This window comes from Sphingobacterium kyonggiense (genome assembly GCF_039536825.1).
Classification (GTDB): Bacteria; Bacteroidota; Bacteroidia; order Sphingobacteriales; family Sphingobacteriaceae; genus Sphingobacterium; species Sphingobacterium kyonggiense.
In genome coordinates this window covers 1-57671 of the sequence record NZ_BAAAZI010000009.1, presented here as the reverse complement: position 1 = coordinate 57671, position 57671 = coordinate 1, and the positions used below count along the sequence as shown (strand labels likewise).

Below are 57671 nucleotides of genomic sequence, written 5' to 3'. Positions count from 1 at the left end.
TACATCAAATAAGTAAATAAAAAAGAACGACATGGATTATTTAGATCATTTAGAAGCAGAAGCTATATATATTTTACGAGAGGTTGCTGGACAATTTGAAAAACCGGCACTCTTATTTTCTGGTGGTAAGGATTCAATTACCTTGGTTCATTTGGCCAAAAAGGCATTTAGACCAGGTAAATTCCCATTTCCATTGGTACATATTGATACGGGCCATAATTTTCCGGAAACAATAGAGTTTCGGGATTGGTTAGTTGATCAAATTGGTGAGAAACTCATTATAGGACATGTTCAGGATAGCATTGATGCTGGCAAAGTTGTTGAACAGAAGGGAAAGAATGCAAGTAGAAATGCATTACAGACAGTTACCTTATTGGATACTATTGCGGAGAATGGATTTGATGCTTGTATTGGAGGAGCTAGACGTGACGAGGAAAAGGCAAGGGCTAAAGAGCGAATTTTCTCTGTTCGAGATGATTTTGGACAATGGGACCCTAAAAGACAAAGACCCGAGCTATGGAATATCTTTAATGGAAAGATCCAAAAAGGTGAAAACGTTCGTGTATTTCCAATCTCCAATTGGACAGAATTAGACGTATGGAATTATATCAAAAGAGAGAAAATTGCATTGCCTTCTATCTATTTCAGTCATCAGCGAGATGTTGTATTTAGGAATGGGCAATGGATGGCAGCAGATCCGGTATTACAAATAGATAATGAAGATATTGTAGAAAATAAATCGGTAAGATTCAGGACAGTAGGTGACATGACCTGTACAGCTGCAGTAGATTCTATTGCCGTTGAGTTAGACGATATCATTGCAGAGATCAAAGCTTCAACAGTTAGCGAACGAGGGGCAAGACTAGATGATAAAGTATCTGAGGCTGCAATGGAAGAACGTAAGAAACAGGGCTATTTTTAATTATATTTCATTAAGACTATTATTTCCATGAATATTATAAAATTTATAACAGCAGGCTCCGTAGATGATGGGAAAAGCACCTTAATCGGTAGATTGCTATATGACACTAATTCTATATTAGACGATCAATTAGAAGCTATAAAAAAGGCAAATCGTAAGAATGATGATGGCACGGTGGATTTAGCTATTCTAACTGATGGACTAAAAGCTGAAAGAGAACAGGGTATCACCATCGATGTAGCATATAAGTATTTCCAAACAGAGAAACGTAAATTTATCATAGCCGATGCACCAGGACATATTCAATACACCCGGAACATGGTTACCGGTGCTTCTAATTCGGATCTAATCATCATTCTAATCGACGCCCGTAAAGGTGTTATCGAGCAGACCAAAAGACATTCTTTTTTAGCTAAATTATTGAACTTGAAAAAGGTATTAGTTTGTATCAATAAAATGGATATGATGGATTATGAACTAGCTGTATATGAGAATATTAAAACCGATTACTTAAACTTAGCTACCAAACTCGGATTGGATGAGGTAGACTTTATTCCAGTATCTGCATTAAAAGGTGATAATATTGTTCATCCATCTAAAAATACGTCTTGGTATACTGGTCCATCATTATTGGAATATTTAGAAAATGTAGAAATAAAAACTAATCAAAATAAAGGTTGGAGATTTCCTGTACAATGGGTTATTAGACCTCAAAGCACTGATTTGCATGACTATAGAGGCTATGCAGGTCAAGTGTTAGGAGAGGGGTTGCGTGTAGGTGAGGAGGTTGTCATTCTTCCTAGTGGACAGCGCTCAAGAGTAGAATCAATCGAATTTGACCAAAATCCTTTAGAATATGCTGAAAATGGTGCTTCCGTGGTGATTCACTTAGCTGATGATGTGGATGTCTCTAGAGGCGATATTATAGTAAGTTTGGATTCACCGGCAGATACAGAAAAAAATTTAGAAGCCAATATCGCTTGGTTTGATAACAAACAACTGGATGTTCAACAAATCTATTTGCTGCAAAAACATAGTAAAGTAAGTAAAATAAAAATTCCTGAGATTTTATTCAAATACGACGTACATACTCAAGAACAATTATTTGATCAAACTTTAGGATTAAATGATATTGGTAAAGTGCAGATTAAATCTGCTGAAGAGATTGTTTATGATTCAGCAGAAGTTTTCTCAGAGAATTCTAGAGCGATTATTATAGATCCTAGAACAAACATTACAGTAGGTGCAGTTATATTTCCATAGGGTAAAATGGATAAGGATATTCCTAATAAGGGGATATCCGTAAATTACTATTTAACATAATATAAATTATAAGTAATATATGTAATAATAGAAATCTAAGGGAATTGACAGGTATATTTGATTACAGCACTAAATTAATCATTCCTTCAATTTACAATACACGATGACATGATTTGACATAAACTGACAGCTTAAATATAAAAAGCGTTTGAAGTTTTCAATACCTTCAAACGCTTTAAATTTTTATTAGATAATTTATTAATCTGTCAAGCTACTGATATCAACCTTAGGTTTTGGTAGATTCATAGCTTTTATAGCAGCTTTACAAGAATCAACCATTTCTTGTGTCATTTCGTAATTATAGTCGCCATAATCGTTGTATTTCATATTGCCAACAAAGAAAAATCCGTATTGATCAAAAAAGTCTGTTAAATCAGTTTTAGAGATTTCACATGCTGTTTTAATAAAATTAAGCTGATGAACAGCAGGATTTCTTTCTTGCTGATTATTCATTGGATTCCAATTAACACGATTTCTACGGGAATTATTGGCTGTTTTCAAGTATTGCTGACGGAATGCTTCAAAAAGATCAGGATAGAAATCTGGATTATTTCCTGCAGATTCAAAGTATAGTTGCAATTGCCAGAATGGAACTAATCGATTAAACACATCTGGATCCTGTAAATACGATATTTTCGCATCTATAATACTTTTTCTTGCTTTATTGAAATTATCCTGGTTCTTGATCCTTGACTCATTATTAAAGGATCGCATGACATATAAAGAAAAAAGGTTATTACTTACTTCACCAAGACCTCCCCAATTAAACATCGGTCTTGTTTGATGAACATGGCCAACCTCATGGCTAAATCCCCAACATGGATCACCCTTAATTACCGATTCAGGCTTTGTAACCATAGCCATTGCATATCCCTTTTTATCACCCATATAAGCCACACCGTCACCATCCCGGAACATGTAATAATTGTAGTTTACACGAGCAAGAACTTTATTATCAGGCACTTTATTGTACTTGATTAAGCCCATTATACGGTGCTGACGATAAACTAGAGAGTCATAATTACTGATGAGCTCCTCCCCTTTTCCTGCAGCATATTTTTGCAAAGATTCTACTGGATACGCAATTTGAATATGCTTTCCCTTTGCATCTAAAATTGGATATACAGCTTTAGAAAGCATATTATCCCAATCTGCATTTTTATGCTTATTGATATCAAAATAGCCGTTTTCTTGGCCAGTAACAAAGTTTACTGTGATTGGTTTTTCTTTGGACGGTTCATTTGAAAAGTAGCTGATGTAAGCAAGGCTACCAAAATCAGTTAAATTAATGATATTTACGCCATTACGAAGCGTAAATTCCTTCTTTTCAATACCCCAACCTTTGGGATCTTTAGTAGGTTCTTCCGGATTTGGCGCTTTACGCATCCAATTTGGAATAAGTAATTTTACTTCTTTACCTTCCTCAATTCCTTCTGCAATGATCACGTGTTTACCAATCGGTAAATAAACACCAGTTACATTTTCATATTTGCTATAACCGTCTCCAATCGCTAATTGATGGCCTAAGGTATTCGGTGAAAGCAATGCATTGTAGGTCGCCAATCGATATTGGTTCTTGTCCGTTCCAGCCAAAATATCAAAAGCTAACTTCTGAATATTAGGATCAGTAATTGCTTCGATCTGTTTTTTCTTAATACCCGGCTTTAGTTTAGTGGCTAATGCATCATCAAATACGGAAAGATTTTGATAGGCTTGTTTAAAGTCTTTTGCCGATTGAGCCCAAAGTGAACTCGTTAAGAGACATGTTGCAGCTAATGTTAATAAGGTTTTGTTCATAAATGGTTTTTGTTGAATTAGCCTAAGATATAAAAATGATTGTGTCTAAAAATCATTTGTTGACTATTCAAGAACGTTTTTAAACAAAACAAGCTAATCAATCGATTGCTTTCATTGTAATAAATTTGATGGAATTCTATTTCGCTTCCCTTTTTACTTTAAGGAGCTCCCCTCACCTACCTAAAAATATTTTTTTCAAAAAATTCTTGTTTCATAAATATATTAATCTACATTTGTAGATACACATAGACAATTGTAAACATGGCCTTATCAAAAACTGAAGAACAACTCATGGAGATCATCTGGCATTTAGATGGAGCATTCATGAAGGATATTATGGAACAATTTTCAGAACCAGTTCCATCAAATTCTACTGTATTGACCTTGTTAAAGCGTATGCAAGATAAAGGATACGTAGGATTTGAGACTTTGGGAAATTCAAGAAAGTATTTTGCATTAGTACCCAAGGAAGAGCATTTTGGAAAACAAGTGAATGGATTAATTAAGGATTTCTTTAATGATTCTCCGTTACAATTCGCTTCATTTTTCACCAAGTCAAGTAATCTATCTGAAGAACAATTGCTTGAACTGAAAAAAATAATAGATGATGAACTTAAAAAGAAACAGTCATGATTTTATTCGTTTTAAAATACCTGATCTGTTCATTATGTCTTTATTTGCCATATGAGCTGTGGTTTAAGGATATTAAATTCCATTCGTGGAAAAGGTTTTACCTTTTAATGGTATTGATACTACCAATAGTAATACCTTTTATTTCTTTGCCAACGTATTCGGAGCAACCAGTAAAACCAATGGAATTTCTCCATCAACAGTCGCTCGTAACTTTTGAGAATATCACGCAGACATCTACTCTAATCGCTGATGAAGGTAATACCAGCACAATAGATTATCAATTAGTTATTTGGTATTTATTCCTTAGTGGTCTAGTAATTTTCGCCCTTAGATTCATAAGGAATCTTTGGAAAATGTACCTATTAATTCGAAGTAATCAAGTTGTACAGGTTGGAAAAGTAAGGGTGGTCTTATTAGACTCAGCTATAAGTCCCTTTAGCTTTTTTAATTATGTTTTTGTCCATAAGGAGGAATATAACAATGGTTTTGATCCATTGATTTGGAAGCATGAAATGGCCCATATCAAGCAATTACATAGTATTGATGTTTTGATACTGGAAGTACAATTCATATTTGCTTATTGGAATCCGGTATTATACTTCGCCAAGAAATCCATTAAATACAACCATGAGTGTTTGGCTGATGATTTTGTTATCCGTCGACCGGAAAATATTCAGACTTATCAATACTTATTAATCGGCTTAAACAGCGAAAAACAAGTTATGGCATTAGGGAGTCATTTAGATTTTAACCAACTAAAAACGAGAATAATCATGATGAACAAAACTGAAAACTGGCAAAGAAAAGCTTTCTTAGCAAGCTTTTCGATCATGCTGATTGCAGGATCAACCTTATTGTTTAGCAACAAGAATGCTGATGAAAATGAATCTATTGCAGAAAGTATGCTTTCAAAGGCGAATACAGCCCTAAATCTTCAAGCTCCTCAGGATACTATTGAAGGGATTGGTGCAAGTAAAGAACAACTAGCTGAGTACGACAAAGCTATAAATAAAATTAAGGAGTATAAAAAGAATCATCCTAATGACCGATTTATTGATATTTCGGGTCTTGATAAACGAAGGATGGGATATATTGCCTATGTTATGAATAAGGAACAAAGGGATGCAAGAACGAATAAAGATCATATGTTTCTAAACCCTTCTACTTTTATATCCAGCAATACGAGACCAAAAAAGAAATCTCCAACTAAGACCATGTTTGAAAATTGGAAAAACCCAAATGTATATGGGGTGTGGATAGATGGAAAGAAATCCAATAACAAGGCTTTGAGTAATTTGGAGAACAGTGATATTGTATATTATACGATCAGTAAGTTATATGGTAAAGCCAAGGAAGGCAGAAAATATATACATCAACTTGATATCTATACCGCAAAAGGCTTTCAAGAGGCTTATAAAAACTATCTTTTTGATGCAAAATAGGATAAGTTAAACCAAAGGACATAATTGATTTTATGTCCTTTGATTTGTTTCTTAAATGTTTTCTACTAACCTGTATTCTTTATTTTAATTTAAAACGGACGAGTATGGGGTTTTTACTTTTCTCAAGGTCAGCATACTTTTTTCTCATCACGTGTTTCTCTTCTTTACTTTTGATTTTAGCGACTGCGATCTCATCTGGGTAAATAAAGGTATATAATAGGCTACCATCTGTATATAAATCTTCTCGATTTAATATATTCAGGAAATCATTGGATTTGTCTGGAACAATGTCAACCAGACTGATAAACTTATTATTTTTCTGATCAAAGGCAACCCATTTTTGAAAATATGAATTTGCCATGTAGAAATAGAGGTAGTTTTTGTCGTTTAATATTCTCCCAAATGCATGTATTTTATGCGGATAATGATCAACAAAATCATAAAGCTTGACATTATTTTCAAACATGCCATATTCGGAGGTGTCAATAGAATTAACCGCAGGGAAAATAAATTCATAAACTTTAGAAACGCCTTTCTCATTAAGAGCCATAATCGTATAAGGAATAGGAAACACCACGAAGCCTAAAGAATCATTTATCTTAATTAATGTTTTGCCCTCATAGTAAGATTGATTGATTTTGTATTTCAAATTATAGTTTACTAAGAGTTTGCCATTCCGTGTCAATGCATGTCTTGGAACAGTATCTGTACTTCTAGCTGGTATATCGTATTCAAATGCTACCTTATTTAGCTCTATAGATTTTTTTTGGTTTTTGTATTTATAGTTTAAATCCTTTTCAATTATATTTCCTTCCTTATCTATTTTCACCTTATAGTCTGATGCCAAACCGACGAAATGATTTCCCTCTTTAATCAATTCATAGAATAACATTTGGTTTTTAATTTTTATACCATCGATTTTTTCAATTACTTTGATCAATTTACCTTGTTGGTTATATAAGTAAAAAACACCTTCATTATTATCAAGTAAGGCAATTCGATCATAAATGAAAATTAATTCTCCTGGTTTTTCCAAAACTCTTTCTCCACCCGTTTCTAGTTCTATATAGGTTAATTCTGATAAGGATTCCGAGACATTACCACCATACATTTGTTCAGGTATAATTCGAATCTTTTCTTTTGGGATATCCGAAGAATAATGGATTAATTGTGCATTTGCCGAAAAATAAATTAAAAGTATACCTATAAATGGCAACAAAAATCTTGGCTTCATTTTATTCATAAATTTAAATTTGAACAGGTCATATCCCTTACTCCTTACTTCCCAAACCTTCTAGGCATATAGCTTAAACTGACCATATAATATTGTGTTAAGATATTTCTATATCCGGAGGTAAATTCAGTTACACCATCATTAAAGTAGAAGCCTTTATTTTGTCGTAATAAATCATATACTGCTACTTTAACTTCAAGGTTATTACCTTTTAACATTCTGTAGGTAGTATTCGCATTCCATATTATCGCATGGTTATCTTGGAATTTTGAAAAGCTAGATCTATTATCAATATTCGTATTCACTACCCACCTCTTCGTTATAAAGTAAGCTGCTGCCAATCCTGAACTCCATGTTATGGAATTGTAATTGTTTTTATCATCCTCAGCTTTTTTATCATAGCGTTTATAGGCACTTAATTCATTTTTCCAAGCTAACTGAAACTTGTTAAGTCTGGTATAATAAATCTTTAGATCCAATCCATTACGAATGTTAATCATCTCTTGTATATTTCCATCGATGTACTGGAATTTATTGCCTAAATTACCATTCATATTAAGTTCCAAACTCATGGTGTGATCTTTCTTAATAAAAAACGGTTTTTTAAAACTCAAAGAGTAATTGAAAGCATGCATCCCATTAGGTACTTGAGCTGTATAATTTTGTTGTTCATTTTCTGAATAAACAATGCTATCTGTCAAGCCGTCCATGTAATATTTATAATTAGCAAAATAAAAAACATTTGTAGCATATTGTTTTGATTGATAATATGCCCCATTTAAACTAACAGAATGAACTCCGGTAGGTTTTAATTTATTGTCTGTTCCATAATGTCGATATCCAGGATTGATATCATCATAAATAGGTCTTATTCTATTTAAAAATGCATATTCTTCATTATAGTTATATCCTATACTTTGATTAAAACCATAGACACCTAATTTATTATAGCTGTAGGACATTCTTAACGATGGAATAAAACTATTGAATTGTTGTTTCAGGTTTCGATAGTCCAAAGTAGATTGGTTTTCATTTCGGTGGAATCTACCTTTAAGTTCTGAAGTAAGGCTTAAATTATAATAATATCGACCATCCAAATATTTATTTTTTAAGGTCTTATTATAACTCAATGTTGGCTCATATACCAATTCATGATAATTAGAAATATGAGATAAACTGTTATTTACTTGGGGGCTAGAATTGATTAAATCTACTACTTGGTCATTATTATCAGTACTATAATAGGAGATATTATTATTAAAAGTAAAGCTTTTAAGCGACACACTGAAACCTCCATTAAGTCTTCTAGAATGAAAATCGATATCGTAATTTCGGTTACTCAATCGGTTCAGTGCTGCATCAGTGAAATTTGTATACTCTCCACGTTTAACAGATTCGTCTCTGTTATTTTGGAAATTTCCTCCAATTTGAAAAGTATAACTTAATTTTTCAAAAAAAGATGTAGCTTCCTTATTGTCCATAAAAACCTCTTGTTTAGTCGAAATATTTAAGTTAGCATTAAAGCCCAATTGTTGGTTTAGGTTCGAACCAGCATTTTCAATACTATTTTTCGATTGATTATTCTGGTAATCATACAATGTATTACTAGTCGAGTTATTATCACTCTTGCTGTTTTGCAAGTTCATATTAGCTGAATAGTTGAAGGTTCTTTTACCAGACTCCATTCGATTGTTTTGGCGATCATAATTAACGTTTGCTTGCTGAATCTGGTAATTATTATCATTTATTGAGCTGGAGCTCCTGGTATTATGTTCCTTATCTTCTGGATTTAATAGAAAACTAGTTGATTCGTTTGTGTTTAAATTATTATTCCATTTAGAAGAAATATCACCTTTAATCAAATGCTTATTGAATACGGTATTAGTACCCAGAAAATCATACTGATAGCTTCCGCCAGCCACATGTTGCGTTAATATTCCCTGTCTTTGAAAATCTGAGTCAAAATCTGCATTCACACCAATGCCTTTGAAGGTAGTATTCCTTAGTAATTGATCAATATTATATAAGTCCTTATTGACATTATTTCCAGAATATGCAATTGTAAACTGTGTTTTTGATGTGCTTTTATTTATGTTTCCATGACCTTGCAAATGCTTTTTAGTTCCCGCCCCTGCTCCCACACTACCAAACAACATGTTTTCTTTACCCTCCTTCATAACCACATTCATTTCCATTTTTTCATCCAAAGGATCCTTTTTCTTTTCCTCCTCACTCCTTTTATCATAAACCTGAAGCTTCTTAACTGCCTTTTTATCTATATTTTGCAAAGCAATTGCCATGTCAGAACCAAAAAATGGTTTCCCATTTACCAGAATAGTTGGAACCTTACGACCATTGTATGTCACTTCACCATCACCCCAGACTACAATGCCAGGTAACTTATTTAATAGATCTTCCACAACGGCGTTAGAATCCAATTCAAAAGCATCAGCATTAAATTCAATGGTATCTCCGTTCATCCGAACTGGAGGAATCAAATCAATAGCCTCTATTTCATTGGTGACTTGATTCATATTGATTCGTCCAAAATCCTTTTTCTCATTGGCCTGAAGTTGAAATTCGATCTTCACTTTCTCATATCCTTGAAGACTGAATTCTAATATCATTGGTTTCCCAATAGCAGATTCAGTAATCTCGAATTTACCATACCGGTCAGTCAAGGTGACTTTATCAACAGATGTTTTACCTTTCTGGAATAGGGATACTCCTGCAGCATCCAATACTCTGTTATAAGCAGAATCTACTAGGATACCTTGGATTTTGGTTTGTGCATGAAGACTTAAGCTAATTCCCAATAAAAGAATTAGTGTAATAATTGGTTTTAGGTGCATTCCTTACTTTAATTTAAAACGAACTAGAATTGGATTAGGTGATTTGGCGAACTCTTGATAAGATTTCCGAAGTTCATGAGATTCCTCTCGAGACTTATCTTTAGCAGATTGAATCGAATTTGGATAAATACAACTATACAAGTATTCCCCATCAGATATTAAGAAGTTATGATCTAAAAACTCCACATAATCATTGGATTTATCTGGTAAAATTTTATTAAGGTTAATGATCTCATTTGTTTCCAAGTTCATTGCCACCCAACTCGAAGATCCAAGGCTCGAAATATAAAGGATCAAATATTGTTTATATGGAATAGGTCGACCAACCCCGAAGATTTTCGATCTATTTTTGGTCAAGAAATCATATGATTTTCTAGAATCTTTAAAATGGATATACTCTGATGTATCAATAGTATTTTTTAATGGAAATATGAATTGTTTTCGGTTGATAATACCCTTTTCCCCAAGTTCAAATAGTTGATAGGTATTTTCGAAGACAGCATAAGCCTTATTATCAGAAACCTTCACTAAAGATATATATGGAGTATAAGAAGCTTTAATACTATCACGAGTATCGTATTTGATAAGTACACTATCTTGGAACTTCAAGGCATAATCTGCAATAGTATCCATAGCTATAAATAATGGACTAGATTGATAATAACTAGAGCCTACTTTAGTTTTTGGACTTGACCTGTCAAATTTATAACTTTGATCTAACTCAATTAATCCTCCATTCTTATCAAACTGAGCTTTAAGTGATTGACCAATAATATTGAAATGGTTCCCAACCTTTTCTAACCTATAGTTTCTCCAGTCATTTTTACGTTTATACCCATCAATTTCTTTTAATCGTTTGATTAGGTTTCCTTTAAAATCAAAAATAAAAACCCCACCATTTTGATAATCGAAAAAAATTATTCTGTCTTCAATAATTTCTACATAACTAATGCTACTGATAACATCTTTTTTACCACTATTAAGCGGTATATATTCTAAATCTGACAACTGTTCACTGACAGTGCCTCCTCTAAGTTGTTCAGGAATAATTCTAAGTTTTTGGACAGGAATATCGGAAGAGTGAAGAAGCCTTTGTGCAAAAGTATTATTTGAACAAATAGCCAATAAAAAAATCAGGGAAATAATTCTCATTAATAATTAGTTAATTTTGGTTATAAAAGCAAAAAAGCCTTTTTCGAGCGCTCTTTTTAAAGAGACTTTGAACAATGAAAAAAGTTTAATATCTAAAGTTATATTTTAGATATCAAATAAAAACAAACTTATCAATCACTCAATAAGCAAAGGTATTATTTCTTTGAAATTAACTGTTAATATAGCCTAAAATAGTATCAAATTGATCGGACAACTTCTGTAAATGAGTCCTATCACCTCTCCCAACTTCCAAAGTCATCCACTCCCCTTTGTACTTAATATCCTGAATTGATTTCATCACCTTAGCCCAGTCAATATCACCTTTGGTCAATTCTACGCCAAAGCCTTTTGAGAGCCCTTCGTTGTTCATTATCTGTCGGCTAAACTCTTTGATATGAAACTTCAATATCTTTGATCCTAGCGTTTCAATCCAATGCTCAGGCCAGCCATAACGCATGACATTACCAATATCAAAATACCAACCTACGGCTGGATGATTTATCTCCTCTAAATACATCTTGGCTTCTACAGGACTGATTAAGAAATTATTCCACACATTCTCTATTCCTAATTTAACCCCTGTATTTTCTATACGAGGAAGGATTTGGCGAATCGTTGCTATGGAATTCTTCCAGGCAGTTTCATAAGATACTTTTTCATTAACAATACCCGGAACTACTAAAACTGTATTTCCACCAAGCATCTTTGTCTCTTGAACAGTATTTACTACTGATTCAACAATAAATTCACGAACCTTAGGATCCGGATCAGAAAGTGGTCTATTCCAATGGTCTTTATTAACCAAACTAGGCAATTCTATACATGTTTTATCTCTAGCATCGATTAATTCCTTAATTGGAACCTCTAAAGGAGCATTAAACTCAATTCCATGAAATCCTAAGTCTTTCACTAATTTGAATTTATCGAGTATTGATAGGTCTTCTTGAATCATCCAATAGCCAAGACCTTTTTTGATCTTTAAATTAGCGAATGAGTTTGTCTGATAACTGGATAATAAGGGTGCAGCAAGACCTGCTCCTGCAAGCAAAGAGATGTTCTTTAGAAAGTCTTTTCTTAACATGTGTGTTTTTTAATCGGGTTGTCGGTTTAGGAATTACAAGTAATGTGGACCATTTCCAAGAATTCTGTTGGGAAAATACAACATTTTATTTATTAAAGTACCTTTAATGCAATATTTCTACTCAATTTCATGAATTATTATACCTAAAATCGGTCCGCATAAGCAAAAATACTAGGTGTACCCCCGGTATGAATAAATAAGAAATCTCGACTGTTAGTAAACTTGCCCAACTTAATATCATTGATAAAGCCAGTAAAGGCCTTTCCCGAATAAACAGGGTCTAAAAGCATCCCTTCAATCTGAGCAACATGCTTAATACAAGCTTTTGTTTCTTCATTTAATAAGCCGTAGCCTTCACCAACATAATCATTATTTAAATGAATTTTTGATTCATCGATATGCTCTTGATCATTTAAAAGACCGGCTATCTCCTTAATAATTGTTTTTGTATCCTCTAGAATTGGTTCCCTTTCCAATTGTACATTATATGCTTGGATCTGAATATCCTTTTCTAAATAGGCCACTCCTGCCAACAATCCACCATGAGTACCACCAGAACCTGAAGCTACAGCAATATGACTAAAGTCTAAATCCATTGATTGAGCCTGTTCTTCAATTTCAAGAACTGCACGAGCATATCCCAATCCACCCGTAGTATTGGAACCACCAACTGGAATAAAATAAGGCTTCTCCCCTTTTTCTCGATAATCCTGTACTAACTTTTCAATAAAAGCAGAAACCCGAAGATCATTAGGAATTTCATGAATTTTAGCATCTACCAACTCATCTAAAATGATATTCCCGTTGTTCCTATATAATTCAGAAGAATTAGCCACACTGTTTTTTAGCACCAAATCTACCTCAAAACCGGACATCTTAGCTGCATAAGCGGTTAATCGAGCATGGTTGGATTGTCTTGCTCCTACCGTTATAATCCGGTTAACTCCTTCTCTTCTTGCTTCCGCCAAAAGGTATTCCAATTTCCTCAATTTGTTCCCTCCCATACCTATGCTGGACAAATCATCACGCTTTACATAAATCCGATGACCCAATTCCGCACTTAACCTTGGTAAAAACAATATTTCAGATGGATTTTTTAGTAATATGAGACGATCTACTCCTTTTTCCAAGAGTTTTTCGTCGAAGGTTGATATTGATTTCATATTCGAAATTACGCATTTAAATCGATTGATTAAAAAACCAAAAAATTGGGTTTTTAATCATATTTTTTGTAATATTGTGAGGTTATTAATAAACAATTCTTAATAAATGTCCCTAAACCTTAAAAATTTTATCAATTCAGTAGAACACAGGAATGCTTGTGAACCAGAATTTTTACAAGCTGTTACCGAAGTAGTTGAAGATCTCATACCGTATATTAATGAGCATAGGCAAGATCTTATTGACTTAAAGATTTTAGAGCGCATGGTCGAGCCTGAGCGTGTCATTTCTTTTCGTGTAGCATGGTTAGATGACAACAACCAAATTCAGGTCAACCGTGGATATCGCGTGCAAATGAATTCAGCAATAGGACCTTATAAAGGAGGTCTCCGCTTCGCTCCTGATGTTAATCTGAGTATTTTGAAATTTTTGGCATTTGAACAAGTATTTAAAAATAGCTTAACCGGATTACCTATTGGTGGTGGTAAAGGTGGTTCTGATTTTGATCCTAAAGGTAAATCAGACAATGAAATCATGCGTTTCTGCCAAAGCTTTATGACCGAGCTACAAAGACATATTGGTGCAGAAACAGATGTTCCTGCGGGAGATATTGGCGTAGGTACGCGTGAAGTGGGTTACTTATTTGGGCAATACAAACGTCTTCAAAACAACTTTACTGGTGTTTTAACTGGCAAAGGAATACATTGGGGTGGTTCATACATACGTCCTGAAGCTACAGGCTATGGATTATTATATTTTGTACAATGTGTACTTGACTATAACAGCGAAAGCATTGAAGGAAAAACCATTTCCATTTCGGGTGCAGGAAATGTAGCATATTATGCTGCTGAGAAGGCTATTCAATTGGGTGCTAAAGTAATTACCCTTTCCAATAGCCAAGGAACCATTTACGATCCTGAAGGATTTACATTAGAAAGATTACAACACTTGGGTAGCTTAGGTCGCGATTTAAAAGACTATACCTCTAAATATGCCTCTTCTAGTTTTCATGCTAAACAGAATCCTTGGCAATTTCCTTGTGATATCGCATTACCATGTGCTACACAGAATGAGATTAATGCTGAAGATGCTAAGAAACTGGTTGAGCAAGGTTGTAAGATTGTCGCTGAAGGCGCAAATATGCCTTCCACTGCTGAAGCTATCAAAATCTACTTACAGGCAAAGATTAATTTTGGACCTGGAAAAGCAGCAAATGCAGGTGGTGTTGCGGTATCCGGATTAGAAATGTCACAAAATGCAATTGGACAACAATGGTCACCTGAAAAAGTAGATCACCGTTTAAAATTGATTATGGAAAATATCCATAAAACTTGTGTTCGCTTCGGAAAAGAACCAAATGGCTATATAAACTACTTAAAAGGTGCAAATATCGGCGGTTTTATCAAAGTTGCTGAAGCAATGAAAGCCCAAGGAGTCGTATAATAGGCTATTATTTCATAATTTTGAAATCCAAGAACAAAGTAAGTGTTCTTGGATTTTTTTTATTTCAATACTTAATCATATGCGCGTACTTGCAGAACTACCACATCCAGATTGTAAAATCAGCATCTTTGGTATGAACCAAAAATTCATTATAAAATTTGAACAAGGAACTTTGGAACAATCCTATAAAATAGCTGAAGTTGATGTTGTCGGTGGAATTAACGGAGTCTTTGAAATGTTAGATGAAGCATTTATAAATCAGGTTTTAGAACTATTTAATCAAATGCGAAAAGCTATAATCGACACCTACAATAAATATCAATAAAAAATAGAGATAAGTTACACAACTTATTGAAAATTAATCGTTAAAAATACAAAACCCCATAAAACAAAATTAAATTTTGTCTTATGGGGTTTTTCTTTGGATGTAGTTATCATTTAAATAAACATAATATTTAGCATAAAAAGCCTAAATTACTGATATGTCATGTTTTAAATTTACCTATAAAATATTATTTGGTTAATAATTCCACCAAATAATCAATACCTTTTGTTGCAGGCTCCTCTATTTTGATCACATTTGGAGGCACCCTATAGTTATCAGCATTTGGGTCAATCAAAATCAATTTGCATAATGGATTAGTTTCATAAAGAAGGTTTGCTGCAGGGTAAACCTGGAGACTTGTCCCTATTACGACAAACACTTCTGCCTCTCTCGATAGTTTAGTTGCAGGAATCATATTAGGTACTGCCTCACCAAACCAAACGACATGTGGCCTTAACTGCGAACCAAATTCACATTTGTCCCCCATATTGATTGTTGAACCTTCGAGCTGGTACACGATTTCAGCATTTTTGGAAGACTGTGATTTCATAATCTCTCCGTGCAAATGCAACACATGAGTACTTCCAGCACGCTCATGTAGATCATCTATGTTTTGCGTAATAATCCGAACATCAAAATTCTTTTCCAATTCAGCTAACTTAATATGTGCCTTATTAGGCTTAGCCTCCATACAAGCTAACCTCCTCTGATTATAAAACTCTTGCACAAGTTCCGGATCTCTCAACCAAGCCTCAGGAGTAGCAACATCTTCTACTCGATATCCTTCCCAAAGCCCATCAGTACCCCTAAAAGTCGGTAATCCACTTTCAACCGAAATACCTGCACCAGTAAATACCACCAATTTTTTCATATAACCATTATTTATTACCTACCTAAAAAACAAAAAAAATCCGCTCCCAAAAATATTGGAACCGGATTATTTATAAAATAGCTGCTTTTTTTATTTAACAAAATAACGATGTTCAATCACCGTTGCTTCTGCTTTTTTACTGTCAAATGTATCTTTAACAGCACAATATCCTGTGACACCTCTATAAATCAATGCGCCACCTAAAGTAACACCTGAAATAGCTGTCATTGGACGTTTTAGTAATGACTTAAGGCCCATTCCAAGAATAAAACCTCCCGCTACTACGGATAAAACACGTTCTGATTTGCTGATATTGTTTCCTTCACAATTCTCATCTAATGTGCTTTTCAACTTATCAAATGCATAATTTACTATTCCGCTCATAATTATCTATATTAATCGTTATCTAATAAACGTTTTGGCTAGAGATTTGTTTCGTGAAAAACATAATTTTTAATACTTAAGTTTTTAATTTTTGTACATTCACGTTTAAACCCATATCTACGTATGCTAGTAAAGAAATACTCTGGCGAATTAGTTCCTTTTGATGAATCCGCCCTTCGTCGCTCCTTAACTCGATCTGGAGCCAGTGACAAAGAAGTTGAAATGGTCTACAATTCCATCAAGGATGCTGTTTATGACGGCATTACTACCCGAGAGCTTTATGAACTTGCATTTGCAGCCCTAAAATCAAAGAAAAACTCCTATGCAGCAAGATATAGCCTTAAAAAGGCGCTTCGTGAACTAGGACCGGAAGGCTTTTATTTCGAAAAGTGGGTAGCTAGAATGTTCCAAGAAGATGGTTTTGAGGCAATAACAGGGCAAACGGTGCAAGGTCATGCAGTATCCCATGAAATAGATGTCGTTGCTTTAAAGGATGATACATTCTTAGCTATGGAATGTAAATTCCGAAATGATGCAGATGCTAAAATATCGGTCACCACCCCTATGTACTTTAAATCACGATTCGAAGACATTAGCGGAATTGACTACAGCTTCTTCAATCAGAAAAAACAATTTACAGCTGGCTGGCTAGTAACCAATGCTTACCTCACCAGCGATTCTATTGACTTTGGTCGTTATTACAAGATGAATCTACTATCCTGGGATTACCCTCGTGGAAGCTCTATTAAAGCTAGAGTAGATAACAATGGTGAATATCCTGTCACCTGTTTAACAACTCTCACACAGCAAGATAAAGCAATGTTATTAAAGAATCAATGTATATTAGTGAAAGACCTGATTCGTGATCCTAAAGTATTAGATCGCATTCAAGTTGCAGGAAATAAAAAAGACAGCATTCTGCAGGAAGCTAATGAATTAATAAATAGTCCTTTAAATCATGAGTAACAAATTTGTAAGAGAAGAAATTAGCTTTTTTAAAGGAGCTCGGAATAGACTCTTAGAACTTAAATATGTATTTGGTGTTTTCTTTCAGTTTATGAAAGGTTTTAGAACACTGCATTTTGTGGGACCATGTGTTACGGTATTTGGTTCAGCGCGGTTTGATGAAAACCACCCTTACTACAAACAGGCACGATCTGTTTCAGCTAAACTAGCCGATATTGGCTTCACCATTATGACTGGTGGTGGACCTGGAATTATGGAGGCTGCCAATAGAGGAGCAAAAGATGTTAATGGTGCTTCCGTAGGTTGTAATATCGTATTACCACACGAGCAGATGCACAACCCCTATATGGATAAATTTGTCAATATTGACTATTTCTTTGTCCGCAAGGAACTCTTACGTAAATATTCGTTCGCATTTGTAATTATGCCTGGAGGATTCGGAACATTGGATGAATTCTTTGAAACCTTAACTTTAATTCAAACAAAGAAAATATCTCAATTCCCGATTGTTATTATGGGTTTGGAATACCATAAAAGCATTAAGGAACATGTAGAATTGATGATTGAAGCCAAAACCATTAGTCCTGAAGACCAAGATCTGTTGCTATTTACAGATGATATCCAAGAGGCAGTAGATCACATCTATAAATATGCTGACACGAATAAAGTTATTAAATTGAAAGAGCCTAAGCCAAGTTGGATTCTAGGTGAACCAAAATTGAGAAGAGAGAAGAAAGCTATTTAATTTGGCTTATTTAAACTATACAAAAGGGCAATTATTCATTATAATTGCCCTTCTCAATACCTTCATATCGTGTAACTATAATTCTGTCGCCGGATATACCTCAGCATATTTATTCAAATCACTCAGATCAACTTGATCTTCAAATAATCCAAATACACTAGAACCTGATCCACTCATGGATGCATAGACTGCTCCTAACTCATATAACTTTGACTTGATATCCCGAATTAATGGGTATTTTTCAAAGAGACTAAATTCAAAATCATTTCTAATCGTATATTTCCATTCCTGTATAGGTAGCTTAACGGCATCCCTCAAGTCTATTTCAGGTTTTTGAGGTATGACAGCACGATAAGCTTCTGCAGTTGATATATGGATATCTGGTTTCACCAGGACGATATGATATGCCGAGAGATCCAATTCAATATCCTTTAACTGTGTTCCTATACCTTCTGCATACTGCGCCTTATTTTCAACAAAGAAAGAACAATCAGCTCCTAACTGAGCAGCATATTCCTTTAGCTTTTCAGTAGATATGTTTAACTCAAACATATCATTCAAAAGACCCAAAACCGCAGTTGCATCGGAAGAACCACCACCTAATCCTGCCCCTATCGGAATATTCTTAAGCAAGTCGATATGAACCAAGGGTATTTCATAATCCGTTTTTAACAGATTATAGGCTCGCAAGCATAAATTATCAGCATCTGCAACAAGAGAAGAATTCCAGATGGAAAGCCCCATTTCTTCTGCCTTTCTTACTTCTATCACATCATAAAGCTTTACCGGATAAAATATCGTTTCCAGATCATGATATCCATCCTCACGCTTCCGTGTGATGTGTAGGCCAATGTTAATCTTAGCATTTGCGAATTTCAGCATATACAAATATGCTATTTTTTCAGCAGTATTACTTTAGATTAGTACTTACAACTTCACTGTTCAAGACTTTATATATCATGAACACAGCATGATATACTTAATTAGTATTTATTATATTTGGAATGGAAGTTAAAACCTATGTTTATAAAAACCATTCTTAGCACCTGTATCTTGTCCTTATGTTGCGGTTTAATCTATGCACAACACATTCCTCGAGTTGGCTCTCCATTTGTTCAACAGTACAATAAATCGGCTTACCATGCAGGCAATCAAAATTGGGGTTTATCTATTGGCCCTGAAGGTTTTGTATATGCCGCCAATACAGAAGGTTTATTGTCTTTTGATGGACAAGAATGGCGTTTATACCCCATGCCTAGACACAGCAGCTTAAGAAGTGTATTGGTTCATACAGATGGGAAAATTTACGTAGGTGGCGCAGGCGAATTTGGATTCTGGACACGATCTAAATTCGGTAAGATGAATTATAGTAGTATATCTGATTCCTTAAAGAACAAAGAGCTTCTACGTAATGATGACATCTGGCGGATTATTATTGATCAGGATGCCATCTATTTCCACGCTTTTTCCAAAAGCTATCGTTATCAAAATGGCAAAATAGAAACCATCACTGCCCAAGGCGAGCCTTTCCTATTCGGTCATCAAGTAAGAAATAACATTTATTTTGAACAGATTCCCTCCGGATTACATCAACTGAACGGAAAACAACTAAAGCGAATACCTGATGCCTCTAAACTCCAGCAGGCTAATATCCTGAGTATGCTCCCTTTTGGGAAAGATCAAACCTTAATCGCTACAGCAAATAATGGCTTATTCCTAATGAATCCTTCAGGAGAAATCTCCTCTTGGTCAGTTCAAGCAGATGATGAGCTGAAGCGTTTTCAAATCAATAATGCTGTCAAGCTATTTTCTGACCAATATGCCTTTGGCACTATTCAAAATGGTATATACATACTTAATAGTCAAGGGGAAACTATTCAACACATCAACAAGAACAATGGCCTACAAAACAACACGGTTCTTAGTATGGCTGTGGATAAACAAGCCAATCTATGGGCAGGCTTAGACAATGGTATTGATCGAATAGACATCAACAGTCCTCTCTATTATTTTTCGGATCTTACAGTTAATATAGGTACCGTATATTCCTCCATAATCTATAATAATCGGATCTATTTAGGAACGAATCAAGGACTCTTTTATAGCGACTGGAAAGGAGTTTCCAATTATCAATCTTTAAAATTTAGTATTATTCCAGGTTCCCAAGGACAGGTTTGGCAACTCGCCAATATAGCCGGAAAGCTAATTATTGGTCATAACTCTGGAACTTTTGAGTTGACAAACAATAGCTTAAAACGAATTTCAAATGTTACCGGCGCCTGGAGATTCCTTCAAATAATCAATACGAATTACTGGCTACAAGGTAATTATACCGGATTAGGCTTAATGCAAGCTAGAGAAGAAATCGCTTTCTTAAAGCAATTTAAAAACAGAAAAGAACCCATTCGCGAGATCCTGCAAGATGGTCCAAACAACTTCTGGCTCACAAACCAACAGCATGTATATAATCTTAATTTAGGCGCCAGCTATGAAGAAGTCAAAGATTGGAAAGATTTTTCCAATGGTTTGCCAAAGGATGCAAGAGTTCATGGAGTTTATAATCTTGCCAACAATACTGTTTTTGCCACGGATTCTGGCTTTTACCGCTTTGATAATGTTTCCAATGAATTCAAGGCCTATGATGAATTGAACAGCAAGTTAGGGAGTTTCTCCAATGCCAATAAGGTAATCCCAATTCAGGATAAAGAATATTGGTTAATTAAGAAATCGCATATTGCCAAAATAGAATTCCCTAATGATGGTAACCTTCGTATTGATTCCAGTTCTTGGAACAGTCTAAAAGGAATGATGATGAACAATTATGAGCATATCCTGAACGTCAATAAGGATCTCTCCTTAATTGGACTCGACAATGGTTTTGCCTTGTATTTCAATCAATATCCTGCAAGCAAACAAATTCCAAAACCTATCATCACCAATTTATGGAATATCACCTCTGATCCATCAGCGATAGTGGATGAAATGAAAATTCCAAATTCGCAGAATAACATCCGAATTGCATATGCTTCGCCTTGGTATTCCTCTGCTCCCGTTCAATACCAATATTTACTAGAGGGCTATACCGATGAATGGTCGACTTGGGATCAAGTTGCCTACCGTGATTTTACGAATTTGCCATTCGGCAAATACACCTTCAAGGTACGAACAATGACTGCAAATGGTATTCAATCGGAAATCAGCTCATTTTCCTTTCGTATACAAGCACCTTGGTACTTCTCCTGGCCAATGATTATATTATATATCCTATTGGCTCTAGCATTCATATATCTATTTAGAAAGAATTACGAACGGCGCTTATTAGAGCACCAACGAAAAATTAAAGACAAAGTTTTGGCAGAGCATGAAGAACGCATGGCTCGCGAAGCTGAAGAGAATGAACGAAAATTAATGGCTTTAAAAAACCAACAACTGGAGCAGGAATTAGAAATTAAGAACCGTGAACTTGCCAATGCGGCCATGAACATTGTCTACAAAAATGAGATGTTAAACAACCTACACCATGAGTTGACAAACCTGAATGATTCAAATGGTAACAAGCTAAGCAATGAGCAATTACGTAAAGTAAATAAACTAATAGATGAGGCACATTCAGATGATCGAGATTGGGACCTTTTTGAAAAAAGCTTCAATGAAGCACATGAGAATTTCTTCAAAAAGCTTAAAACAGATTATCCAGAATTGGTTCCAAATGATCTTAAACTATGCGCCTATTTACGTTTGAATATGTCGAGCAAGGAAATAGCTTCACTATTAAATATCAGTACTCGTGGCGTGGAAATCCGTAGATACCGATTAAGAAAGAAACTGGCCTTACCAACGAGCAAGAATTTAACGGAATTTCTATTGGAACTATAGAGTAGCATTAGCAAGCGAATTGCCTACCAGCGACCACCTGCTCCACCTCCACCAGAACTACCACCACCGAAGCTTCCTCCTCCAGAGGAAGAACCTCCACCTCCAGAAGAACTACCACCACCAGAGCTACTGCTGGAAGAACGGGTTTTCCTGGCTATACTAAAATAACCCTTATGTAGGTAATAGGAACAATGGGAGCATTTATCAAATCGCTCACCTTTTCCTTCACTGGAATAAGTTGGATGGTTAATGGTTTTCGTATCATTCACTTTTAAGGTATTAAAATCACATTGAGGACATACTGAAAAGGAACGACTCACTTCCCAAGGCACTAATTCAAACTTCCCGGTTTTATTATTTTTCCAGACCTCATATTTACGCGACCCTACGCGCTCCTCCGTTTTGTTTCCAGCCTCCAGTACACTCTTTACTATAGCAGCATCTTTTAGCCTATTCATACGAACCCAATCCCCAGAAGAATCCGGCGGACTGAAACGCTTGGAATTTTTAAACATGCGGGTGCCAATTATACCAAGGTCTATCCAAGCAATCGGAGATAGTAGAATCGGCACCATCATCCGACCTAATAACTTTCGCAATAGCTTTTGTTTATCCTCCTCATCACGTGTTTCTTTCATTATCCGCTCTCGGATAAGCGTAATCTTAATAGCAATCACCACGGATCCAAAAGCAAATATGAAGTACGGAAGATTCTTCGATTGATAAACATCTTCAATATTATTAAATATAAAAGCAAAGACAAATACAGAAACGAACATCAGCAGCAGCATACAACCCATTCCATAAAGCACCGGTTTAATCATACCTATATGTTGAAATTCATTTAAAATATTGTTTCCAACAAAATGAACATACAGATAAATACAGAGCATGATTGAAAGCACGATCAGTGAATTCGAAAAGCTATCATTCTTTAAGGAAAAAAAGGATTTCTTTGCTGGCGCAAAAGATTCTAGTTCCTTGGCGGCATCATCAGAAGTTAAAACCCGCTCAATAACCTTTGCCAAGGCCAATACACCCTCGTTATATTCCCCGTCTTGGAAATAAGGTACTAAATAGTTCTCACCAACACGCTTAAGCTGAGCATCCGTCAGTAAAGACTCTAATCCATATCCTGTAATAAATCGATATTCTCGCCTATCTTTGGCTATGAACAATAGCAAACCAGAATTCGATTCCTTTTTCCCTATTCCCCAATGATTAAATAAGTCATAAGCAAATGTGAAATCATCATCTCCATCGTAATCATTAACCACTACTAGGGCAAATTCAGCCCCTGAATGCTGCTCTATGTTTTGACATATGGTATTTAATTCTTGGACCGTATATGAATCTAAAATACCATCCGGGTTAGACACAAAATTATCTTGGCCTTGATCTTTTGGATTTGGTACACGATCCACAGCATAAGCATTGCTGATCTGTTCGATTTCTTGTCCCTTAACAACAGCTGTCCCATAAAACAACATAAGGACAATCAGGAAGAGTTGAGTTCTCCAGGCCGGCAAGATATTTTGAATCATATACAAATTTTGTTCAGTGTGAAATGATATATCATTTTTACAAGAAATATCATCCGAATATAATCATTTAGGAAATACACTTACATGGACTTGACAAAATATGTCGAGAATGGTCTATATTTTGAGAATAATAAATTTATGGGAAAATTACTAAAGATTTTATTGACCTTGGCTATCATCATTGGTATCACTTGGTTTGTATGGGATCGTATTAAACCTGGAACAACAGTAGACACCAGACATCAGGTATTAATTGAGCGTATTGAAGCTATGGGCAAGTTAGAGCTTGTTAAATACCGTTTATCGGATGTCGTAGAACACAAAAACATAACAGCATACTTACCAGAAGCTAGTGTCCTCTTAATCATTAAGGCGGATGCGGTTGGTTGTATAGACTTGACCAAATTAGATAGTACAGATGTCAAAGTGTCAGGAGATTCTGTTTCCATTACACTTCCAAAACCAGAAATCTGTTATGTGAAAATAGATCATAAGGATTCTAAGGTTTATGATACAAAAATGGCCTTTTTTAGGGAGGCAACTTTGGTAGATGAAGCTTACAAAGCTGCTGAAGAAGAAATACATAGACAGGTGAAGAATTCAGATATTCTACAACAGACGCAGAATAATGCCATTCATGTCTTTAAACCACTAATTGAAGCGTTAGGATTCAGCAAAGTAAGCTTATCTTTCAAGTAAGTACAGATCGAAATGAAAGAAACGCAAAATGTATATAAGGTATACGATAAGATTGCCTCTTGGTTTGATAAAAACCGAGGGCAAGACCTTATGGAAAAAGCGTATTTAGACTTTATTATACAATCCATCCCAAAACAAAGTCATGTATTAGATTTAGGTTGCGGCACTGGAAAACCTATCCTTTCCTACCTCCTGCAGCATAATATGCAAGTAACTGCTGTTGATGCCAGTAAAGCAATTCTGGATATAGCGAAAGCAAACTTTCCTGATACCGAATTTATCTTGGAGGATATGCGAAAGTTAGACCTAGATCGAAAATATGATGCCTTAATCGCTTGGCATAGCTTCTTTCACTTAAGTCAAGATGATCAGAAAGAGATGTTTCCAATTTTCAAAAAACATCTTAAACCTAGAGGTTTCCTTTTGTTTACCGCAGGACCAGATGCTGGTGAAGCCTGGGGTACACTAGATGGAGAACATGTTTACCATGCTTCCCTATCTCCTCAAAAATACCAATCCTTATTGGAAGAACATGGTTTTCAAATCATCCGACAAAAGATGGAAGATCCCGATTGCGGAAATGCATGTATTTGGTTAGCCCAACTTCAATAAACTTATTCTGTCCGGAATTTAATCTTCTTCATATTTGGCAAGAAATAAGCAATAATGCCGATCAGTGGCAAATAGGAACAGACATTATAGATGTTGGTCAATGAAGTCTGATCTGCCCACCAACCTAACATAGCAGCTCCTATCCCACCCATTCCAAAGGCAAAGCCATAAAACAAGCCAGAAACCATTCCTATTTTCTTAGGTAATAATTCCTGTGCATACACTAAAATCGATGGAAAAGCGGATGCCATTATAAATCCAATAATGGACACCAATATAGCCGTCCAAAATAAATTGGCAAATGGAAGCAATAAGGTAAAAGGAGCACAACCTAATACCGAAAGCCATATAATATACTTTCTTCCCAAAACATCACCTAGCGCACCACCAATTAATGTCCCTAAGGCAATTGCGATAAGGAAATAAAACAAGTAAACTTGTGCACCAACTTCTGTGATACCAAATTTCTGCATCATATAAAATTGCAAATAACTAGTTATGCTGGCGATATAGATGTATTTAGAAAATATCAATAACAATAGAATCCCTATGGCTAAGGCTACTCTTGATGAAGAAAGATCTGGTATGCGGATTGCCTTTTTAGCCTGTCCCCTTTGGGCATGTAGCACCTTTTTGTACCAGGTTGCTATATAGCCTAAGATTAATTGTGCAATAACCACAACCGCCAAAAACCAGATAATATACTTTTGCCCATTTGGCAATACGACCCAAGCTAATAATAAAGGCGCTAATGCTGCTCCTGTATTTCCACCAATTTGGAAGATTGACTGCGCTAAACTGCGCTTTCCACCGGAAGATAGGTAAGCTACCCGAGAAGACTCAGGATGGAATATGGAAGAACCAATCCCAACCATAGTGACCGAGAATAGTACGGAAGCATAATTGTTAGCATAGGCTAATGCAATCACTCCAAAAAAGCTAAACATCATCCCTATAATCTGCGAATATGGCTGAGGATGCTTATCTGTATAAGCACCTACCACGGGTTGCAATAAGGAAGATGCCAATTGAAAGCATAGGGTAATAACACCAATCTGCGCATAATTCAAATGAAAATTCTCTTTCAGGATCGGATAAGAAGCTGGAATAATGGCTTGAATTAAATCGTTGGAAAGGTGGGCTAAGCAAATGGCTAAAAGAATTGGGTAAGCCGTTTTTGTGGAGTCGTATGCGAATGTTGCCTTCTGCATGAGGAAAATAACTATGAAAAATAATACCTTTTAGCTCCTCAAACCTATTTGGTTTGAAAAGCATTCAAAGCTATAAATTATTTGAAGCAAAGCCTATATAAAAATCATTTTAGACTTTGTGAAGACAAATAGGTTCTAAAAGGAATATTTCATGCTAAAGAAGCATATGTATTAAACAGGATACAAGCAACTATTTGCGTTGATATGGATTCGATATTCGAACGCAATTCCTATGGATTTCACTCGGATCTCTTTCGGATCTCGTTCGCTTCTAACCGAACGAGATCCGAAGGAGTTCCGAACAAGTTCCGAAGGAGATCCGAAGGAGTCTTGAATAAAACCCCTGTGAGAGACGTTGTGACTACAAACAAAAGACAACAGAATTTGGAAAGGAAAAAGGAAAATGTGGTAAGGAAAAAGAAGAAAGGGAAAAGTAGAATGGAACGAAGATTCCTTTTTACTTTTCCCTTTCTAATTATTTATATGAAGTCTTACTTGTTTAATTCCAATGCAGGTTTGATATCCTCTAGGATAGCCATATATTCTTCGCCTGAACTTTGAGGGTTTGGGAAAACTTTTCCTGTTACCATCACTTTTACTGAGCCATCTTCCTGAGGAACTTCGAGAACCTTGGAGATGTGGACATGGGATCTTACAGGTATTTCTGCGATAAGTTTTGCTGTAGGCATTCCATTTTGACTCGATAGAAAATTACCGGTCTTCCCTCCCTCTTTTTGCTGGGTATATTCGTAATAATACGTTGGTGCTTTTGTAAAAAAGATATTATTGGCGATGTCAGCATATTTAGGATCATCCGACACGTCTCCTTTTTGTTTGGAGCTGCATGCAACGAATACAAATACACTAAGCAATAATAGGGATAGTTGTGTGATTAGGTTCTTTTTCATGATTAAAAAATAAGGTAGTTTAAATAAATCTTGGTGTTGAATACAAATAGAACGTATATATCTCAAAATCGTTTTGTGATTTTAAGGGATGGTTATAGCAATTATATATTTGCGATAGTCGAAAAAACCATCTCTTGATGGATTTGTTCTATTATTATCGGGGAACCGAATTAATCAAGATAATTGTGTACTATTAAATATAAATTTTTATATTTATAGAAATACCGCTAAGAATAGTACGTTAAGAAATTAAGTTTTCCAGTAATGGAGGAACTGAATCGTTGACACCGAATTATATAGAATGACGGCCTATTTAGAACAAATTTTTGCGTTTGTATTGTCCAAGTGGTATTATAGCAGCGCCTTCTTTTTTGTCTTTTTTAGTATTTTGTATTTGCTTGGCACTTATACAAGCGAATGGATTATACGGCATTATAAGCGTAAATGGAATCTTCAGCAAATTGTGCATGCGCACAAACCTGGTCAAACAAGAAAGGAGATTCAGAATTCATTTGTTTCCATATTTGTTTTCAGCCTTCAGGCTATTCCCTTTCAACTTTTATATGCTCATGGTTTCTTTAAAGTAGGATTTTATAATCCTTGGGCTTGTCTATGGGAAATTCCAATCTTGTTTTTGTGGAATGAACTGCATTTCTATACCATGCATTGGATTTTACATCGACGCTGGTTTTTCAAAAACGTGCATAAAACACACCACTGGTCCAAAGAGCCGAGCAGTTATTCTATTTATAGCTTCCATTGGATAGAAGCTTTTATGCTTGGCACAGTCATCTTCTTCCCCGTATTATTTCATGAGTTTCAGCTAATAAGCTTGCTGAGTTTACCTGTAATGAGTATTATCATTAACCTGTTGGGCCATTGCAATCATGAATTCCCAAGTGACAAGCCCAGCACTTCATTTTCAAAATTCACTTTTAGACATAGTATGCATCACCAAGCTAGCCGAGGAAATTTCGGCTTTATGCTTCCCATATTTGATAAAATTTTTCAGACACAAGTAAATACGAATCAGAAAAAATGAACAAGAAAAAACCTGTTTATATAACCGCTATCGGGGTTCATTTACCCAACAAAGCCATTTCAAATAATGAAATGGAAGATTATTTAGGATTAATTGGAGGAAAACCTTCGCGTTCGAAAGATCGGATGTTGCAACAGAATGGAATCCATACGCGTTATTACGCCATGGATAAAGCTCAACAGGCAACCGATTCTGTAGCTGGAATGGCAGCGAAAGCCATTGAAAACTGCTTGGATAAAGCAAAAGTAGGCAAATCCGCTATTCAATTGCTAACCGCTGGGACAACACAAGCAGACCTTCCAGTTCCCGGATTTGCAAGCATGTTACAGGCAGAGGCTGCATTGCCAGTTTGTGGTATCTCCTCTCATCAGAGTGTTTGTGCTGCCGGTATTATGGCATTAAAAAGTGCCTTTCTCCAAATTCAATCTGGAGAATACCAGCGTGCCTTATCTTGCGCATCAGATATGCCTAGTCGCATGTTTAAGGCTTCAAGATTTGAAACTCAACCAAAAATTCAAGAAAAGGGCTTGCCTCTAGATACCGATTTCCTGCGATGGATGCTTTCTGATGGGGCTGGAAGTATGTTACTAGCTGACCAGAAAAACAACAAAGGTTTAAGTTTAGAAATTGAGTGGATTGATGTAAAATCTTATGCCAATAGCTTTGGCGTTTGTATGTATGCCGGAACCAACAAACAAAAGGATGGTACTACAGGCCAATATTGGCTAGATTACCCTAATTTTTCAACAGCTGATGCTGATTCAGCCATTAATTTGAAACAAGACATCAAATTGGTCAATCAAACTGTCAACCTGGGTGTACAGCATTTTTTCGAATTAATTGATCGTGGTAAAATTGATCCTAAAACTATGGACTGGCTGTTATGCCATTATTCTTCTGAATATTTCAAACAACCTATCATTGATCTACTTCAAAAAGGTGGTTTACACATTGAGGATGACAAGTGGTTCAGCAATTTGCACAGTAAGGGCAATACAGGCTCTGCATCGATCTATATTATGCTGGAAGAAATCTTCTATAGTGGAAAATTAAAGGCCGGACAAGAGCTTATATGCATGGTTCCTGAGAGCGGTCGATTTATCACGACTTTTATGAAATTGAAGGTTATAGCACCAAGTTGCGAAACCAAGGAAATTCTTATTTCCAAAGAGGATGAAATCTTAGCTCCGGAGATTCATATTGCCAATAAACCAATACAGGAGAAATTGGTTCGTGAATTGACACAAACCTGGGTAGATTTTGAATTATCCTTACGAAATACCCCTATCATTGACCGCATATACAATGGAACGATTACTTTGGAGGATTACAGGTTATTATTGTTGAACCTACGACAGCAAGTAATTGATGGATCCCAATGGATTGCAAGGGCAGCATCCAACGTGAGTATGGAATATTTCGATATCCGCTCCTCCTTCATTTCCCATTCAAGGGATGAACATAGAGATTACCAAATCTTGGAAAAGAATTACATCAATTGTGGTGGAACACGTGAGGAATTATACACAGGTGAAAAGAATCTGGGTTCTGATGCTCTAAGCAGCTATATGTTTCATAAAGCCAGCCAGCCTAACCCATTTGATTTATTGGGTGGTATGTTTATTATAGAAGGATTAGGAAATCGATTAGCTGGGAAATGGGGTCGTGCGATACAACAGCAATTAGCATTAAAGGATGATCAAGTTTCGTTCTTTATTTATCATGAGACAAGCGATAGTAATGACAATCATTTTGAGCGTTTTGAAAAGGCCTTGGATTCCGAATTGCTAACAGAGGAAATCGCCAAAAGAATAAGTAAGACTGCTAAGGTGGTAGCAAAACTCTACCAAATGCAATTGGCAGAAATTGGTAATTATTAGTTTAAGTATATGTTACACAACAGCGAATATTTCGAAACAAAAGAGAACAACCCACGGGACCCCAATCATTGGCATGCCTTGTTTCTGGACAATTCTGTTCCGTTTCATAAGGACGCTAAAGCAGCGTTCCTATTTGATTCCGGAAGAAAAAGTAAACAATTCTTATTGCCCTTCCTTCGAGTATTTGGAAGATTAACCATTATTTTCTTTCAGATCTTCAAAGCCATTGCTCCTAACCTCATCAATGCACCCAAGACATTGCATCGGTTTTTATATTGGGGAATGAAATATTGGGTTTCACCAGAAGCGAATTTCCTAATATTGCGACATTTCTATTTAGGTTCCGAAGTGCTGCGGTTCATAAAAGACAATGTGGATGGTGCAGAAAACATTCCGATGAACCCACTTAAACCATTAAGTATTAAAGCGGTTAAGGATAATCTATTTCTTGAACACGATTTAAATCTGTATAATTTTATTATCAATTTAAATAAAGCCATCCAAGAGCGTGGATTAAAAATTCATCCGGTCAGTAATCCTGTTTTTACGGCTATTGGTCCACAGCCAATTCCATTTGAGGAATTTCCAAACCGTTGGACGAATTTCCTGGATTTGGCTTCAGCCATAGAAATCTTCACACCGGTTTATCAATTTTTCTTAACGGACAATGACTTTTGGCGAGCATCCAATTCCTTACAGCTGGATGAGGTTATCGGCGTATATGCCGCCACCATCATGAGCTGTCCAGAGAAATTAGTGGCACTGAATAATAAGCACCCAATGATTCCTCTCCCGACATATGGAGCTGGATTTAGATTGGTACTCCATGGTTTATCAACCGAAGTATTGCATCATTTGATCAGTACCGAGAAATTTAAATCAGAAGCAGCATAATAAGAAAGCCCCTGTTTACAACAAGGGCTTTCCTATGTTTCCTACTTATGTTTTTTTATTCTTTAGTAACTCCTGAAAGATAGCTAGTAACCTGCGGTATGGTTGCATCCTTAAGCAGTACATTTTTATGCTTATCGAGCAAATAGATTGTTGGAGTTGCTAAAATTTGATACAGCCCCATATTTACCACCACTTGTTCTTGATCAAGCCCATTTACCCAATTCTTAGGGATGTTGCTTTTATAATCTTCCCAGATATCACGGTCCCCATCGGGGTAAATAGCCAAGATTTCAAGTTTACCACTTTCAATCATTTTATTATACGCATCATCTGATTTCAAATAAACAAAGGCATCTTCACAAGAACTACAACCGGGTTCATAAAACATGAGGAACAAATAGTCAGCTTGTTCCGCATATAAACTAGAGATTTGACCATCCTGTTTAAGGAATTTAAAATCTGCAGCCCGAGTACCTACCTTATTTTTCTGCGTAAGCTTTAGCCTAGAATCATATTTTATTTTTTGATTTTCATCCAAATGATCAGATTTCAAGAGATTGACCAAGAACACTTCATAATACGCATCATTCCTCATCGGTGAGTTCGGATCACTTAAATAGCGATCGAATATGCTCTGAAGCAAATTGAATGTTTTAGGCTCAGCCTTAGCTTGATTTAACAAGTCTTCTATCCCATCATTTAATTTTTCAGGTTTTACCTTATCAAAGATATTGATATAATTGACAACAGCTTGTTCTGTATAATCATTATTTAGACTCACACTAGTGTCCTGGAAGTTATAATTGTCCCAATAATGCTCAAATACGTATTCAGATTTTGCTTCGGGGGTAGTGTATTGTGCAGGAGCTGTTGGGGCTTGATAAGTAGAAGGCGCCTCGGTTGTCCCGCTAGTTTGATCTGCTTTTTTCTGTTGTTGACAAGAAACCAACAAAATAGAAGCAGCAAGAAAACTCAAATATTTCATGTTTATCATATTTCAAGTTAAAATAAGGAAAATAAGGTGAAAGGTAAAAGTTGAAAAGAGATTTGTAGGATTTTGAGGCAACTATTAAAAATAAAAATAGGCAGTAAGAAAACCTCACTGCCTAAAACTTTAATTTGGAAGGTAGTAAAATTATTTTATTAGTATATCTGCAATAGTTATTACAGCTCTACTTAATCTAGGATCGTTGTAGAACATGTTAGGCACACCACCTTTATGACTTGTTTTTAATTGCTTAGGATTTACGTTAAATTCATTAACCAATACATTGTAGATTGCTTCAGCACGAGCTTTACTTAAACGCTCATTAATTGCAGGTGTTCCAGTTCCCTCATCAGCATAACCCGTGATGGAATAAACAAATTCAGAATTAGTTTCTTTGATCAATTTAGCGAAGAAACCTAAGTTTACACGAGCCTCGTTACTAACGGTGCTTTTGTTGATAGGGAAAGTCACTAATATAGGAGCTGCTAAGAGATTCTTTTTAACATTGATATTGGTGATTGTAGAATCTTTTGCTTCTGCTAAAAGCTTACGTAGAGCATCGTTATCCGCCTCTAATTTCTGTAAACGACTGATCAGGTTCTGAAATTCAGCTTGATCATAAGTTTCTGTAATGGTAGTTGTAGTAGGTCTATTCCAATCGCGTTTATTGAATTTATATACCAAACCTAAACTAGTAGATAATTGACCTTCGTTTCTACGTCCACCAATTTCGCCATCAAAACGGTCATTAACCATTGCACCACGAATATCTAAGGTTAAGTCCAACGACTTTGCCAAACGGAAAGTATTAAATAAACCGATATTAGCACTAACTTCACGTTCGATTGGCTCTTCAGTAGTCACCATCCATCCTAAACCAGCATATGGGCTGATATTATAAAAACGATCAGCTTTATATCCAGCAATAATGTTTGTTAAATTAAACAATACATCAGCTCTTACATGCCAATAACTAAACTCTTGACGCGTTAATTCATACCCTTCCCAAGGAATCTTATCATAAGGGCCCGTCGAGTGGCTTCCATTCTGGGTTAATCCCACAATTTTAAATCCATCCACCCCAGCACGAACACCAATACCTGGAGTAAACCATTTACCAACATAACCTTGGAAATAAGGTGATATACGATCACCGAATTCAGCTTGCTTGTTATGATCTCCGAAAAACATTTGACCTCCAGCACTTGCACCGAAGAACCAATTGTCAAAAAAACGATTTGTCTTAACTGAATATTTATCGGTATCTTCTGTAACAACAGAATCACGCTTTACAGTTAGGGTTTGACCATAACTCGCTGCACTTATGCCTAATCCTAAGGCAATGGCTAATAATTTTTTGTTCATTTCTTAATACAATAAGAAGGATAATAAATTAATTCTATTTCTATCATACCTAATGTTCCCTCATTTATTTGAACAAACTGGCATGAATAACTTTTTTAATTCGAAGAAGTAAAAGTTAGTGTGAATGATCCTTTTAAATCCATACAAATCGAGACAAATATAAATTGGAATTTATTAATTCAAAAAAACCAACAACAGGTCGTTGACGAATAAATATTTCTTAATTATTTATACAAAAACACAATTTTATTTATAAAAATTGGTTGTTGAATAATTTTTAATATTCAAATAAATATATTTTTAATTATTATGATTATTTGAGGTAAATCAAAGTGTGATTTAGGTCACATTCTGTCAATTGGGTTAATTTATATTTGTAAGCATACAACTACATCGCTAATAATCAAGCATTCTATGGGTTTTTGAGTGAAAACAGTATGTTTTATAGAGAAACTATTTGTTAAAAAATATTCCTCAAGACAAGATTGAAAGGATCTATGATTTTATTAAAATCGGGTTCTAAAAATTATTGTGTTCAATTGTTTCGGATAAATCAACAGACGATAAATTCTTAGGAATATTTATCATTTGATACCAAAACTGATGGATTAATAATTCCCGATGATCTTCAATAAAAACAAAAAGGTCGGAAGGTAAATGTTAAATCTAGCTTCCGACCTTATTGAACTTTGATAAGTTTGAGTTTTGAATTAAAATAGTTAGTGTGAATAATTTCTTTTAGTTCATTTTCAAATTCTATTCAAATATAGTATCGAATAAAAGATTAATGAAATTATTAGGTTAAACCTTACACACTCCTAAATTAACTATACAAACACCAATAATTTACTAAAACGTTTAATTTAATAATATAACTAAACAATTATATCTGATTACCCTATATTTTTAATATATATTTACTTTTATTCTTATTATGAACATTTATTACACTAATTACCGACTATTGATTAATTATATTTGTAAATATATGACTACATAAATCACTGGTTAAAGTCATTCTCTTAGGGAAGATGACCAACAAACAGCCACTATAGAGTTTAAACAGCACATTGTTAAGCTAAAAGGGATTTATTAGTCAAATAGGCCACATTTGAATGATTAAATATTTTACCTTATAAAAATTCTAGCATAAAAAAAGAGGACATAAAGTCCTCTTATATATAATTTATTAGTTTAGTTACTAAACGACCATATTGATAATTTTACCTTTTACAAAGATGATCTTTTTGATATCCTTACCATCTAAAAAGCGTTGAATTTCTGCATTATCTTTCAAAATCGCCTCTACAGCTGGTTGTTCTAAGTCTAAAGCTAAAGGAAGATTCATCTTCATTTTACCATTGATAGATACTGGATAAGCAAATTCACTTTCCACCAAATATTCAGGATTGAACTTAGGATATGCAGCAAAGGATATAGTTCCAGGTGCATTACCTAATTTCGCCCATAACTCTTCGGTAATATGCGGAGCATAAGGCTCAAGACAGATAATTAAATCTTGTAAGATCTTACGTTTATTACATTTAAGGTCTGTCAACTCATTCACACAGATCATAAATGCAGATACGGAAGTGTTGAAAGAGAAACGTTCAACATCATCCTCTACCTTTTTTATGATTTTATGTAATGCCTTATATTCTGCTTTGGTTGGTTCTTCATCCGATACATTGAAGTTTCCTTCAGCATCATGGAATAAACGCCAGACTTTACGTAAGAATTTGTATACCCCCTCGATACCGTTAGTGTTCCAAGGTTTCGCTTGTTCCAAAGGACCTAAGAACATTTCATATAAACGCAATGTATCCGCACCATATTGACTGATAATATCATCTGGATTGACAACATTGAATTTGGATTTTGACATTTTCTCCACTTCTGTACCGCAGATATATTTATCATTCTCCAAAACAAACTCTGCATTATTGAAATCAGGACGGAATGCCTTAAACTTCTCTAAATCCAATATATCATTATGTACAATATTTACATCAACATGCAATGGAATGCAGTTGTATTGGTTTTTTAAGCCTAATGATACGAATTTATTAGTACCTCTGCCCTCTTCATCCAATACACGATAAACAAAGTTAGAACGACCTTGGATCATCCCCTGGTTGATCAACTTTTTGAATGGTTCTTCCTCATTGTGGTACCCCATATCTTTTAGGAACTTGTTCCAAAAGCGGGAATACAATAAGTGTCCTGTGGCATGTTCAGAACCACCAATATATAAATCTACTGCTTTCCAATAATCGACAGCTTCTGGAGAGGCAAATTGATTTTTGTTCTGCGGATCCATATAACGGAACCAATACCATGAAGATCCTGCCCAACCCGGCATGGTGCTTAATTCGTACTCGTATTCATCTTGGTATTTCCAGTCTTCGGCACGACCTAATGGCGGCTCTCCGGATTCTGTAGGCAAGTATTTGTCTACTTCTGGCAATAACAATGGTAATTCTTCTTCTTTAATTAAATATGGTAAACCATTTTTAAAATAAACTGGAACAGGTTCTCCCCAATAACGCTGACGACCAAATATAGCATCACGCATACGGAAGTTCACCTTAGCTTTCCCTAACCTAAGTGACTCTAGACGTTCAACTAAAGCTGGAACAGCTTCCTGATAAGTTAAGCCATTGATAAAGTCAGAATTAATGTATTTCCCATCCTTGTTAGGGTCTGCCGCTTCAGTAATATCTTGAGAATCTGAAATTGGAATAATCGGAAGGTTAAAATGTTTAGCAAACACATAATCACGCTGATCACCTGAAGGTACAGCCATAACTGCCCCAGTTCCATATCCTGCTAATACATAATCAGCAATCCATATCTGTACATCTTCTCCAGTTATTGGATGCTTAGCATAAGATCCTGTAAATGCTCCAGATACTGTTTTTGTATCGGCCATACGGTCTAACTCAGACTTTTTCGATGTTTTATCGATATAAGATTCAATATTAGCGCGTTGTTCTTCGGTAGTTAAAGCAGCAACAAGCTCATGTTCTGGTGCTAATACAATAAAGCTAACGCCAAAAATAGTATCTACACGAGTCGTGAAAACTTCAATATTAGTATCCAATTGTGGCACTGGGAATTTCACACTGGCTCCAACTGACTTGCCAATCCAATTGCGTTGCATTTCAACCAATGGTTCTGGCCAGTCGATGGTATCTAATCCACGCAATAAACGGTCAGCATAGGCTGTGATACGCATGGACCACTGCATCATTTTCTTTTGTTCTACTGGAAATCCACCACGCTCCGACACACCATTGATTACTTCATCATTGGCTAATACCGTACCTAAAGCCGGGCACCAGTTTACTGTACTCTCGCGTAAATAAGCAAGGCGATATTTCAACAATTCAACTTGTTGCTCCTCTTCGCTTAATTGATTCCACTGCTCTGCGGTTAACTCAAGAACGTCTTCATCAGCTTCAGCATGAATACCAGCTGAACCTGTTGAACTTAAGTGATCAATCAAAGTCTGAATAGGCTCTGCTTTATCTGTGTCTTTGTTATACCAAGCATCAAATAATTTCATGAAAATCCATTGTGTCCAATGGTAATAATCGGCATTGGAAGTACGAATTTCACGAGACCAATCGTACGAGAAACCAATGTTATCCATTTGCTCTCTGTAACGGTTAATGTTTGTTTCCGTAGTTATAGCTGGGTGCTGCCCAGTTTGAATAGCATATTGCTCAGCTGGAAGACCAAAAGAATCGTATCCCATAGGATGCAATACATTGAAACCTTTCAGACGTTTGTAACGAGAAAAGATATCGGAAGCAATATAACCAAGTGGGTGCCCAACATGTAAGCCCGCACCTGATGGATAAGGGAACATATCCAGCACATAGTATTTGGGTTTGTCTGTACTAGTTTCTGTTTTGAAGGTCTGATTTTCAGCCCAAAACTTCTGCCACTTTTGCTCAATCGTAAGATGATTATACTCCATGATTATCTATAAAAAGGATTTTGAAAGAATTGCGAAAATAGCTATTTTGAGGCAATTTCAGCATAAAAGTTTTTTATTCTATACAATAATTTCTGATATTCGTTGTTAGATTTTTAGGGAAAGTAAAGAACTACTAGTTATTCATGTGGATTTAATTAGGGAGGATTCAATCGAATTACTTACTTTCGCACATAATATTAAGGAAATTATATGTCAGTGATCGAACAGGGTTCGCCAAGAAAAAAAACTAAATCGGTATACGTTTCTACAGTAATCAGTATTGCACTGGTACTATTAATGACAGGTCTATTAGGACTTATCCTAGTCCATGCTAAGAACCTCTCCCGTTTTGTAAAAGAAAATATCGTTCTCAATGTCATCGTAAATGACAATGTGAATGAAGGTGATGTACTTAGTTTACAGAAGGATATGGAGAAAGATCCATTTGTTTCCAGGTCTGAATATGTGAGCAAGGAACTAGCTGCTAAAAACCTAAAAGAAGATTTAGGTGAAGATTTCGTGGAATATTTAGGACATAACCCTCTACTTCCTTCTATTGACATCTACTTGAAAGAACAATACGCCAATAGCGATAGCATCAAGATGTTCATCGATAAAATCGGCAAAAACAATAAAGTAAAAGAGGTTGTTTATCAGGAGTCGCTAATCGACATGGTAAATAACAACATCCGTATCATTGGTATTGTCATCTTAGCTTTTGCAGTGATCTTGTTAATCATTGCTGTGGCATTAATCAATAACACCATCCGCTTAGCGATTTATTCACAACGTTTCTTAATTAAGAGTATGCAATTAATCGGTGCTACTAAAGGGTTCATCCGCAGACCATACATCATGTATGGAATAGCACATGGTCTGATTGGATCCTTAATAGCGATTTTGTTATTGGTGTTAACTCTTCAATTTGCACAGAAGCAAGTTCCAGAAATGGTCTTGTTAAGTAATTGGACACAGTTTGCTTTAATCTTCATCATTGTGATTGGATTAGGCATCTTAATTTCTGGATTGAGTACATATTTTGCCGTTACTAAATATTTGCGCGCTAAGTCAGCAAGTTTATACCGTTAATCAATTGTTAATTCGATAAAGATCATGAATCAAACCGTTAAAAAGACTAAAACTGGAAATGAAGCTGCAAAACAAGAGCAGTTTGTGTTTCAAAAAATAAATTATCAGTTGTTTATTCTTAGCATTGTTATAGTTGCTATAGGCTTCCTATTGATGATGGGTACTGAGGATATTTACAGCTTTACTAAAATTACGCTTGCACCACTAGTGGTTGTTGCTGGGTTTGCTGTTGGATTTGTAGCTATTTTATATAAACCGAAAAACAAAGCAAACTAAGCAATGAGTATTTTAGAGGCGATTATCCTAGCGATAGTCGAAGGACTTACGGAGTATTTACCGATTTCCTCAACGGCTCATATGGGCTTTACAGCGGCCCTAATGGGTATGGAAGAGAGTGAGTACCTGAAAATGTTCCAAGTATCCATTCAATTCGGCGCTATTCTATCAATCGTAGTTTTATACTGGCGTAAATTTTTCGATTTCAAGAACTTATTTTTCTATGTTAAATTAGCTATTGCAGTTATTCCTGCATTGGTTTTAGGAAAGTTATTGGATGATAAGATTGAAGCTGTATTAGGCAATCAGATTGCGATCTCTACTGTTTTGGTTTTAGGTGGTGTTGTACTTTTATTCGTTGACAAATGGTTTAAGAATCCAAAGATTACCGATGAGAAGCAAATCCCTATAAAGAAAGCATTTATCATTGGTTTTTGGCAGTGTTTAGCAATGATGCCAGGGACTTCCAGATCTGCAGCTTCCATTATTGGAGGTTTAACACAAGGATTGGATAGAAAGGCAGCAGCTGAGTTCTCCTTCTTCCTAGCTGTTCCAACGATGTTGGCTGTTACAGTATATTCCATATTTGTAAAAACTTGGGGTGAAGGTACTGCCAATGCGCAAAAAGGATATGAAATGATCATGGCGAGCAATGAGAACATCCTTATCTTTATAATTGGTAATGTAGTAGCTTTTATTGTTGCAATGATTGCCGTAAAGAGCTTTATTTCTGTATTGACTAAATACGGATTCAAGTTTTGGGGTTGGTACCGTATTATTATTGGTATTGCCTTATTGGTATTCTTTTGGAATTATTAAAAGCCTCACACAAGATATTTAAAGGGATTGGTTTTACAATCCCTTTTTTGTTTTTATGGAATTTAGAAATTCAAACTGCGGTAAAATTGCTATTATTATGTGCCTAATTACATAAGTCAACCTATCATTACTAATTATTATTCTTATTTTTGCAGAAAATTCAAGTATCCTTGATTTGAAATTCTTTCAATAATAATTAGTTTACAAAATCAAGAATAGTAAGTAGCGGATGGATATTACAACAAAAGAAAGCATAATAAAGGACCTTAACTTTGCTGAGGGAGCAGTACTCTTAATTGACAAACCAGTTACCTGGACAAGTTTTGATGTGGTAGGCAAGCTCAGAAATAGTCTTAAGCCATTAAAGATAAAGGTTGGTCATGCTGGAACATTAGATCCATTAGCAACAGGCTTATTAATCGTCTGTACTGGTAAGATGACGAAAAAGATCGATGGATTTCAAGCTGAAGATAAGGAATACACCGGGACAATTACCCTTGGAGCCACTACCCCTTCTTATGATTTAGAAACTGAAATCGACCAAAAGTTTGATATCTCTTCCATCACAGAGGAACAAATCCAACAGACTGCAATAAACTTTATTGGTGAACAGGATCAATTTCCTCCTGCACACTCGGCCATTAAAATCGACGGTGAACGTGTTTATGAAAAAGCGAGACGTGGTGAAGATGTTGAGTTAAAAGCCAGAAGAATTAATATTACTGATTTTAAGATTGAAAAAATAGAGTTGCCAGTTGTTCATTTTCGAATTTCATGTTCGAAAGGGACCTATATCCGTTCCATTGCGCATGACTTTGGAAAGGCTTTGGGGAATGGTGCTCACTTATCTTCTTTAAGGAGAACCAAAAGTGGTGATTTCCATGTGGATAATGCTTGGGATCTCATGGAATTAATCAACCAAGTTAAACAAAACAAACAGCCTATCCTGCAGTAATTACCTTCTATTAAACAAAAATGAAGATATACAGAAATCTAGATGAATTCAAGCCCTTGGACTATGCCATAGTGACCATTGGTACTTTCGATGGTGTGCATGTTGGTCATCAAAAGATTCTAAATAAATTAGTGGAGTTAGCAAAAGATAACACCGGAGAGACCGTGTTATTGACGTTCTATCCACACCCAAGATTAATTATCAATCCAGACGATGATTCTCTACGATTAATCAACGACATCGAAGAAAAAGTAGAACGATTGGGAATTGCTGGCATTGACCACCTCATCATTACTCCATTTACTAGAGATTTCTCCATTCAAAGTCCTGAAGAATATATTTCAAATGTATTGGTCAATAAAATCGGCTGTAAAAAGATTGTAATTGGTTATGATCACCACTTTGGCAAAGATCGCAAAGGTACTATCAAAGATTTGATTCATAATTCCCAGATCTTTGATTACACGGTTGAAGAAATCCCGGAGCAAGACATCGAAGATGTTGCTGTATCTTCTACAAGAATCCGTGAATCCTTAATTAAAGGTGATATTATCACAGCAAACAAATATTTAGGGTATCCATTTGAATTGACAGGAACTGTGATTCGTGGAGATCAAATCGGAAGAGAGATTGGTTTCCCTACGGCAAATCTTCATATTCATGAACCGCATAAGCTTATACCTGCTTACGGCATCTATGCCGTAGAGGTTGAAATTTACCCTTGTACTACAGAAATAAAAACAGGACATTATTTCCAACCAGAGCCTGAACGCGTTGCTAAAGGCATGTGTTATATCGGAACAAGACCCACAGTTGATGGAATGAGCCGTAAGATTGAGGTCAATCTATTGGATTTCAATGATGATCTGTATACAAAGACAGTACGAGTTAAATTCCTAGAGTTCATCAGACACGATCAATGGTTCGAAAGCCTAGAATTGATGCAGGAACAGATTAAAAAAGACGAAACTGCTATCCGCAGTTTCTTTGAACAATATGCGTAAAATAAAAAGGAGCTTAAAATTTAGCTCCTTTTTATTTTATGTTTAATGTAATTGAAATAAATCCTTAACTCCTAATAATTTTCTTGAGGTAAATCCTTCTGCGTATTTCACTTGAATGGACCGCCCTAGCTCTTGTGCTCTTGCACGAGTAGAAAGCATAAAATCAGGATTAGAGATATAGGTCTCAGGTTCATCATTCGAGTCAGAAACATTGAACTGCGTTTTATATGCAAGAATAGATCTTTCTTTAATATCCCAGAACGCAGTAATATCAATTAAAATATCGGGTTGAATATATTTATCTTGAATAAGCTGTAATTGTAATCTTGGTCGGAAAGCTTCTTGAGTTTGACCATCTAAATCAGTTTCTATTCTACGTAAGCCTGCCAAGAATAAGGCATCATTCACCAATTTACTTGCACGACCATGATCCGGATGGCGATCATCTAATGCATTGGTAATAACGATTTCAGGTTGATATTTACGAATTGCACGAATAATAGTTAATTGGCATTCTTCATTATTTTGGAAAAAACCATCTCTAAGTTTCAGATTTTCACGAACAGCCACGCCTAATATATCAGCGGCATCTTGAGCTTCTTTTAAACGAGTTTCAGCTGTACCACGCGTCCCTAATTCACCTTGGGTTAAATCAATAATACCTACGCTCTTTCCTTCAGCCACATATTTTGCAATGACTCCTCCAGCACCTAATTCAGCATCATCTGGGTGAACAGTCATTACGAGTAAATCTAACTTCATTATTTTTCGTTTTGGTCCAAAATTAACAAAATTAATTTCTAAACCTTTGTCAATAGGAGCTCTTCAATACGATTATGGACTTTCTTTGACATTGGGCTGGTAATACTGTAGAAATAATCCACAACCTCCCCTTTTCGATTAATAAGGTATTTGTGGAAATTCCATAAAGGAACAGAATCAATCTGTCCATTCAATTTACTGTCTGAAAGATATTGATATAAAGGGTCTGTGAATTCACCTTTTACGTGAATTCTTTTAAATACAGGAAAGGAAACTTGTTGGCCAATACGGCAATAGGTTTCTAAGGTTCGACCCGTTAAAGGCTCTTGTTTTCTGAAGTCATTGGAAGGAAATGCTAAGATTTCAAAGCCCAATTCATTGTATTTACGATAAAGACGTTCTAAGGTTTTAAATTGCTTATTAAAGAAACATTTACTGGCTGTATTGACTACCAACACTACCTTTCCTTCAAAATCACGTAGGGATTTCTTTTGGCCATTAAACTCTAAAGCAGTAAAATCATAGATCGTTTTATTCATAAATTTGTGTTTTTATTGGTTTAACATCGGTCTTGAGCGTTCATATTCACGCAAAATACTTTCTATTTCATAGTCTTCCTGTGGATCATAGGTGCTTTTAAGGTTGTGTCCGAATAGTTTTGCAACTCCTTGATATAAAAAAGCTGATATATTACCTTTCATATCTTTAACAAGCTCATAACTGGTACTACCTGTTTGTCTTTCAATTAATTTAATCAAGATTTTTCCTTGAGAAACACTCAAGTTCTTCACCTCAGAGGTAATCTTATCCTTTATTTCTCTTTCACATTCTTTGATTAAGCGCTTCTCTTCTCGATTAGATGTTGCAACTGCTAGATCACGATCCAACTGCTCATATCTTCGCTGTGCATAAATTGCATAAGGCAATACTCGAATCACATTGCGCTTTAACCTTAAGTATTTCTGTCTTTCTTCTTCCGTCTTAAAGCGACGGATAGCAACAATGACCACTTCTTGAATAGGAAACCAAGGGACAATTTCACCGTTGTCCAATTTATCTGTAGCATAATGTTCTACCACCTCTCCTTTTCCTCCACCATACTGCGGTTTAATAAGCGTTTGGGCCTGTCCAATCCATGGCACAAGCATCCCTATCAAACACATCAAAATCCACTTTTTCATACTACCCTTGCAACCTTTTTTATTATTTCTCTATCGTTAAAAGTCAAAATATTTCCGTATATTTATACATTACACAAATTACTAAAAAACATTGGTTTTAGTACATTAAAATTAATAAATTATTTTAACATCAATTTAGTACTGAGGAAGTTTTATGGAAGAATACGTGATTGATATTGAGGCAGAAAACAAGGAAATCCGTAAAAGATATCGTGCATTATTAAGAGCATGTAAACCGACACTTCAAAAAGGTGATAAAGAACAGATCCGTAAAGCTTTCGATCTGGCACTCGAAAGTCACAAGGATATGCGCCGTAAATCAGGCGAACCATACATTTACCATCCTATTGCTGTAGCCCAGATTGCTGCAGAAGAAATCGGCTTAGGAACCACATCCATAGTCTGCGCATTGCTTCATGATGTCGTGGAAGATACTTCTGTGACCCTACAAGATATTGAGGAGCAATTCGGGAAGAAGGTTGTACGTATCATTGATGGATTAACGAAAATCTCTGGAATCTTTGATCCTAATAGCTCCATGCAAGCTGAGAACTTCCGTAAGATGCTTTTAACGCTTGCTGACGATGTTCGTGTTATCCTCATTAAACTAGCTGACCGTTTGCATAACATGCGAACAATGGAGTTTATGGCTCGCCATAAGCAATTAAAAATAGCGTCTGAAACCAGTTACCTGTATGCTCCCCTAGCCCATAGACTAGGATTATATGCTATCAAGTCAGAATTGGAAGATCTTTCCATGAAGTTCACTGACCCTGATACTTATAAATTTATTGCAAAGAAACTCAATGAAAAGAAAGCAGAACGTGAAAAGTTTATTGCTGACTTCATTGGTCCTATTAAAGAAATATTAGGTGCAGAAGGTATTACTGCCTCTGTATTCGGTAGACCAAAATCTATCCACTCTATTTGGAATAAGATGCGTAAGAAATCTATACCCTTTGAAGAGGTATACGATTTATTCGCTATCCGTATCATTATTGACACGGTGGATGAAAAGGAAAAAACAGAGTGTTGGAAAGTTTATTCTATCGTAACTGACCTTTACAGACCAAATCCGGACAGATTGCGTGATTGGGTATCATCACCCAAAGCAAATGGATACGAGTCCTTACACACTACTGTAATGGGACCTAGAGGACAATGGGTGGAGGTTCAGATCCGTACGAAACGAATGAATGAAATCGCAGAGAAAGGTTTTGCTGCACATTGGAAATACAAGGAGTCCAATTCTGATAATGGATTAGATCAATGGATTCAAAAAGTTAGGGATATCCTAAGCAATCCGGAGACCAATGCCATGGACTTTGTGGATGACTTCAAAATGAACCTCTTCTCTGATGAGATTTTCATTTTCACCCCGAAGGGTACTTTAGTGCAATTACCGAATGGCGCGACTGCACTGGACTTTGCGTTTGAAATCCATACAGATATTGGCGCAACATGCATTGGTGCTAAGGTTAATCACAAATTAGTTCCTTTAAGTCATGAACTAATGAATGGTGATCAGGTGGAAATTATTACCTCCAATAAGCAAACACCTAAGGAAGATTGGCTAAACTTCGTAGTTACGGCGAAAGCAAAATCTAAGATCAAGTCATCCTTAAAAGAGGAAAAACGTAAGGTAGCGGAGGATGGTAAGGAGATTCTGGAGAGAAAACTAAAATCACTTAAAATCACGTACAATACGGACAACATCAATAAAATAGCCAACTATTTTAAATTTCAGAGTTCACAAGATCTATTCTATAATGTAGCTAAAGGCAGCATTGACATTAAAAACCTAAGGGAATTTGTTGCCAATGAACGATCTGAAGATGCTAATCAGAACCAATTTCAATCGCATATTACGGGATTGGTGGAGAAAATCAATAAGAAAGAGGATACCATTTTAATTGGTGATGATGGGCAGAAAGTGGATTACACGCTTGCTCCTTGTTGTAATCCGATCCCTGGTGATGACATCTTTGGATTTTTAACTGTTAACGACGGCATCAAAATCCACCGTACGAGCTGTCCAAATGCTTCTAAATTGATGGCAAATTATGGCTACCGTATATTGAAAGCTCGTTGGGCGTCTCTACAAAACAACGTAGCATTTTTAACCGGATTAAAAATCGTGGGTATTGATGATGTCGGATTGGTAAATAAGATTACTACCGTTATCTCGCACGATTTCCATGTGAACATCCGTTCTCTTTCAATATCCAGTAATGAGGGTATATTTGAAGGTGATATCATGGTATTTGTGAATGATACTGCGCAATTGGACAATCTAATCCGCAACTTGAAACAGATCTCCGGTATCACTGGGGTTACCCGATATGAATCAGAGAACTAAAGACTTACAAGCAGCTGACAGAATTAAATAGTGAATGCCATTCTAAAATGGTAATTTTGAATCTTTAACCTTAAGGAATCATATGAAACAGGGCGAAAGTTACGAAACTGTTAAAAAGATTTTTGAAGCATACCTAGAAAACAAGAATCTAAGAAAAACTCCAGAACGCTACGCGATATTGGAAGAAATCTATTCTAGATCGGATCACTTCGATGTGGAATCCTTATATATCCATATGAAAAACAAGAAGTACCGCGTGAGTCGTGCTACGGTATACAATACCCTAGAGCTGCTGGTATCTTGTGATTTGGTTACCAAACATCAATTTGGGCGAAACATGGCTCAATTTGAGAAATCTTATGGTTATAAACAACACGATCATGTGATCTGTATTGAATGTAATAAAGTAGTTGAATTCTGTGATCCTCGCATTCACCAGATTCAATCTATGATTGGGGATTTGTTAAATTTTGACATTAAACACCATTCTCTAAATCTATACGGTATATGTGCCGATTGCAGAAAAAGCAAAATGGCCAGTGAATCCTCCGTTAAGGAAGAAGTTATTTCAAATTAATTTAACATTCGAAGGAATAATATATACCTTTGTTCGGCAAATGGCTATCCATCATATCCCTTTGCCGAACATTTATTTTTAATAGATAATCAAACAATAATTTTAACTATATAATTCAGTAAATACTATGCAAGTTGATGTGCTTTTGGGTTTACAGTGGGGTGACGAAGGTAAAGGAAAGATCGTTGATGTTTTTTGTCCAAAATACGATTTAATCGCTCGCTTCCAAGGAGGTCCAAATGCCGGACATACCTTAGAATTTGACAACAAAAAATTCGTATTAAACACCATTCCTTCTGGAATCTTTAATGAAGGAACACTAAACCTAATCGGTAACGGTGTGGTTATTGACCCAATCATCCTTAAGAGAGAATTAGATAACCTTAAAGCAGCTGGTTTCGACCCTGTTGGTAAGGGTAATTTGGTGATTGCTCGTAAAGCTCACTTAATTCTTCCAACCCATCAATTGCTAGATGCCGCTTCGGAATCCAATATGGGTGCTGGAAAAATCGGATCTACATTAAAAGGAATTGGCCCTACATACATGGATAAGACCGGTAGAAATGGCCTACGTGTGGGTGATACCACATTATCAGACTTCCAGGAACGTTATGAGAAATTAAAGCAAAAACACCTTTCTATGCTTTCTCATTACGGTGAAATCCCTGATTTCTCTGAAAAGGAAAAAGCATTCTTAGATGCTATTGAATTCTTAAAATCTATTCCTCACGTTGATTCAGAACACTTAGTTAACCAGTATTTGAAAGATGGTAAACGTGTTTTAGCTGAAGGTGCTCAAGGTACTTTATTAGATGTTGACTTTGGTTCTTATCCATTTGTAACTTCATCTAATACCACTACTGCTGGTGCTTGTACTGGTTTAGGTATTGCTCCTAATAAAATTGGACAAGTATATGGCATTTTCAAAGCTTACGCTACACGCGTTGGTGGAGGTCCTTTCCCAACCGAATTAGAAGATGAAACAGGCGAAAAATTACGTCAATTAGGTCATGAGTTTGGTGCTACTACTGGCCGTGCTCGTCGTACCGGATGGATTGATCTTCCTGCTTTAAAATATGCTATCATGATCAATGGTATTACCGAATTGATTATGATGAAAGCCGATGTTTTGGATACTTTTGATAAAATCTACGCATGTACGCACTATAATTACTTAGGTGAACAAATTGATTACATGCCTTACGAGATTATTACCAATAAACCAGAACCTGTTTATACGGAAATACAAGGTTGGAACCAAGATTTAACTGGTATTCAAAGTAAATCTGAAATCCCTACTGCTTTAGCTGATTACATTGCATTCTTAGAAAAAGAATTGAATGTGCCAATCAAATATCTATCTGTAGGACCTGACCGTAAGCAAACGATCGAATTATAGGCAAATGGCTAAAGCCAGCTTTCATACCGATACGTCTATCTTTCTAAAAAAAGCTTTACAATGGTCTAAAAGCTTCGATCAGGTTTGTCTATTCCATTCTAATGGTTTTCAAGACCATTATTCTGAAATACAGAGCCTTTTAGCCATTGATGCTAAAGATGAACTTATCGCGAATGTAGGTCAAGCATTTGCTCAAATAGAAGATTTTAAATCCCGATATCCTAATCATTGGATACCGGGATTTCTTAGTTACGACCTTAAGAACGAACTGGAAGATTTACAAAGTAAATTTCCTAATCCATTAGCATTTCCTGATGCTTACTTTTTCGTTCCGAAAACAACCATTAAATTTTTAGAAAAAGAAGTAATCATTGAATCTGATGATGATCCTCAGGAAATATTTGACCTTATCCAGTCAAACAATACATTGGAAGAAGAATTTTCTTATACTGGTCAAGTTAAACCTAAGATGGACAAGAAAGCATATTCAACGGCTTTCAACCAGATGATGGATCATATCAAGCGTGGTGACATCTATGAAGTCAATCTTTGTCAGGAATTTTATGATGCTGATGCAGAAATCTCAAATCTTGAAGCGCTGTTTCTACAATTAAACAAAATATCCCCTACTCCTTTTGCTTCGTTCTTTAAATGGCATAATAATTACATCTTAAGTGCCTCTCCTGAGCGTTTTTTGGCTAAGCGTGGACAGACCTTAATATCTCAACCCATTAAAGGAACAGCCAAACGAGGAAAAACTCCTGAAGAGGACCAAATCCTCAAAGAAAATCTCCGAAATAATCCTAAGGAGATATCAGAAAACATTATGATTGTTGACCTTGTGCGCAATGATCTTACCCGTAGTGCAATTCCTGGAACTGTAGAAGTAACTGAAAAGCTTGGTATTTACAGCTTTAAACATGTTCACCAGATGATCTCGACCATCACATGTCAGGCTTCAGAAAACTCAAAAGCCACAGATTTAATTAAAAACACCTTCCCTGCAGGATCTATGACTGGGGCGCCCAAATTATCAGCCATGCAAATGTGCGATCGATATGAGCATTCCAAGCGCGGCGTATATTCAGGAGCAATAGGCTACTTTGCACCCAATGGTGATTTTGATTTTAATGTGGTCATTCGTACCATATTATATAATGCAAAAGATAAATACTTATCCTTCAGTACCGGCGGTGCCATTACTATAGAAGCACAAGCAGAGTATGAATATCAAGAGTGTTTAACCAAAGCAAGTGCTATCCTTCAAGCACTTAGCAATTCTGTTGAATAAATCAACATCAATTACAAAGTTTTGTAATTATTTTCTCAATAAATCATTCAAATCATTAACATTTTTGTATTTTTGTAAGCAATTATAAGACTATGGTTTATTTTTAAACCACACAGCTATGTTATTAAATAAGTAAAGACTTAATGGGACGTCATATTTTACAAAGAGAACAAGCGATTACGTTTGTTAAGGAGACTTTTGCGGCTGGATTAAAGAAAGCCTTAAATCTTACCCCTGTATCCTCACCTATCGTGGTATTAGATGGTACAGGTATTAATGATGACCTAAATGGCATCGAAAGACCAGTAACTTTTCCTATAAAATCCTTAGATGATCAACGTGCAGTTGTTGTTCATTCTTTAGCTAAATGGAAGCGTATTCGTCTTCGTGAATTAGAAATGGAACCAGGCGAAGGAATATTGACCGACATGCGAGCTTTACGTCCTGACGAAGATTATTCGCCTATACATTCTATTTATGTGGACCAATGGGACTGGGAATGTTGCATCACTCAAGATCATAGAAACCTGACTTTCCTTAAAAAGACAGTAGAAGATATTTATGCTGTAATTTATGGGACTGAACAAGCTGTAGCTCAGCAATACCAGCATATTGAAGCTGTATTACCAGAAAATATCCACTTCATTTCTTCTGAAGAGTTGCTTTTAACTTATCCTGACCTTACACCTAAAGAGCGTGAAAATGCTATTGCGAAAGAATATGGTGCAGTATTTTTATATGGCATTGGCGGCAATCTCTCCAACGGTATGCCTCATGATGGTCGTGCTGCGGATTATGATGATTGGAGTACAGGCAACGAACGCGGTTACCGTGGATTAAATGGTGATATATTAGTGTGGAACCCTATCCTAAATGCTGCTTTTGAATTGTCCTCTATGGGAATTCGAGTAGACAAAAAGGCGCTAATGACACAATTGGAAATCAGAAATAGCCTGGACAGACAACAACTTACTTTCCACCAAATGTTATTAAACGATTTACTACCAGAATCAATTGGTGGTGGTATTGGACAATCTAGAATATGTATGTTTATGTTAAAACTTAAACATATCGGTGAAGTACAAGTAAGTATATGGGATCCTAAGCGTAAAGAAACCCTTTTAGACCAAGGTGTAGAACTACTTTAAAAAAAAGTATTCTAATAGATTGAAATACTACTAATAATTTTAGTAAATAAAATTATTAGTAGTATTTTTGTTTTATGAAGGAAGCTCAATTTGCTATTGTCGATATTGAAACTACAGGCTCATATGCTGCCGCGAGTCAGATTACCGAAGTAGCAATATTTATATTTGATGGAAAGGAGATAATTGAAGAATTCAGTACATTAATTAACCCCCTTCAGCCCATTCCCTTTCATATTCAAGCATTAACAGGCATCAATGATGAGATGGTTCAAGATGCTCCTACCTTTCCAGAGGTAGCAGAAAGAATATTCGATTTATTGCAAAATCGAATATTTGTAGCACACAATGTTCATTTTGATTATTCCTTTCTGTTGGCTTCGCTAAAGTCCGCCGGCTACGATTGGAAGGCACAACGACTGTGTACGGTTAGATTAGCCAGAAGAACCTTTAAAGGTTTACCTTCTTACAGCCTTGGAAAACTTTGTCAATCCTTAGGAATTACCTTAACCGATCGACATCGAGCTGCAGGTGATGCTCGAGCAACCGTTACCTTATTTCAGCGCATATACGAGAATGACACGGAGAATTTTATTAATAAAGCTATTCAGGCAAATGCCAAAGAGCAAAGACTTCCTACAAACATTCCAACTGAGGTCTTTGAATCTATTCCAGGAACAGCTGGTGTTTATATCTTTAAAAACTCGAGTGGTAAAATAATCTATGTAGGGAAAGCAATTAATATCAAGAAAAGAGTAATCTCTCATTTTACAGGCAATAACCAAGGATTACGAAGGCAAAACTTCATTAATGAAATTGCTGACATAGAATTTAGAGAATCAGGGACTGAATTGATGGCCCTTCTAATGGAATGTGATCTGATAAAAAAGCATTGGCCAATCTACAATCGCGCCCTTAAAAAATATGAAGCCAAATATGGTTTGATATCCTATGAGGATCAAAAAGGATATTTAAGGCTGTCCATTTGCCAGATTAGGAAACATGTGTACCCACATTATGCCTTCAATACGGTTCACGAATCTACCCAATTTCTTATGCGTCTGGTTAAACAACACGAATTAGATTACCGATTAATTAGTTTCTTCAACGCCGGCAACAGCACCAAAGAACGAACTGAAGCCATCAATCAATCAGAGCTTCCAGCTGTAGAATCCTACAATTCAAGAGCCAATCAAGCATTAGAAAATTTAATAAATTTCAAGCGATCCTATATCATCATTGATAGAGGAAGAAATACTTCAGAAAAAAGCTATATCTACTTCAAAGACAATAAAGTACATGCATTGGGTTTCATAGATAATGAAATGGAAATTCAAGATATCGAAGAAATAATTTGTCAAGAAAACTTAGTGATAAGTAATTATTACATGAACAATTTAGCCGATAATTACGCCCAAGCATTCCCTTCCAAAATCATGCATATTAAAGAAATTGCACTTTAAAGGATATTTTAATTGTTTTATTATTTAGGGTTATCTTTTAATCGAATACAAACACAACATTCACCTCTATCCTCCTAAAACAACCTTAACTGCGCTGATACCTTATCATTCTCTTTCTCATCTTTAAAATTAGATACCGTCAAGCCCAACAACCTAATTCTTTTATCTTGCAATTCTAGCTTATCCAATAAATCCAAACCTTGAAGTTCAATATCTTCTAATTTTTCAAAAGGATTAAGTAAAGTTTTACTTCGGGTAATTTGGGTAAAATCAGCGAATTTTATCTTTAGCGTAATGGTTTTCCCTTGTTTGTTTGCTCGTTCTATACGTTTGAACACCTTTTCAGCCAAGCGTATTAATTCTTCCTTAAGATCCTCCAATTCGAATAAATCCTTTTCAAAAGTGTCTTCAACACCAATTGATTTACTGATCCGATTGGGTCTTACAGGACGATCATCCTCACCACGAACGATGTAGAAAAAGAATTTACCCGATTTACCAAAGTGAAAGATGAGCTCCTGTTCGGTAAAGCGCTTTAGATCATGCCCTGTAAAGATCCCCATCTGATTCATTTTCTTAGCTGTAACTTTACCTACACCATGAAACTTTTCTACGGGGAGTTGATCCAGAAACTTGACAATTTTAGACGGTCCTATAAAGGTTAATCCGTCGGGTTTTTGCAAATCTGAAGCTATTTTAGCCACAAATTTATTGACAGATACACCAGCTGAAGCCGTTAGATTAAGTTCTTCACGAATGGCTACTTTGATTTGTTTAGCGATTTCAATTGCTGATCCTACCCCCAATTTATCTTCAGTAACGTCTAAATATGCTTCATCTAGGGATAAAGGTTCTATGATATCTGTATAGCGTTTAAAAATGCCTCGAATATGAATAGAAACTTCTTTATAAACATCAAATCTAGGGTATGTAAAAAGCAGATGCGGACATAGTTGTAATGCCATTCGAGAGGACATGGCGGATTTCACACCGTATTTACGGGCCTCATAGCTGGCCGTTGCCACGACACCACGCCCATCAGGCGAACCACCCACGGCAAGTGCCTTCCCACGAAACTCCGGAAAGTCTCTTTGCTCTACTGAAGCATAGAAGGCATCCATGTCGATGTGAATGATTTTCCGCATGTATCAAAGATAAGCATATACCATGAAGCAAAATAAAACATTTATCCCAAGCTTTAAAGACACATTTTTTCGTCAAAATTTGTGTTGCTTGTCCTTAACAAGCATTCATGCTCAATAAAATATAGTATCTTTGCAGCTAAATCATACATATTTAGAAAAATGAGCAAAGTTAAAGTTGGTTTGGTTCAAATGTCTTGTGTGAAAGATAAGCAAGCAAATCTGAACAAAGCAATCGTTAAAGTACGTGAAGCCGCTGCAAAAGGTGCGCAAATCGTATGTCTACAAGAACTTTTTACTTCCCTATATTTTTGCGATGTGGAAGACTATGATAACTTCGATTTAGCTGAAGCTATCCCAGGTCCATCTACCGATGCCTTATCTGCTGTAGCGAAAGAATTAGGTGTGGTGATTATCGCTTCTTTGTTTGAGAAGCGTGCGCAAGGTCTTTACCATAATACAACCGCAGTTTTGGATGCTGATGGAACTTATTTAGGTAAATACCGTAAAATGCACATTCCTGATGATCCTGCTTTTTATGAGAAATTCTATTTTACACCAGGTGATCTTGGATATAAAGTCTTCAAAACGAAATTTGGAACTATCGGTATCTTAATCTGTTGGGATCAATGGTATCCTGAAGCATCTCGTATTACAGCCTTGATGGGTGCTGAAATCATGTTCTATCCTACTGCTATTGGTTGGGCCACAGATCAAGATGAAGAAACAAATACCGATCAATACAATGCTTGGCAAACTATTCAACGTTCGCATGCCGTAGCAAATGGTGTACCGGTAGTATCGGTAAACCGCGTTGGATTCGAACAAGATGGTGCGATGAAATTCTGGGGTGGTAGCTTTGTGGCTAATGCACAAGGAAAATTACTTTATCTAGCTTCACATGATCAAGAAGAAGTGGAAGTTGTGGATATCGACTTAAACCAGTCTGATTATTTCCGTAAGCACTGGCCTTTCCTTCGAGATAGACGTATTGATACCTATGCGCCTATAATGAAACGCTTTATTGATGAAGATTAAATAAAATACCCTCGAGCAGTAGTCCAATAGACTGCTGCTCATTATATTAACTAGAATACCATTTATATTTAAGTAGGATTGTCTGAAAACTTCTCCAAAACCCAAAAATGAGACTTTCAGATAATCGTACGACGTTTTTAAGCTATGAATAACAATTCATCCCTTTACAATACAAACGAAACACCTAAGGCTCTTGGATTTAGATTTCCTGCGGAATGGGAACTTCAAGAAGCATTGTGGTTAAGTTGGCCACATAAAGAGGAATCTTGGCCTGGAAAATTAGAAACCATTTATGCCCCTTATTCACAGTTCATTAAAATTGTTGCCGATGATCAATTGGTGCGAATCAATGTGGCTGATGAGGAAATGAAAAACTTTGCTACAAAGCATATTGAAGCCGCTGGAGCAAATATGGAAAACATCAGTTTCCACATGAACCCAACTAACGATGCTTGGTGCCGTGATCACGGACCGGCATTCGTTATCAATGATCAAACAGGTGAAAAAGCAGTCGTTGACTGGGGATACAACGCCTGGGGTGGTAAATACCCCCCTTTTGACTTAGATGATGTAGTACCTACAAGAATTGCCAAAGAATTTAACCTAAAATTATTCACGCCTCCGATCGTTATGGAAGGTGGTTCAGTTGAATTCAATGGTAAAGGAACTGTACTTACAACAACCGCCTGTCTATTGAATGAAAATAGAAACCCCCATTTGACTAAAGAACAAATTGAGCAGTATTTATTGGACTATTATGGCCAAGACCAAGTTCTTTGGTTAGGTGATGGTATCATTGGAGATGACACGGATGGACATATTGATGATATCACTCGTTTTGTTACTGAAGACACCGTTTTAACGGTTGTTGAAGATGATCCAAACGATGAGAATCATCCAATTTTACAGGAAAATCTGGAATCTTTAAAAACCATGCGTTTATTGGATGGTAGACCATTGAAAATTGTAGAATTACCGATGCCAAAGCCTGTAATTTATGAAGATCAACAATTACCTGCTTCTTACGCAAATTTTTACATCGCAAATAAAACGGTCATTGTTCCGGTTTTCAACGATGCAAACGATGAACGTGCATTAGCTATTATTCAATCTTGCTTCCCTGACCGTAAGGTAATCGGCATTGACTCGGTCGATATCATCTGGGGATTAGGAAGTTTCCACTGTTTAAGTCAACAAGAACCAAAAATATAATTTAATTTATACGTATGAAGCCATTTTTTCGACTCCTACTCCTATCGTTAACGGTATTTTTCGGTATGCTGCATTTAAATGCTCAGGAACGTGATGACCGTGCCACTATTCTTAATTTTAAAGGGATACAATACAAATCCAAGGATTCTTTATTTTATACCAACTTTCGTTTTCGTATGCAGAACCGTCTAGGGTTTTCCAACGAACTGAATGGTGAGGACGATGGAAAGTTTGATGCTCGAATTCGTAGGCTTAGAATGCGTATGGATGGATATATTTATACGCCTAAAATCTCTTACTCGGTTCAGCTAGCATTCACTAGAAGTGATCAGGATTATGATGATACAGGTGTTCCAAATATTGTTCGAGACGCGGTGATGTTCTATAACTTTTCCGACGATTTCTATATTTCTTTTGGACAAAACAAACTACCAGGTAACCGTCAAAGGGTAAATTCATCCGGACAGTTGCAATTTGCTGATCGTTCATTAGTGAATTCTAACTTTACTGTTGACCGTGATTTTGGTATTTCCCTTAACTACAGCAAAGATTTAGGATCAGTTGCTTTTGGAGCTAAAGGTGCTATCTCAACAGGTGAAGGTCGACCAGCAAACTCCACGGATGATGGCCTTGCATATACTGGTCGCGTGGAATTCCTTCCACTTGGTAAATTCACCAATGAGAATGATTATCAAGAAGGCGATTTAGAGCGTGAAGAAACGCCTAAGTTGTCAATTGGTGGTGGATACTCCTACAACGACAGAACTACACGCGAGGGTGGCCAAACCGGTCGCTACGTCCAAAACCCAATGACATTGAAAACCAGTTTCGCAGATATGATTTTCAAGTATCAAGGTTTTGCTTACCAAGCTGAATATATGCGTCGTGATGTCGATAATCCATTAAACTGGACTGTTGAAGACGATCCACAAGAGACATCAGCCTATAAAGGATGGGGTGTTAACCAACAGGTCTCATACTTGATGGACATGGGATACGAAATTGCAGGTCGTTACACCTTGGTTCAACCGCATAAAGACATCCAAGATCTGGAAAGACAAACCGAAGTTATCGAGCTTGGTTTAACCAAATATATGAAAGCACACCGTTTAAAATTCCAATTAAACGCAAATTATACGTTTAAAGACGGACATTTCAACAATAACAACCAAAAAGCCATTTGGGGAGGAATTTTCCAAGTAGAACTTGGAATCTAATTCCTTAATCAAAAATATTTAAATAGGTCGGAAAATTTTCCGACCTTTTTATTTTTCAATATACCGAATCTTTTGAAAAATGGTCCTTTGAATGAGTTGATTTCTTAAGCCAACGATTATCCAACCAGGATCATTTAACTTGTAAGATCACCTTTACTTTTTTCCCTTTTATCCTTTCCACTATCTCATATCTAACAGTGTAGCGGTCTCATATCTCATATCTTTTTCAAGTGTCTTTTGTCTGTTGTTTCATTTGTCCGTTCCTGAAAATGGTTTACAAAATCCGAACAATTAAAACGTAAATTTAACGACATGAGTAAACCGACAAAAAAACGTAAAGGAGGGGTTGCCCCAGTTCACAGCGACACCCTGAAGATCCTTGTTGCCAGGGAATACCTAGAGGGTAAGCTAAGCCATTCCGAACTGGCCAGGAAGCACAATCTCAACAGCGAGGCAACATCTCGCTATTTCCTGAAGTGGTATGAGCAATGGGAAAGTGAGCTGGACCTTGAAGTTCCCACGGACGCTCCAGAACTCGACCTGTCCAACAAGAGCGAGCGCGAGCTTAGGGACGATCTGTTTGAGGCGAACCTGAAGATCACTGCCCTGGAGATGATGATCAAGAAGGCCGAGGAACTCTTTGGTACCGAGATCGGAAAAAAGTCTGGTGCCAAATCGTCCAAGAAATGAAGGTGAGCTTTGGGAATATCTCCCTTGAACGGCTCTGTGGACTATTTGGCAAAAAGCGACAATCCTTCTATAAAAAGACGGCCAGGGAGCAGGAGACCGAGGTTCGGAGCGGCTTGATATTGAAGCGCGTGGGCGAGATCCGCAAGGACTCCCACCGGATGGGCTGTATCAAACTGCGGAGCATCCTGCTTCGCGAGATGGGCGAATCCATGGTGGGCCTGGGAAGGGACTCCTTCTTTGCCCTGATGCGGGAGAACAATCTTTTGGTGAAGCCCAGGAAACGCTATGTGGTTACCACGCAGTCCCGGCACCGCTTCAAGAAATGGCCAGACCTGGTCCAACGCGGGCATCCCGACCGACCCGAACAGATCTGGGTAAGCGATATCACCTATGTGCGCATCAGGCATAGATGGGTCTACCTGTGCCTGATCACGGATGCCTACTCCAGGAAGATCGTCGGCTATAGGCTCACCCACAGGCCCACTGCGGAGGCCTGCATCGGTGCCCTGAGGATGGCCGTCAAAAACCGGATGTATCCCGATCACGACCTGATCCACCATTCGGACAGGGGTATCCAGTACTGCAGCACGGACTATGTCAAGGTACTGCAGGCCAAGGGTATAGCGATCAGCATGACCCAATCGGGAAGCCCGTACGACAATGCCGTGGCGGAAAGACTGAACGGGATACTGAAGGACGAATACCGGATATCGGAGA

At 36.3% G+C, this 57671-nt stretch carries 50 protein-coding genes (1 of these 50 running past the window's edge); 31 read left to right on the top strand and 19 right to left on the bottom strand.

Annotated features, from left to right (window positions below; genetic code table 11):
- The 3 genes in view from ABD676_RS10955 to ABD676_RS10945 are tightly spaced (at most 27 nt apart) and all read left to right on the top strand, a layout consistent with a single transcriptional unit that may run on beyond the window.
- Positions 1 to 20, top strand: the 3' portion of a protein-coding gene (locus tag ABD676_RS10955) for a phosphoadenylyl-sulfate reductase (RefSeq protein ID WP_344674715.1). It extends 688 nt beyond the left edge of the window; only the last 20 of its 708 coding nucleotides appear in the window; its start codon lies beyond the left edge, outside the window; the stop codon is at positions 18 to 20.
- Between the two features lie 11 nt (positions 21 to 31).
- Entirely contained in the window at positions 32 to 922 is an 891-nt protein-coding gene (gene cysD / locus ABD676_RS10950) for a sulfate adenylyltransferase subunit CysD (RefSeq protein ID WP_344674714.1), read from the top strand.
- 27 nt (positions 923 to 949) lie between these two features.
- Entirely contained in the window at positions 950 to 2185 is a 1236-nt protein-coding gene (locus ABD676_RS10945) for a sulfate adenylyltransferase subunit 1 (protein ID WP_344674713.1), read from the top strand.
- Between the two features lie 258 nt (positions 2186 to 2443).
- Here ABD676_RS10945 and ABD676_RS10940 read toward each other — a convergent pair whose 3' ends face one another.
- Positions 2444 to 4042, bottom strand: coding sequence for a M60 family metallopeptidase (locus tag ABD676_RS10940; protein ID WP_344674712.1), 1599 nt, complete (start codon positions 4040 to 4042; stop codon positions 2444 to 2446).
- 261 nt (positions 4043 to 4303) lie between these two features.
- Here ABD676_RS10940 and ABD676_RS10935 point away from each other — a divergent pair, with 261 nt between their 5' ends.
- A complete protein-coding gene (locus tag ABD676_RS10935; protein ID WP_344674711.1) occupies positions 4304 to 4675 on the top strand; it encodes a BlaI/MecI/CopY family transcriptional regulator in 372 nt (123 codons plus the stop codon).
- A gap of 179 nt (positions 4676 to 4854) precedes the next feature.
- Positions 4855 to 6117: a M56 family metallopeptidase gene (locus tag ABD676_RS10930; RefSeq protein ID WP_344674710.1), complete on the top strand. Its 1263-nt coding sequence runs from the start codon at positions 4855 to 4857 to the stop codon at positions 6115 to 6117.
- A 79-nt stretch (positions 6118 to 6196) separates the two neighbouring features.
- On the opposite strand, the gene ABD676_RS10925 is transcribed toward ABD676_RS10930, so the two are convergent.
- From ABD676_RS10925 to ABD676_RS10905, 5 genes are all read right to left on the bottom strand, one after another.
- Positions 6197 to 7351 (bottom strand): 6-bladed beta-propeller, encoded by a 1155-nt coding sequence (locus ABD676_RS10925; protein WP_344674709.1) that lies wholly within the window; start codon positions 7349 to 7351, stop codon positions 6197 to 6199.
- Positions 7352 to 7395: 44 nt separating this feature from the next.
- Positions 7396 to 10203 carry a hypothetical protein gene (locus ABD676_RS10920; RefSeq protein WP_344674708.1) on the bottom strand — a complete coding sequence of 936 codons (2808 nt, stop codon included), beginning with the start codon at positions 10201 to 10203 and terminating at the stop codon, positions 7396 to 7398.
- A 3-nt stretch (positions 10204 to 10206) separates the two neighbouring features.
- Positions 10207 to 11355: a 6-bladed beta-propeller gene (locus ABD676_RS10915; protein ID WP_344674707.1), complete on the bottom strand. Its 1149-nt coding sequence runs from the start codon at positions 11353 to 11355 to the stop codon at positions 10207 to 10209.
- A gap of 169 nt (positions 11356 to 11524) precedes the next feature.
- Positions 11525 to 12436, bottom strand: coding sequence for a sugar phosphate isomerase/epimerase family protein (locus tag ABD676_RS10910; protein ID WP_344674706.1), 912 nt, complete (start codon positions 12434 to 12436; stop codon positions 11525 to 11527).
- Positions 12437 to 12579: 143 nt separating this feature from the next.
- The gene (locus tag ABD676_RS10905) at positions 12580 to 13599 is read right to left on the bottom strand and encodes a D-cysteine desulfhydrase family protein (RefSeq protein WP_344674705.1); all 1020 of its coding nucleotides are present in this window, start codon (positions 13597 to 13599) and stop codon (positions 12580 to 12582) included.
- 106 nt (positions 13600 to 13705) lie between these two features.
- Between ABD676_RS10905 and gdhA the strand changes: the two genes are divergently transcribed.
- Together gdhA and ABD676_RS10895 are read left to right on the top strand one after the other, a co-directional pair.
- A complete protein-coding gene (gdhA, locus tag ABD676_RS10900; protein WP_344674704.1) occupies positions 13706 to 15040 on the top strand; it encodes an NADP-specific glutamate dehydrogenase in 1335 nt (444 codons plus the stop codon).
- A 79-nt stretch (positions 15041 to 15119) separates the two neighbouring features.
- Positions 15120 to 15365, top strand: coding sequence for a hypothetical protein (locus ABD676_RS10895; protein WP_344674703.1), 246 nt, complete (start codon positions 15120 to 15122; stop codon positions 15363 to 15365).
- Between the two features lie 187 nt (positions 15366 to 15552).
- On the opposite strand, the gene ABD676_RS10890 is transcribed toward ABD676_RS10895, so the two are convergent.
- Both ABD676_RS10890 and ABD676_RS10885 read right to left on the bottom strand, forming a co-directional pair.
- Positions 15553 to 16236 (bottom strand): SIR2 family NAD-dependent protein deacylase, encoded by a 684-nt coding sequence (locus tag ABD676_RS10890; protein ID WP_344674702.1) that lies wholly within the window; start codon positions 16234 to 16236, stop codon positions 15553 to 15555.
- Between the two features lie 90 nt (positions 16237 to 16326).
- Positions 16327 to 16620, bottom strand: coding sequence for a YgaP family membrane protein (locus ABD676_RS10885; RefSeq protein WP_344674701.1), 294 nt, complete (start codon positions 16618 to 16620; stop codon positions 16327 to 16329).
- Between the two features lie 123 nt (positions 16621 to 16743).
- Between ABD676_RS10885 and ABD676_RS10880 the strand changes: the two genes are divergently transcribed.
- Positions 16744 to 17586: an ATP cone domain-containing protein gene (locus tag ABD676_RS10880; protein WP_344674700.1), complete on the top strand. Its 843-nt coding sequence runs from the start codon at positions 16744 to 16746 to the stop codon at positions 17584 to 17586.
- Positions 17579 to 18331, top strand: a complete 753-nt coding sequence (locus ABD676_RS10875) for an LOG family protein (RefSeq protein ID WP_344674699.1) — start codon at positions 17579 to 17581, stop codon at positions 18329 to 18331. Before ABD676_RS10880 ends, ABD676_RS10875 begins: the two co-directional genes overlap by 8 nt.
- Positions 18332 to 18406: 75 nt before the next feature.
- Here ABD676_RS10875 and ispE read toward each other — a convergent pair whose 3' ends face one another.
- Positions 18407 to 19213 carry a 4-(cytidine 5'-diphospho)-2-C-methyl-D-erythritol kinase gene (gene ispE, locus ABD676_RS10870; protein WP_344674698.1) on the bottom strand — a complete coding sequence of 269 codons (807 nt, stop codon included), beginning with the start codon at positions 19211 to 19213 and terminating at the stop codon, positions 18407 to 18409.
- 138 nt (positions 19214 to 19351) lie between these two features.
- Here ispE and ABD676_RS10865 point away from each other — a divergent pair, with 138 nt between their 5' ends.
- A complete protein-coding gene (locus ABD676_RS10865; RefSeq protein WP_344674697.1) occupies positions 19352 to 22207 on the top strand; it encodes a triple tyrosine motif-containing protein in 2856 nt (951 codons plus the stop codon).
- A gap of 23 nt (positions 22208 to 22230) precedes the next feature.
- Here ABD676_RS10865 and ABD676_RS10860 read toward each other — a convergent pair whose 3' ends face one another.
- Entirely contained in the window at positions 22231 to 23751 is a 1521-nt protein-coding gene (locus tag ABD676_RS10860; RefSeq protein WP_344674696.1) for a TPM domain-containing protein, read from the bottom strand.
- Between the two features lie 138 nt (positions 23752 to 23889).
- On the opposite strand from ABD676_RS10860, the gene ABD676_RS10855 reads away from it, so the two are divergent.
- Both ABD676_RS10855 and ABD676_RS10850 read left to right on the top strand, forming a co-directional pair.
- The gene (locus ABD676_RS10855; protein WP_344674695.1) at positions 23890 to 24450 is read left to right on the top strand and encodes a DUF4230 domain-containing protein; all 561 of its coding nucleotides are present in this window, start codon (positions 23890 to 23892) and stop codon (positions 24448 to 24450) included.
- A gap of 12 nt (positions 24451 to 24462) precedes the next feature.
- Positions 24463 to 25062 carry a class I SAM-dependent DNA methyltransferase gene (locus ABD676_RS10850; RefSeq protein WP_344674694.1) on the top strand — a complete coding sequence of 200 codons (600 nt, stop codon included), beginning with the start codon at positions 24463 to 24465 and terminating at the stop codon, positions 25060 to 25062.
- Positions 25063 to 25064: 2 nt separating this feature from the next.
- Here the strand turns inward: ABD676_RS10850 and ABD676_RS10845 are convergent, their stop codons facing one another.
- Both ABD676_RS10845 and ABD676_RS10840 read right to left on the bottom strand, forming a co-directional pair.
- Entirely contained in the window at positions 25065 to 26273 is a 1209-nt protein-coding gene (locus ABD676_RS10845) for an MFS transporter (RefSeq protein WP_344674693.1), read from the bottom strand.
- A gap of 491 nt (positions 26274 to 26764) precedes the next feature.
- Positions 26765 to 27181: a hypothetical protein gene (locus tag ABD676_RS10840; RefSeq protein ID WP_344674692.1), complete on the bottom strand. Its 417-nt coding sequence runs from the start codon at positions 27179 to 27181 to the stop codon at positions 26765 to 26767.
- A 463-nt stretch (positions 27182 to 27644) separates the two neighbouring features.
- Between ABD676_RS10840 and ABD676_RS10835 the strand changes: the two genes are divergently transcribed.
- The 3 genes from ABD676_RS10835 to ABD676_RS10825 are packed head-to-tail and all read left to right on the top strand — an operon-like array spanning position 27645 to position 30997.
- Positions 27645 to 28223, top strand: a complete 579-nt coding sequence (locus ABD676_RS10835; protein ID WP_344674691.1) for a sterol desaturase family protein — start codon at positions 27645 to 27647, stop codon at positions 28221 to 28223.
- Entirely contained in the window at positions 28220 to 30103 is a 1884-nt protein-coding gene (locus ABD676_RS10830; RefSeq protein WP_344674690.1) for a beta-ketoacyl-ACP synthase III, read from the top strand. The genes ABD676_RS10835 and ABD676_RS10830 overlap by 4 nt, the downstream gene beginning before the upstream one ends.
- 9 nt (positions 30104 to 30112) lie before the next feature.
- A complete protein-coding gene (locus ABD676_RS10825) occupies positions 30113 to 30997 on the top strand; it encodes a DUF6999 family protein (RefSeq protein ID WP_344674689.1) in 885 nt (294 codons plus the stop codon).
- A 55-nt stretch (positions 30998 to 31052) separates the two neighbouring features.
- Here ABD676_RS10825 and ABD676_RS10820 read toward each other — a convergent pair whose 3' ends face one another.
- The 3 genes from ABD676_RS10820 to leuS form a co-directional block, all read right to left on the bottom strand.
- Positions 31053 to 31982, bottom strand: a complete 930-nt coding sequence (locus ABD676_RS10820) for a DUF5106 domain-containing protein (RefSeq protein ID WP_344674688.1) — start codon at positions 31980 to 31982, stop codon at positions 31053 to 31055.
- 150 nt (positions 31983 to 32132) lie between these two features.
- On the bottom strand, positions 32133 to 33350 hold the full coding sequence (locus ABD676_RS10815) for an OmpA family protein (RefSeq protein ID WP_344674687.1): 1218 nt from the start codon (positions 33348 to 33350) through the stop codon (positions 32133 to 32135).
- A 1201-nt stretch (positions 33351 to 34551) separates the two neighbouring features.
- Positions 34552 to 37335 carry a leucine--tRNA ligase gene (gene leuS, locus ABD676_RS10810; protein WP_344674686.1) on the bottom strand — a complete coding sequence of 928 codons (2784 nt, stop codon included), beginning with the start codon at positions 37333 to 37335 and terminating at the stop codon, positions 34552 to 34554.
- Between the two features lie 210 nt (positions 37336 to 37545).
- On the opposite strand from leuS, the gene ABD676_RS10805 reads away from it, so the two are divergent.
- The 5 genes from ABD676_RS10805 (at position 37546) to ABD676_RS10785 (ending at position 41478) form a co-directional block, all read left to right on the top strand.
- Entirely contained in the window at positions 37546 to 38424 is an 879-nt protein-coding gene (locus tag ABD676_RS10805; protein ID WP_344674685.1) for a cell division protein FtsX, read from the top strand.
- A gap of 24 nt (positions 38425 to 38448) precedes the next feature.
- Positions 38449 to 38700, top strand: a complete 252-nt coding sequence (locus ABD676_RS10800) for a DUF3098 domain-containing protein (RefSeq protein WP_344674684.1) — start codon at positions 38449 to 38451, stop codon at positions 38698 to 38700.
- Positions 38701 to 38703: 3 nt separating this feature from the next.
- The gene (locus ABD676_RS10795) at positions 38704 to 39519 is read left to right on the top strand and encodes an undecaprenyl-diphosphate phosphatase (protein ID WP_344674683.1); all 816 of its coding nucleotides are present in this window, start codon (positions 38704 to 38706) and stop codon (positions 39517 to 39519) included.
- A gap of 229 nt (positions 39520 to 39748) precedes the next feature.
- Positions 39749 to 40474, top strand: coding sequence for a tRNA pseudouridine(55) synthase TruB (truB, locus tag ABD676_RS10790; RefSeq protein WP_344674682.1), 726 nt, complete (start codon positions 39749 to 39751; stop codon positions 40472 to 40474).
- 20 nt (positions 40475 to 40494) lie between these two features.
- The gene (locus ABD676_RS10785) at positions 40495 to 41478 is read left to right on the top strand and encodes a bifunctional riboflavin kinase/FAD synthetase (RefSeq protein WP_344674681.1); all 984 of its coding nucleotides are present in this window, start codon (positions 40495 to 40497) and stop codon (positions 41476 to 41478) included.
- 42 nt (positions 41479 to 41520) lie between these two features.
- On the opposite strand, the gene bshB1 is transcribed toward ABD676_RS10785, so the two are convergent.
- The 3 genes from bshB1 to ABD676_RS10770 are packed head-to-tail and all read right to left on the bottom strand — an operon-like array spanning position 41521 to position 43421.
- Positions 41521 to 42240 carry a bacillithiol biosynthesis deacetylase BshB1 gene (bshB1, locus tag ABD676_RS10780; protein ID WP_344674680.1) on the bottom strand — a complete coding sequence of 240 codons (720 nt, stop codon included), beginning with the start codon at positions 42238 to 42240 and terminating at the stop codon, positions 41521 to 41523.
- Positions 42241 to 42278: 38 nt separating this feature from the next.
- Positions 42279 to 42779 carry a glutathione peroxidase gene (locus ABD676_RS10775; protein WP_344674679.1) on the bottom strand — a complete coding sequence of 167 codons (501 nt, stop codon included), beginning with the start codon at positions 42777 to 42779 and terminating at the stop codon, positions 42279 to 42281.
- Between the two features lie 12 nt (positions 42780 to 42791).
- The gene (locus tag ABD676_RS10770; RefSeq protein WP_344674678.1) at positions 42792 to 43421 is read right to left on the bottom strand and encodes a DUF4294 domain-containing protein; all 630 of its coding nucleotides are present in this window, start codon (positions 43419 to 43421) and stop codon (positions 42792 to 42794) included.
- Between the two features lie 154 nt (positions 43422 to 43575).
- Here ABD676_RS10770 and ABD676_RS10765 point away from each other — a divergent pair, with 154 nt between their 5' ends.
- The 6 genes from ABD676_RS10765 (at position 43576) to ABD676_RS10740 (ending at position 51655) form a co-directional block, all read left to right on the top strand.
- Entirely contained in the window at positions 43576 to 45780 is a 2205-nt protein-coding gene (locus ABD676_RS10765; protein WP_344674677.1) for a RelA/SpoT family protein, read from the top strand.
- A gap of 82 nt (positions 45781 to 45862) precedes the next feature.
- A complete protein-coding gene (locus tag ABD676_RS10760; protein WP_344674676.1) occupies positions 45863 to 46357 on the top strand; it encodes a Fur family transcriptional regulator in 495 nt (164 codons plus the stop codon).
- 127 nt (positions 46358 to 46484) lie between these two features.
- Entirely contained in the window at positions 46485 to 47756 is a 1272-nt protein-coding gene (locus ABD676_RS10755) for an adenylosuccinate synthase (RefSeq protein ID WP_344674675.1), read from the top strand.
- 4 nt (positions 47757 to 47760) lie between these two features.
- Positions 47761 to 49047, top strand: coding sequence for an anthranilate synthase component I family protein (locus ABD676_RS10750; protein WP_344674674.1), 1287 nt, complete (start codon positions 47761 to 47763; stop codon positions 49045 to 49047).
- Between the two features lie 143 nt (positions 49048 to 49190).
- Complete coding sequence (gene asnA, locus ABD676_RS10745) at positions 49191 to 50195, top strand: aspartate--ammonia ligase (protein WP_344674673.1); 1005 nt, start codon at positions 49191 to 49193, stop codon at positions 50193 to 50195.
- A gap of 74 nt (positions 50196 to 50269) precedes the next feature.
- Positions 50270 to 51655 (top strand): exonuclease domain-containing protein, encoded by a 1386-nt coding sequence (locus ABD676_RS10740; protein ID WP_344674672.1) that lies wholly within the window; start codon positions 50270 to 50272, stop codon positions 51653 to 51655.
- A 74-nt stretch (positions 51656 to 51729) separates the two neighbouring features.
- Here the strand turns inward: ABD676_RS10740 and dinB are convergent, their stop codons facing one another.
- The gene (gene dinB, locus ABD676_RS10735) at positions 51730 to 52800 is read right to left on the bottom strand and encodes a DNA polymerase IV (protein WP_344674671.1); all 1071 of its coding nucleotides are present in this window, start codon (positions 52798 to 52800) and stop codon (positions 51730 to 51732) included.
- 159 nt (positions 52801 to 52959) lie between these two features.
- Between dinB and ABD676_RS10730 the strand changes: the two genes are divergently transcribed.
- From ABD676_RS10730 to ABD676_RS10710, 5 genes are all read left to right on the top strand, one after another.
- Positions 52960 to 53835 (top strand): carbon-nitrogen hydrolase, encoded by an 876-nt coding sequence (locus ABD676_RS10730; protein ID WP_344674670.1) that lies wholly within the window; start codon positions 52960 to 52962, stop codon positions 53833 to 53835.
- A gap of 144 nt (positions 53836 to 53979) precedes the next feature.
- A complete protein-coding gene (locus tag ABD676_RS10725) occupies positions 53980 to 55047 on the top strand; it encodes an agmatine deiminase family protein (protein ID WP_344674669.1) in 1068 nt (355 codons plus the stop codon).
- Between the two features lie 14 nt (positions 55048 to 55061).
- Positions 55062 to 56264 carry a porin gene (locus ABD676_RS10720; RefSeq protein WP_344674668.1) on the top strand — a complete coding sequence of 401 codons (1203 nt, stop codon included), beginning with the start codon at positions 55062 to 55064 and terminating at the stop codon, positions 56262 to 56264.
- Between the two features lie 312 nt (positions 56265 to 56576).
- On the top strand, positions 56577 to 56954 hold the full coding sequence (locus ABD676_RS10715; RefSeq protein WP_344674080.1) for a transposase: 378 nt from the start codon (positions 56577 to 56579) through the stop codon (positions 56952 to 56954).
- Positions 56951 to 57671 (top strand): IS3 family transposase (locus tag ABD676_RS10710; RefSeq protein ID WP_344674667.1); only part of this gene is annotated, 721 nt, incomplete at its 3' end. The genes ABD676_RS10715 and ABD676_RS10710, both read left to right, overlap by 4 nt.

What these genes read in the sequence shown, in the direction of transcription:
- cysD (WP_344674714.1), top strand. Translation starts at nt 32, where the DNA reads ATGGATTATTTAGATCATTTAGAAGCAGAAGCTATATATATTTTACGA.
- ABD676_RS10945 (WP_344674713.1), top strand. Translation starts at nt 950, where the DNA reads ATGAATATTATAAAATTTATAACAGCAGGCTCCGTAGATGATGGGAAA.
- ABD676_RS10940 (WP_344674712.1), bottom strand. Translation starts at nt 4,042, where the DNA reads ATGAACAAAACCTTATTAACATTAGCTGCAACATGTCTCTTAACGAGT.
- ABD676_RS10935 (WP_344674711.1), top strand. Translation starts at nt 4,304, where the DNA reads ATGGCCTTATCAAAAACTGAAGAACAACTCATGGAGATCATCTGGCAT.
- ABD676_RS10930 (WP_344674710.1), top strand. Translation starts at nt 4,855, where the DNA reads ATGGAATTTCTCCATCAACAGTCGCTCGTAACTTTTGAGAATATCACG.
- ABD676_RS10925 (WP_344674709.1), bottom strand. Translation starts at nt 7,351, where the DNA reads ATGAAGCCAAGATTTTTGTTGCCATTTATAGGTATACTTTTAATTTAT.
- ABD676_RS10920 (WP_344674708.1), bottom strand. Translation starts at nt 10,203, where the DNA reads ATGCACCTAAAACCAATTATTACACTAATTCTTTTATTGGGAATTAGC.
- ABD676_RS10915 (WP_344674707.1), bottom strand. Translation starts at nt 11,355, where the DNA reads ATGAGAATTATTTCCCTGATTTTTTTATTGGCTATTTGTTCAAATAAT.
- ABD676_RS10910 (WP_344674706.1), bottom strand. Translation starts at nt 12,436, where the DNA reads ATGTTAAGAAAAGACTTTCTAAAGAACATCTCTTTGCTTGCAGGAGCA.
- ABD676_RS10905 (WP_344674705.1), bottom strand. Translation starts at nt 13,599, where the DNA reads ATGAAATCAATATCAACCTTCGACGAAAAACTCTTGGAAAAAGGAGTA.
- gdhA (WP_344674704.1), top strand. Translation starts at nt 13,706, where the DNA reads ATGTCCCTAAACCTTAAAAATTTTATCAATTCAGTAGAACACAGGAAT.
- ABD676_RS10895 (WP_344674703.1), top strand. Translation starts at nt 15,120, where the DNA reads ATGCGCGTACTTGCAGAACTACCACATCCAGATTGTAAAATCAGCATC.
- ABD676_RS10890 (WP_344674702.1), bottom strand. Translation starts at nt 16,236, where the DNA reads ATGAAAAAATTGGTGGTATTTACTGGTGCAGGTATTTCGGTTGAAAGT.
- ABD676_RS10885 (WP_344674701.1), bottom strand. Translation starts at nt 16,620, where the DNA reads ATGAGCGGAATAGTAAATTATGCATTTGATAAGTTGAAAAGCACATTA.
- ABD676_RS10880 (WP_344674700.1), top strand. Translation starts at nt 16,744, where the DNA reads ATGCTAGTAAAGAAATACTCTGGCGAATTAGTTCCTTTTGATGAATCC.
- ABD676_RS10875 (WP_344674699.1), top strand. Translation starts at nt 17,579, where the DNA reads ATGAGTAACAAATTTGTAAGAGAAGAAATTAGCTTTTTTAAAGGAGCT.
- ispE (WP_344674698.1), bottom strand. Translation starts at nt 19,213, where the DNA reads ATGCTGAAATTCGCAAATGCTAAGATTAACATTGGCCTACACATCACA.
- ABD676_RS10865 (WP_344674697.1), top strand. Translation starts at nt 19,352, where the DNA reads ATGTTTATAAAAACCATTCTTAGCACCTGTATCTTGTCCTTATGTTGC.
- ABD676_RS10860 (WP_344674696.1), bottom strand. Translation starts at nt 23,751, where the DNA reads ATGATTCAAAATATCTTGCCGGCCTGGAGAACTCAACTCTTCCTGATT.
- ABD676_RS10855 (WP_344674695.1), top strand. Translation starts at nt 23,890, where the DNA reads ATGGGAAAATTACTAAAGATTTTATTGACCTTGGCTATCATCATTGGT.
- ABD676_RS10850 (WP_344674694.1), top strand. Translation starts at nt 24,463, where the DNA reads ATGAAAGAAACGCAAAATGTATATAAGGTATACGATAAGATTGCCTCT.
- ABD676_RS10845 (WP_344674693.1), bottom strand. Translation starts at nt 26,273, where the DNA reads ATGCAGAAGGCAACATTCGCATACGACTCCACAAAAACGGCTTACCCA.
- ABD676_RS10840 (WP_344674692.1), bottom strand. Translation starts at nt 27,181, where the DNA reads ATGAAAAAGAACCTAATCACACAACTATCCCTATTATTGCTTAGTGTA.
- ABD676_RS10830 (WP_344674690.1), top strand. Translation starts at nt 28,220, where the DNA reads ATGAACAAGAAAAAACCTGTTTATATAACCGCTATCGGGGTTCATTTA.
- ABD676_RS10825 (WP_344674689.1), top strand. Translation starts at nt 30,113, where the DNA reads ATGTTACACAACAGCGAATATTTCGAAACAAAAGAGAACAACCCACGG.
- ABD676_RS10820 (WP_344674688.1), bottom strand. Translation starts at nt 31,982, where the DNA reads ATGAAATATTTGAGTTTTCTTGCTGCTTCTATTTTGTTGGTTTCTTGT.
- ABD676_RS10815 (WP_344674687.1), bottom strand. Translation starts at nt 33,350, where the DNA reads ATGAACAAAAAATTATTAGCCATTGCCTTAGGATTAGGCATAAGTGCA.
- leuS (WP_344674686.1), bottom strand. Translation starts at nt 37,335, where the DNA reads ATGGAGTATAATCATCTTACGATTGAGCAAAAGTGGCAGAAGTTTTGG.
- ABD676_RS10805 (WP_344674685.1), top strand. Translation starts at nt 37,546, where the DNA reads ATGTCAGTGATCGAACAGGGTTCGCCAAGAAAAAAAACTAAATCGGTA.
- ABD676_RS10800 (WP_344674684.1), top strand. Translation starts at nt 38,449, where the DNA reads ATGAATCAAACCGTTAAAAAGACTAAAACTGGAAATGAAGCTGCAAAA.
- ABD676_RS10795 (WP_344674683.1), top strand. Translation starts at nt 38,704, where the DNA reads ATGAGTATTTTAGAGGCGATTATCCTAGCGATAGTCGAAGGACTTACG.
- truB (WP_344674682.1), top strand. Translation starts at nt 39,749, where the DNA reads ATGGATATTACAACAAAAGAAAGCATAATAAAGGACCTTAACTTTGCT.
- ABD676_RS10785 (WP_344674681.1), top strand. Translation starts at nt 40,495, where the DNA reads ATGAAGATATACAGAAATCTAGATGAATTCAAGCCCTTGGACTATGCC.
- bshB1 (WP_344674680.1), bottom strand. Translation starts at nt 42,240, where the DNA reads ATGAAGTTAGATTTACTCGTAATGACTGTTCACCCAGATGATGCTGAA.
- ABD676_RS10775 (WP_344674679.1), bottom strand. Translation starts at nt 42,779, where the DNA reads ATGAATAAAACGATCTATGATTTTACTGCTTTAGAGTTTAATGGCCAA.
- ABD676_RS10770 (WP_344674678.1), bottom strand. Translation starts at nt 43,421, where the DNA reads ATGAAAAAGTGGATTTTGATGTGTTTGATAGGGATGCTTGTGCCATGG.
- ABD676_RS10765 (WP_344674677.1), top strand. Translation starts at nt 43,576, where the DNA reads ATGGAAGAATACGTGATTGATATTGAGGCAGAAAACAAGGAAATCCGT.
- ABD676_RS10760 (WP_344674676.1), top strand. Translation starts at nt 45,863, where the DNA reads ATGAAACAGGGCGAAAGTTACGAAACTGTTAAAAAGATTTTTGAAGCA.
- ABD676_RS10755 (WP_344674675.1), top strand. Translation starts at nt 46,485, where the DNA reads ATGCAAGTTGATGTGCTTTTGGGTTTACAGTGGGGTGACGAAGGTAAA.
- ABD676_RS10750 (WP_344674674.1), top strand. Translation starts at nt 47,761, where the DNA reads ATGGCTAAAGCCAGCTTTCATACCGATACGTCTATCTTTCTAAAAAAA.
- asnA (WP_344674673.1), top strand. Translation starts at nt 49,191, where the DNA reads ATGGGACGTCATATTTTACAAAGAGAACAAGCGATTACGTTTGTTAAG.
- ABD676_RS10740 (WP_344674672.1), top strand. Translation starts at nt 50,270, where the DNA reads ATGAAGGAAGCTCAATTTGCTATTGTCGATATTGAAACTACAGGCTCA.
- dinB (WP_344674671.1), bottom strand. Translation starts at nt 52,800, where the DNA reads ATGCGGAAAATCATTCACATCGACATGGATGCCTTCTATGCTTCAGTA.
- ABD676_RS10730 (WP_344674670.1), top strand. Translation starts at nt 52,960, where the DNA reads ATGAGCAAAGTTAAAGTTGGTTTGGTTCAAATGTCTTGTGTGAAAGAT.
- ABD676_RS10725 (WP_344674669.1), top strand. Translation starts at nt 53,980, where the DNA reads ATGAATAACAATTCATCCCTTTACAATACAAACGAAACACCTAAGGCT.
- ABD676_RS10720 (WP_344674668.1), top strand. Translation starts at nt 55,062, where the DNA reads ATGAAGCCATTTTTTCGACTCCTACTCCTATCGTTAACGGTATTTTTC.
- ABD676_RS10715 (WP_344674080.1), top strand. Translation starts at nt 56,577, where the DNA reads ATGAGTAAACCGACAAAAAAACGTAAAGGAGGGGTTGCCCCAGTTCAC.